Source organism: Streptomyces sp. NPDC046909, assembly GCF_040644695.1.
GTDB lineage: Bacteria > Actinomycetota > Actinomycetes > Streptomycetales > Streptomycetaceae > Streptomyces.
In genome coordinates this window covers 112,933-169,505 of the sequence record NZ_JBEYXC010000011.1, presented here as the reverse complement: position 1 = coordinate 169,505, position 56,573 = coordinate 112,933, and the positions used below count along the sequence as shown (strand labels likewise).

The window sequence follows — 56,573 nt, the reverse complement described above, 5'->3', positions numbered from 1 at the left end:
GGACGTCCACCGCATCATGGACCAGGAGGGCCGCAGACTCCCCGTCATCGCCAAGGTGGAGAAGCCCCAAGCGGTGGAGGCGATCGAGGACATCGTCGCCGCCTTCGACGGCATCATGGTCGCCCGCGGCGACCTGGGCGTGGAGATGCCCCTGGAACAGGTCCCCATCGTCCAGAAGCGCGCGATCAAGCTGGCGAAGCGCAACGCCAAGCCGGTCATCGTCGCCACCCAGATGCTCGACTCGATGATCGACAACTCCCGCCCGACAAGGGCAGAGGCGTCGGACGTGGCGAACGCGGTCATCGACGGCACGGACGCCGTGATGCTGTCGGGGGAGACGAGCGTCGGCAAGTACGCCATCGAGACCGTACGGACGATGGCGAAGATCGTCGAAGCGGCGGAGGAGGACATCCTCGCGAAGGGCCTCCCGCCGCTGACCGACCGCAACAAGCCCCGCACACAGGGCGGCGCGGTCGCGCGGGCGGCGGCGGAGATGGGCGACTTCCTGGGAGCCAAGTTCCTGGTGGCCTTCACACAGTCGGGAGACACGGCACGCAGGCTGTCCCGCTACCGCTCCCCGATCCCGCTCCTGGCCTTCACCCCCGAACCGGCGACCCGCTCCCAACTCAACCTCACCTGGGGCGTGGAGACCTTCCTCGGCCCGAGCGTCGCCTCCACGGACGCCATGGTCGACCAGGTGGACGACCTGCTCCTGAAGTACGGCCGCTGCCAGAAGGGCGACATCGTCGTCATCACGGCGGGTTCGCCGCCCGGAGTACCCGGAGCGACGAACCTCGTCCGCGTCCACCACATCGGCGTCGACGACAAATAGCCCTGCGAACAGCCCTGCGAACAGCCCTACGGCGTCACGATGTTGAAGGTCGCCGTAGGAGTCACGACCACCGAGAACAACTTGGTGAGGAGAGAGACGTCCCCGGACGTCTGAATGGAGCCCAGCCCCTTCCCCGCGAGCAGTTGCAGTAGTTGCACCTTGTTCATGGTGAGCGTCAGACCCGCGGAGGGGTTGGGCACGGTGTCGACGGTGTGCGTGAGAACGCCATGCTTGAGCCGCAGATGCCAGTACTTGCCCTGACCGGGGAGGTACCAGTCGATGGCGAGCGCGAGATCCCAGGCGGCCGGACCATTGATCCGCACGGACATCGCGTCGACGAGCTGACTGACGGAAAGAGCCGCTTTGACGTCGGCGCTGTCGGAGGTGGTCTCCGGCGCCTTCACGCCCTCCCGCAGCTCCATAGCACCGGTGAGATAGAAGTTCCGCCAGACGGCGTTCTCAGTGGCGTACGCCAGCTTCTCGTAGACCTGGGCCAGGAGTTGCTTGGGCTTCTCCTGCTCCGGATCGGCGAACACGCAGTGATTGAGGAGCGTGGCGGCGAACCGTAGATCGCCATCGCGGATGAAGGTACGGGCTTTCGCGGTCGCGGAGACGATACCGCCGAGCGCCTTGACGTACCGCTTCGCCTCGGCGACGGGCGGATGCTCCCAGAGATGAGCCGGGTTGGCGTCGAACCACCCCATGTACCGCTGATAGATGCCCTTGACGTTATGACTGATGGACCCGTAGTACCCGCGATTCGCCCACACCTCGGCAAGGGCGGGCGGGAGCTGGAACTCCTCGGCGATCTCACGGCCCGTCATCCCCGCATTGATCATGCGCAAGGTCTGGTCATGCATGTACGCGTACAGATCACGCTGAGCTTCGAGCAGACCGACGATGTTGTCGTTCCCCCACGTCGGCCAGTGATGCGACGCGAACGCGACGTCGACCTGACCGTCGTAGAGCGAGACCGACTCGGTGAGATAGGCCGCCCACTGCTTGGCATCACGGACCTGGGCCCCGCGCAGGGTGATGATGTTGTGCATCGTGTGCGTCGCGTTCTCGGCCATGCAGACGGCACGAAGCTCCGGGAACAGGAAGTTCATCTCAGCGGCGGCCTCGGTACCGGGTGTCATCTGGAACTCGATGACGACACCGTCGAGAGTCTCCCGCTGCCCGGTCGTGGTCACGTACTTCGTCGGTTCGAGCAGCCCGATCGTCCCGGTGGAGATGTTCTGCCCCAGCCCACACCCGATCTGCCCCGTCCGGCTCTTCGGGAGCTGCGCGCCGTACATGTAGACGGACCGGCGGCTCATGGCGGTACCGGCGAAGACGTTCTCGGAGACGGCGTGCTCCATGAACCCCGCGGGCGCGAGGATCGGGACATCGCCGGCACCGTCGGGGAGGACGCCTCGGCAGCCGCCGTAGTGGTCGACGTGGGGGTGGGTGTAGATGAGCGCGGTGACGGCCTTGTCGGCGACGTGGTCGCGGTACAGCTTGAGCGCGGCGGCGGCGGTCTCGGATGAGATGAGAGGGTCAATGACGATGATTCCGGTGTCGCCCTCGACGATCGTCATGTTGGAGAGGTCGAGTCCACGGATCTGATAGATCCGGTCGGTGACTTTGTAGAGTCCCTGCTTCTGCGCGAGTTGAGACTGCCGCCAGAGACTGGGATTGGCTGTCTTTGGGGCGTCGCCCTTGAGGAACTCGTACGCGTCGTTGTCCCATACGACTTTCCCGGCGGCGTTCTTGACGACTCCCGGCGCCAATGCCGCGATGAACCCTCGATCGGCCGCCACGAAATCGGCATCGTCCGAGAAGTCCAGCTCATTGATATTCGTCGCACTGTTTCCGCTTGCTTCGGCACTCTGGCCCAGGGCGGCTGCGGATTCCGGGCTCACAGCGACTGCCGCGGCGGCGGCACCGGCGGCCGCGGCGATGAGGCCTCGTCGGTTCAGGGGAGTCATGGGGCCGAACATCGCTGGCGGGGTTTGGGGTGGTCAACGGTTCGGACGGGATTTGGGGCAGGTCCCAGGGGGTGGGGGTGCGGGGGTGTGACGGGTCATATTGCGGGGGTCAGTGTTTGGGGCCTACGTGGGTGTCCATCAGGGCTACTGAGGCTTTGCGGGCGATGGAGATGTTGAAGGGGTCGCTGCCGCGGGCGAGGGTTGTCCATTCGGCGCCGACGAGGTCGAGGGCGTCGGTGAAGAGCTTCCTGATGTCGTCGGACTTGTTGCTGAAGAAGTAGCGGGGGTATTCGTAGCGCTTGCGTTCACCGGCGACGAGGCGGGTCGTCCAGTTGGTGATGCGGCATCCGTCGGAGTGGATGAGGCCGCGGATGAATTCCCAGGGGTGTGCGTTGACGATTTCCTGTTGCCAGGGGGCGAGGGCGATGAGGCGCTCGTGTTTCTTGCCGGGGCCGTGCTGGGGGAAGAGGCACCACAGGTGCATTGAGTACAGCTTCAGGTCTCGGCAGCCTTTGCGGCGGACTCGGCAGACAGAGTTGTTAGGGAAGACGGAGCGCATCGCGTGCTCGCACTCGTCCATGAGCCCTGGGTGTGACTCGGCGCAAGTGATGGACAGGCTGGGCGATCGCATCGCGCGGTTCTGGATGATGTGGCCGTCGCCAAGGTAGAGGCCGAGGAGGTAGGAGTACGCCGGACGGTTGAGGTCGCCGTCGCATCGAGGGCACGGCGGTGGCTGGCGTCCCGGGCACTCGCCGCGGGTGGCTCGATCCGCATGTTTCCAGTAACCGATCGTGCCGACCGGGATGTTGAACTGGCGGGCCACGTCGGCGTTACGGACGCCGTCGCGCAGGAGTGTGAGTGCCCGCTGTCGAACCTCAGTACCGTGAAAGTTCATGCGAACTACTCTGAGTGAGTGATCGCGACCGAGCGCAGCAAAGAGCGGATGTTCACGAGAACGTGGACATCCGCTTATGGATCAGGAGTGCCGGGTGCGGGATTCGAACCCGCACGCCCTTTCAGGCAATCGCTTTTGAGGCGATCATGTCTACCCTTCCATCAACCCGGCGGGAGTGACTGGTCGGAAGCATACCGGGTCACCGTAGGCCGCCGCTGCTAGGTAGGCTGCATAAGCAGCACAACCTGCCCGGCCCGCAACAAGGAGCCCCCGTGACCGCCCCCGAGTCGCCCCAGCCCGTAGACGCGCCCGACGACGATAAGTCGCACGTGCCTCCGCTGACGACCCGTGTCGTCATCGCCGAGGACGAGGCGCTGATTCGCCTCGACCTCAAAGAGATGCTGGAGGAAGAGGGCTACAACGTCGTCGGCGAGGCCGGTGACGGTGAGCAGGCCATCGAGCTCGCCCGCGAGCACAAGCCGGACCTCGTGATCCTCGACGTGAAGATGCCGAAGCTCGACGGGATCTCCGCGGCGGAGAAGATCGCCGAGGAGCGCATCGCCCCCGTCCTCATGCTGACCGCCTTCTCGCAGCGCGACCTCGTCGAGCGTGCGAGGGACGCCGGTGCGATGGCGTACCTCGTGAAGCCGTTCAGCAAGAGTGACGTCGTGCCCGCGATCGAGATGGCCGTCTCCCGGTTCACCGAGCTGAAGGAGCTGGAGGCGGAGGTCGCGGACCTGACCCTGCGTCTTGAGACCCGCAAGCTCGTCGACCGCGCGAAGTCGATCCTTCAGACCGAGTACGGGCTGACGGAGCCCGCCGCGTTCCGTTGGATCCAGAAGACGTCGATGGACCGCCGTATGTCGATGCAGCAGGTCGCGGAGGCGGTCATCCAGGACGCCGACGAGAAGAAGGCCGGCAAGGGCTGACCCCCGGGTACGTATGCGCGAGGCCCGCGTCCCCAGCTGGGGACGCGGGCCTCGTCGTACGACAGTGGCAGCCGGAGCCAGGACTCAGTCCTCGCCCAGGTACGCCTTCCGTACGGACTCGTCGTGCAGCAGGTCCTGTCCGGTACCCGAGAGCACGATCTTGCCGATCTCCATGACATGGCCGTGGTCGGCCAGGGACAGAGCCGCCTGGGCGTTCTGTTCCACGAGCAGAATCGTCGTGCCCTGGGACTTCAGCTCGGCGATCGTCGCCATGATCTTCTGCATCATGATCGGCGAGAGGCCCATGGACGGCTCGTCGAGCATCAGCAGCTTCGGCTGGGACATGAGCGCACGGCCCATCGCGAGCATCTGCTGCTCACCGCCCGAGAGGGTGCCCGCGGCCTGCTTGCGACGCTCTCCCAGGATCGGGAAGAGGTCGTAAGCCCGCTGGATGTCCTTCTCGATGCCCGGCTTGTCGTTCCGCAGGAACGCGCCCAGCCGCAGGTTGTCCTCGATCGTCATGCGCGGGAAGATGTGCCGCCCCTCGGGGGAGTGGGCCAGGCCGAGCGAGACGATGTCGTGGGCGGGGACCTTCTTCAGCGACTTGCCGCCGAATTTGATCTGGCCGCCGACGGGCTTGAGGAGTCCCGACAGGGTGCGCAGCGTCGTCGTCTTGCCGGCGCCGTTCGTGCCGATGAGGGTGACGACTTCGCCGGCCTCGACCTTGAACGAGATGCCCTTGACGGCTTCGATCTTGCCGTAGGCGACCCGGAGGTCCTCGACTTCGAGCAGTGCGGTCATCGGTCGTTCTCCTTGCCGGGCGCGGCGTCGGTCGTGGTGGTGGCCTGTGCCTCGGCCGCCTCGACCTCCGCGACTTCGGCGTCGCCCGGGGTGCCCTCGAAGGGTTCGCCGAGGTAGGCGGCGATAACGCGTTCGTCGCCCTGGACGGTGGCGCTGTCGCCCTCGATGAGCTTCTCGCCCTGGACCAGGACGGCCACGCGGTCGCAGAGGTTGAAGATGAAGCGCATGTCGTGCTCGATGACGAGGACGGCGATGCCCTTGTCGCGGATGGCGAAGACGAGTTCCTCCGTCGCCCGCGTCTCCTGGGGGTTCATGCCGGCCGTCGGCTCGTCCAGGAGCAGCAGGCCGGGCTCGCTGGCCAGCGCTCGTGCGATCTCCAGCTTGCGCTGCTCGCCGTAGGGGAGGTTGCGGGCGAGGTGTTCGGCCTTGCTCGCGAGGCCTACGAACTCCAGGAGTTCCATGGCGCGTTCGCGGGAGGCCTTCTCGGCCTTGTGGAAGCCGGGGCCGCGGAGGAGTGCGGACCACAGGCCTTCCTTTGTGCGCGTGTGGCGGCCGACGAGGACGTTTTCCAGGACCGTCATGTTGGCGAACAGGCGGATGTTCTGGAAGGTGCGGGCGATGCCGGCGGCGGTGACCTTGAAGGACTTGGGCGGGAGGACGGTGCCCTTGTAGCGGACTTCGCCTTCGGTGGGGATGTAGAGGCCCGTCAGGCAGTTGAAGAACGTCGTCTTGCCGGCGCCGTTGGGGCCGATGAGGCCGACGATCTCGCCGCTGTTGACCTGGAGGTCGACGTTGCGTACGGCGGTGAGGCCGCCGAAGCGCATGGTGACGCCGCGGGCGTCGAGGACGGTGGTCCCGGTGACGGTGGTGGTGTCGGTGGTCATGTGTCAGGCCCCTGCCTTGCTGAGGACTGCGGGCGCTTCGGCCTCTTCGTGGAATTCGAGCTGGCGGCGCCGGTTCGGGATGAGGCCCTCGGGGCGGAAGCGCATCAGGAGGACGAGCGCGAGTCCGAAGGCGAAGAGCTGGTAGTCGCCGAGGAACTGGAGCTTGGCCGGGATGAGGTAGAGCAGTGCGGCGCCGACGAGGGGGCCGGCGATGGTGCCCATGCCGCCGAGGACGACGGCCGCGAGGAGGAAGGCGGAGTTGGGCGGGACCACGTGGGCGAACTGGTACTGCTCGGGGGTCACGGTGTAGGTGACGTGGGCCTGTACGGCGCCGGCGAGGCCGGCGAGGGAGGCGCCGAGGGCGAACGCGATGAGCTTGACGCGGAAGCCGTTGATGCCCATGGCGAGGGCGGCGGTCTCGTCTTCGCGGATGGCGATCCAGGCGCGGCCGATGCGGGAGTCGCTGCTGCGCTTGAAGACCACCACGACGATGAGGGTGATGAGGAGCATCAGCAGGAAGTAGTTGGCGAATCGGCCGATGGTGAAGCCGAGGAAGGTGTGTTCCAGGCCGAAGTCGAATCCGAGGATGTCGAGGTTCGGGATGGAGGAGATGCCGTTGGAGCCGTTGGTGATGTCGGGTCCGCTGGTGCCGTCCATGTTGAGGACGGTGATGCGGAAGATCTCACCGAAGCCGAGCGTCACGATGGCGAGGTAGTCGCCGCGCAGGCGCAGGGTGGGGGCGCCGATGAGGACGCCGAAGACCATGGCGACGGCGGCGCCGAGGAGCGCGGAGATCCAGAACGGCAGGTGGAGGTCGAAGGGGGAGGAGGGGGAGCCGGAGACCATGGCCGCGGTGTAGGCGCCGACGCCGAGGAAGGCGACGTATCCGAGGTCGAGGAGGCCGGCGAGGCCGACGACGATGTTCAGGCCGAGGGCGACGGTGGCGAAGATGAGGATGTAGACGCCGATGGTCGCGTACTGGTCGTCGGACTGGGTGAAGGGGAAGAGTGCGGCGGCGATGAAGGCGCCGAACATGGTGATGGTGCTGTGTCTGCCGGTGATCGCCGAGACCCGGGCCACGAGCCCGGCCTTGGAGAGGGCGGCGAAGAGGAAGCCGACGGTGAGGAGGAAGCCGACGAAGAGTTCGTCGTACTCGGTGCCGATGCCGTAGGTGAAGACGATGAGGCCGACGGCCATGGCGGCGACGATGACGAGGATCTCGGCGTAGGCGGGGAGCTTGCGGGCCGGTGCCGGGGTGGGGGTGAAGACGGCGGACTTCAGGAGGGCGACGATGTGGCGCCAGATGTGGCCGATGCGCTCGCCGGGGGTGGCGTCCTCGTCGATGAGTTCTTCCTCGGGCCGTTCGAACGGGAGGGAGAACGCGCCGAGGAAGGCGGCCAGGGTGACGGCGGCGGCGATGAAGCCGCCGGGTTCGAGGTTGACGACGCCGCCGAGCTGGGCGCTGATGGCGATGACGGTGTACCAGGTGGTGACGAAGGTGCCGGTCGCGGCGAGTTTGATGGCGCCGTCGGCTCCGGCGGGGGCGATCCAGCGCAGGCCCTTGACGCCGTAGGAGGCGAGGCCGAAGAGGGCGGTGAGGGCGCCGCCGATGAGGACGAGGACCTGGAGGCCGCCGGGGTAGCCGTAGTAGGTGAGGTCGCCGGGGAATTCGCTGGTCCAGGTCCAGGCGAGGAAGGTGGAGACGACGGCGAGGATGCCGCCCGCGGTGGCGAGGGCGCGTCCGACGTTCTCGGGGAGGCCGATGAGGGCCTTGGGTGCGCTGTCCTTGTTGACGGGGGCGCCGGTGTTTTCGGTGGTCTGTGTGGTCATGGGGGTCACGCCCTGTCCGCGACGCGCTCGCCGAGCAGGCCTTGTGGCCTGACGAGGAGTACGAGGATGAGGAGTACGAAGGCCCAGACGTTGGCCCAGGACTGTCCGCCGAGCAGGTCGAAGCCGGGTACGTCGGCGATGTAGGCGGTGGCCATGGTTTCGGCGAGGCCGAGGACGAGGCCGCCGAGCATGGCGCCGTAGATGTTGCCGATGCCGCCGAGGACTGCGGCGGTGAAGGCCTTGAGGCCGAGGATGAAGCCCATGCGGAACTGGACCTGGCCGTACTTGAGGCCGTAGGCGACGGCTCCGACGGCGGCGAAGAGGGCGCCGAGGGCGAAGGCGACCACGATGATGCGGTCGGTGTTGATGCCCATGAGCTTGGCGGTGTCGGGGTCCTGGGCGGTGGCCTGCATGCCGCGGCCGGTGCGGGTCTTCATGACGAAGTAGGCGAGGATCGCCATGCTGATGGGGGCGGCGATGAACAGGAAGATGTCACCGGTCTGGATGGTGACGCTGCCGATCTCGAAGGGGCCGCCGGGAATCTCGGGGAAGTTGATGGATTCCTTGGCGCCGGGGTACCAGGCCCATACCGCCTGCTGGAGGGCGAGGGAGAGGCCGATGGCGGTGATGAGGGGGGCCAGGCGTGGGGCGGTGCGCAGGGGGCGGTAGGCGAACCGTTCCGCTCCGACGGCGACGAGGACTGCGGCGATGACGGCTCCGACGAGCATGAGTGGCAGTGCGATCCACATGGTGGTGCCGTCGGGCAGTACGTACAGGTAGACCGTGAGGGCGCCGAACCCTCCGATCATGAAGATCTCGCCGTGGGCGAAGTTGATGAGCTGGACGATGCCGTAGACCATTGTGTAGCCGATGGCGACGAGCCCGTACATTGCTCCTAGTAGCAGGCCGTTGACCAGCTGCTGCGGCAGTTCGTTCACCGCATGTCCTCCGGGGTTTCGGATGTTCGACGAATGTGACCGGATGTGAGTCCGTGACCGGATGTGACTCCGCGCGGGGCGCCAGTGGAACAGCGCCCCGCGCGGCTCATTTCAGTGGTGCTGCGGGCTCTCGATCAGCCGGTGTAGGTGCCGGACTTGACGGCCTTCCAGGCGCCGTTCTCGACGGCGTAGACGGTGAGCTGCTTGTTGGTGGCGTCACCGTACTCGTCGAAGGCGACCTTGCCGGTCACACCGTCGAAGGAGACGTTCTGGACGGCGGCGGTGATCTTGGCGCGGGCGTCGGACGGGAGCTTGCCGTCGTTGTCCTCGACGACCTTCTTCACGGCCAGGATGATCGCCCAGGCGGCGTCGTAGGAGTAACCGCCGTACGCCGCGTACTCCTCCTTGTAGCCGCCGGCCTTGTAGTCGGCGACGAACTGCTTGGCGGAGTCGAGGGTCTCGACCGGGGCGCCGACGGAGGTGGCGAGGTCACCGGTGCTGCCGGAGCCGGCCAGCTCGATGAAGGTCGGGTCGTAGATGCCGTCACCGCCGACGAGCGGGATCTTGGCACCGGCGGCCTTGATCTGCTTGCTGAGCGGGCCGGCCTGCGGGTACTCGCCGCCGTAGTAGACGACGTCGGCGCCGGAGTTCTTGACCTTGGTGGCGACCGCGGAGAAGTCCTTGGTGTCCGGGTCGATGTGGTCGGTGCCGACGACCTTGCCGCCGAGCTTCTTGAACTCTTCGGTGAAGGTGGCGGCGAGGCCGGCGCCGTAGGTCTTCTTGTCGTCGATGACGAAGACGTTCTTCTTCTTGGCGTCGTTGAAGACGTACTGCGCGGCGAACGGGCCCTGGATGGCGTCCGTGGTCGCGGTGCGGAAGTACGACTTGTACGCCCGGACCTTCTCCTTCTGCCAGTTGACACCCTGGGTGAGGGCCGGGCCGGTGTTGGCCGGGGAGATCTCGACGAGCTTGGCGTCGTCGAAGACCTTCTGCATGGACTCGGCGACGGAGGAGTTCAGCGGGCCGACGACGCCGTAGACGGACTTGTCGGACACGAACTGGACGGCGTTGGCCTGGCCCGAGGAGGGCTGTGCCTGGTCGTCGCGGGCTTCCACCGAGAAGGTGACGCCGTCGACGAGCTTCTGCTTGTTGGCCGTCTTGGCAGCGAGGTCGACCGAGTTCTTGATGCCGAGGCCCAGCGCGGACAGGTCGCCCGTCAGAGGGGCGTCGACACCGATGACGACCTTGGTGCCGCCACCGGAGTCCGATCCGCTGCTGTCATCGTCGCGCGAGCCGCAGGCGGTGAGGGTGAGTGCTCCCGCCGCCAGCGCGGCGGTGATGGTGATGAGCGAACGTTGACGCACGATTCGTCCTTTCACTGGCGCGGCGCTCCCCCCTGGAAGCGGCCGAGTCGCTGCGCGGGTGCCTGACGAGACAATCCAGTGGCGCGGTGACTGGGCGTGACTCTAAGCGCGTGCGGGGATCGTGGAGGAGGGTCTGGGGGAGGCTGTGACGCTCTTGTTATGACACGTCGTAATGCAGAGCGGTACTGACTGGGTGGAACAGCGGAATTCAGACCGATTCGCCCTGTCCGCATTGTGAGAACCCGCAGGACTCCCCTGGGGTTGTTCAGGTGTCTCGGGTGTTTTGGTAATTACCCGAAACTGTTGCTGCAGGCGACTTGTAGGGCGTCCGAGAGCTGTTGCGCATAGCGCTGTCCGAGGATGAAGCTGTGGACTTCTATTGCGCGCGTATTACGTAGAGTTACGTCAAGGAAAGGGAGCCCGGCGTTCCATGGCACTTTCCTGCATTGGGTCACCTGCATGGTGACAACGATCTTGCGGCTTGCGCCCGCTGTCGTCCGGAATGGAGCCGTTGGGGTCGATTTCACGGACAGACCGGCATACGGCTGGGAAATCCTGGTCACGGTCACCGGCGGCCCGGCGAGCACGCTGAGTTCCACCCCGAAGCTGAAGCTCCTGGGCGGCGCCCCCGCGGGCGTGGCCTCCGGGCTCAGGAAGTGCATGTCCGTCACCTGGGACGGATACGGCGGAGGCGGCGGCGCCGGCGGCTCGGGACGCGTCGCGTACAGATAGCCGCCGCCCACGAGCACACCGACGGCGGTCGCGGTCGCGAGGGTGGCGCGCCGGTGCCGGTCGTAGGACGCGGCGAGACGCCCCCGGGGGCGCCGGGGGCGCAGCGGGTCGTCGAGGGCGTCCCAGGTGCCTTCACCGGGCTCCACGGGGCCTATGCCGGTCACGGGGGATCCGGCGGGCACGGCGGGGCCCACGCCGGTCACCGTGCCCTCGCCCGGCTCGACCGGCCCCACACCGCTCATGTGGGCTCCTCCCGTTCCCATGTCCCGACGCTAGGCCTTGGGGGAGGGGCGGGGCCAGAGGTCGTCGCTTGCGGCGGGGTGCCGTCAGCCGGCCGCCGCCGCTATGTGCGCGCCGTCGCCGGGGTTGACGTCCCGCAGCAGACAGGTCAGCCGCGCGGTGCAGACGCGCCGCCCGTCCTCGTCGCTGATCACGATCTCGTACGTCGCCGTCGAGCGCCCCCGGTGCACGGGTGTGGCCACGCCGGTCACCAGGCCGGAGCGGGCGCCCCGGTGGTGGGTGCAGTTGAGGTCGACGCCGACGGCGATCTTGGAGCTGCCGCCGTGGAGCATCGAGCCGACCGAGCCGAGGGTCTCGGCGAGGACCGCGGAGGCGCCGCCGTGCAGCAGCCCGTACGGCTGGGTGTTGCCCTCGACCGGCATGGTCCCGACGACCCGGTCCGAGGACGCCTCGACGATCTGCACGCCCATGCGTGTGCCGAGGTGTCCCGCGGAGAACAGGGCCGGCAGGTCGACGCCGAGCGCGGCGTACTCGTCGATGACCTCTTGCGGGAACTTCACGTGCTGCTGCTCGCCCATGGGGCCCGGCTCCGTTCGTCGGGATCGCTCACGTCGGGATCACTCGACTGAGCAAACGCTCAGTCGGTCGCCGATTGTTCCAGACGGACGACGACGGACTTGCTGGCCGGGGTGTTGCTGGTGTCGGCGGTGGCGTCCAGCGGGACGAGGACGTTGGTCTCCGGGTAGTAGGCGGCCGCGCAGCCGCGCGCGGTCGGGTAGTGCACGACCCGGAAGCCGGGTGCCCGCCGCTCGACGCCGTCCTTCCACTCGCTGACGAGGTCCACGTAGGAGCCGTCGGCGAGCTTCAGGCGCTGGGCGTCCTCGGGGTTGACGAGGACGACCCGGCGGCCGTTTGTGATGCCCCGGTAGCGGTCGTCGAGGCCGTAGATGGTGGTGTTGTACTGGTCGTGCGAGCGCAGCGTCTGGAGCAGCAGCCGTCCCTCGGGCAGTTCGGGGAACTCCACGGGCGCGGCGGTGAAGTTGGCCTTGCCGGTGGCGGTGGGGAAGCGGCGCTCGTCGCGCGGGGCGTGCGGGAGGGTGAAGCCTCCAGGGCGACCAGCAGAATCAGTCACGCGCGCGTTGAAGTCCTCGAAGCCGGGGATCACGCGCGCGATGCGGTCGCGGATGGTGGCGTAGTCCTTCTCGAACTCCTCCCACGGCGTACGGGACTCGTCGCCCAGCACGCGGCGTGCCAGGCGGGCCACGATGGCGGGCTCGGAGAGCAGGTGAGTGCTCGCCGGTTCCAGGCGGCCGCGGGAGGCGTGGACCATGCCCATGGAGTCCTCGACGGTCACGAACTGCTCGCCGCTGCCCTGGAGATCGCGCTCGGTGCGGCCGAGGGTGGGCAGGATCAGGGCACGCGCGCCCGTGACCGCGTGCGAGCGGTTCAGCTTCGTCGACACGTGCACGGTCAGCCGCGCGCGCCGCATGGCCGCCTCGGTGACCTCGGTGTCGGGGGAGGCGGAGACGAAGTTGCCGCCCATGGCGAAGAAGAGCTTCGCCTCGCCGTCGCGCAGCGCCTGGATGGCCCCTACGACGTCGTAGCCGTGCTCGCGCGGGGGCGCGAAGCCGAACTCCTTCTCCAGGGCGTCGAGGAAGGCGGGGGCGGGGCGTTCGAAGATGCCCATGGTGCGGTCGCCCTGCACGTTGGAGTGGCCGCGGACCGGGCAGACGCCGGCGCCCGGGCGGCCGATGTCGCCGCGCAGGAGGAGGAAGTTGACGACCTCGCGGATGGTCGGCACGGCGTGCTTGTGCTGGGTGAGGCCCATGGCCCAGCAGACGATGGTGCGCTGCGAGGCGAGCACCATGGCGAGGGCTTCCTCGATCTCCGCGCGCGTGAGGCCGGTCGCGGTGAGCGTCTCGTCCCAGTCGGCGGCGCGGGCGGCCTCGGCGAACTCCTCGAAGCCGTGGGTGTGTTCGTCGATGAAGGCCTGGTCGACGGCGCCCTCGGTCTCCAGGATCAGCTTGTTGAGGAGGCGGAAGAGGGCCTGGTCGCCGCCGATGCGGATCTGGAGGAACAGGTCGGTGAGGGCGGCGCCCTTGAGCATGCCCTGCGGGGTCTGCGGGTTCTTGAACCGCTCCAGGCCCGCCTCGGGCAGCGGGTTGACGCTGATGACCTTCGCGCCGTTCGCCTTGGCCTTCTCCAGGGCGGAGAGCATGCGCGGGTGGTTGGTGCCGGGGTTCTGGCCCGCGACGATGATCAGGTCGGCCTTGTAGAGGTCTTCGAGCAGGACGCTGCCCTTGCCGATGCCGATGGTCTCGACGAGCGCCGAACCCGAGGACTCGTGGCACATGTTGGAGCAGTCCGGCAGGTTGTTGGTGCCGAGCTCGCGCGCGAACAGCTGGTAGAGGAAGGCGGCCTCGTTGCTGGTGCGGCCCGAGGTGTAGAAGAGGGCCTCGTCGGGGGAGTTGAGCGCGGCGATCTCCTCGGCGACGATGTCGAAGGCGCGCTCCCAGCTCACCGGCTCGTAGTGGGTGCCGCCCTCGGGGAGGTACATGGGGTGGGTGAGCCGCCCCTGCTGTCCCAGCCAGTAGCCGCTGCGGGTGGCGAGGTCGGTGACGGGGTGCGCGGCGAAGAACTCCGGGGTGACCCGGCGCAGGGTGGCCTCCTCGGCGACCGCCTTGGCGCCGTTCTCGCAGAACTCCGCCTTGTGCCGGTGCTCCGGCTCCGGCCAGGCGCAGCCGGGACAGTCGAAGCCGTCCTTCTGGTTGACCCGCAGCAGGGTGAGCGCGGTGCGCTTGACGCCCATCTGCTGCTGTGCGATCCGCAGGGTGTGCCCGATGGCGGGCAGTCCGGCCGCCGCGTGCTTCGGCTCGGCGACCTGGGGGGCGTCCTGAACCGGATCGCCCTTGGGCGGCTTGGTGGCCATCGCGGCGTTCTCCTTCGCGTGCACATGTGAGGTACGTCTCCGATCCTCGCACGCAACGCCGACAACCGAGGTGGCCGGAGCGGGTGCGGGACATCGGCCATGGTTGCGTATCAAGCAATAGTTGCGGAAGGGGCAACTGGGTGGGAGGGGTGGCGTCGCGGCGGGTGTCGGGCGGGTGTCGGCGGTGTGGTCCGACTGTCAGTGGCTCGTGGCAGGATCGGGGACGTGGCAGAGACAGCAGCGAAGAAGACCGACAACAGCCCCGGCGGCACCCGTCCGCGCCTGATGCTCATGGACGGGCACTCGCTGGCGTACCGCGCGTTCTTCGCGCTGCCCGCGGAGAACTTCACGACCGCGACGGGCCAGCCGACCAACGCGATCTACGGCTTCGCCTCGATGCTGGCCAACACCCTGCGCGACGAGGCGCCGACCCACTTCGCGGTCGCCTTCGACGTCTCCCGCAAGACCTGGCGCTCCGAGGAGTTCACGGAGTACAAGGCCAACCGCTCCAAGACCCCGGACGAGTTCAAGGGCCAGGTCGAGCTGATCGGCGAGGTCCTCGACGCGATGCACGTCTCGCGGTTCGCGGTCGACGGCTTCGAGGCCGACGACATCATCGCCACGCTCGCCACCCAGGCCGAGGCCGAGGGCTTCGACGTCCTCATCGTCACCGGCGACCGGGACTCCTTCCAGCTCGTCAGCGAGCACACCACCGTGCTCTACCCGACGAAGGGCGTCTCGGAGCTGACCCGGTTCACCCCGGAGAAGGTGTTCGAGAAGTACGGCCTCACCCCCGCCCAGTACCCCGACTTCGCGGCCCTGCGCGGCGACCCGTCCGACAACCTCCCCGGCATCCCCGGCGTCGGCGAGAAGACCGCCGCGAAGTGGATCAACCAGTTCGGTTCCTTCGCGGACCTCGTCGAGCGCGTCGACGAGGTCAAGGGCAAGGCCGGTCAGAACCTCCGCGACCACCTGGAGGCGGTCAAGCTCAACCGCCGCCTCACCGAGATGGTCCGCACCGTCGAGCTCCCCAAGACGGTCGCCGACCTGGAGCGCGCCCCGTACGACCGCAAGACCCTCGCCATGATCCTCGACACCCTGGAGATCAGGAACCCGTCCCTGCGCGAGCGCCTGCTCGCGGTCGACCCGGGTGCCGAGGAGGCCGAGCCGGCCCCGGCCGCGACCGCCGGGGTGGACCTCGACGGCACCGTGCTCGGCACCGGCGAGCTGGCCGCCTGGCTCACCGAGCACGCCACCGGCACCCTCGGCGTCGCCACCGTCGACACCTGGGCGCTGGGCACCGGCTCGGTCGCCGAGATCGCCCTCGCGGCGGCCGGGGGAGCCGCGGCCTGGCTCGACCCGACGGAACTCGACGAGTCCGACGAGACGGCGCTCGCCGCCTGGCTGGCCGACGCCGGCAAGCCCAAGGTCTTCCACAACGCCAAGGGCGCGATGCGGGTCTTCGCCGAGCACGGCTGGAGCATCGCCGGCGTCGCCATGGACACCGCCCTCGCCGCCTACCTCGTCAAGCCGGGCCGCCGTTCCTTCGACCTGGACGCCCTGTCCCTGGAGTATCTGCACCGGGAACTGGCACCCGCCGCCGCGGCCGACGGCCAGCTCGCCTTCGGCGCGGACGACGGCGCCGAGGCCGAGGCCCTCATGGTCCAGGCCCGCGCCATCCTCGACCTCGGCGAGGCCTTCGAGGCCCGCCTCCAGGAGGTCGGCGCCGCGGACCTCCTGCGCGACATGGAACTGCCCACCTCCATCCTGCTGGCCCGCATGGAGCGGCACGGCATCGCCGCCGACCGGGCCCACCTGGAGGCCATGGAGCAGATGTTCGCGGGCGCCGTGCAGCAGGCGGTGAAGGAAGCACACGCCGCCGCCGGGCACGAGTTCAACCTGGGCTCGCCCAAGCAGCTCCAGGAGGTCCTCTTCGGCGAACTGGGCCTGCCCAGGACGAAGAAGACCAAGACCGGCTACACCACGGACGCCGACGCCCTGGCCTGGCTGGCGACCCAGACCGACAACGAACTCCCGGTGATCATGCTCCGCCACCGCGAGCAGGCCAAGCTCCGCGTGACCGTGGAGGGCCTGATCAAGACGGTCGCGGCGGACGGCCGTATCCACACCACCTTCAACCAGACGGTGGCGGCGACCGGCCGCCTGTCCTCCACCGACCCGAACCTCCAGAACATCCCGGTCCGCACGGACGAGGGCCGGGCGATCCGCCGGGGCTTCGTGGTGGGCGAGGGCTTCGAATCATTGATGACCGCGGACTACAGCCAGATCGAACTCCGCGTCATGGCCCACCTCTCCGAGGACGAGGGCCTCATCGAGGCCTTCACCTCCGGCGAGGACCTCCACACCACGGTCGCCTCCCAGGTGTTCGCGGTCGACCGCGCGGACGTCGACGCCGAGATGCGCCGCAAGATCAAGGCCATGTCGTACGGCCTGGCGTACGGCCTGTCCGCCTTCGGCCTGTCCCAGCAGCTGAACATCGACGCGGGCGAGGCACGTGCCCTCATGGACACGTACTTCGAGCGCTTCGGCGGCGTCCGGGACTATCTGCGCCGCGCGGTCGACGAGGCGAGGGCCACCGGCTACACGGCCACCCTCTTCGGCCGCCGCCGCTACCTCCCCGACCTCAACAGCGACAACCGCCAGCGCCGCGAGGCCGCCGAACGCATGGCCCTCAACGCCCCCATCCAGGGCACGGCAGCCGACATCGTCAAGATCGCCATGCTCAACGTCGACAAGGCCCTGACGGACGCCCGCCTCGCCTCCCGCATGCTCCTCCAGGTCCACGACGAAATCGTCCTGGAGATCGCCCCGGGGGAGAGGACCCAGGTCGAGGAACTCGTCCGCCGGGAGATGGCGAACGCGGTCCACCTCCGGGCGCCGCTGGACGTGTCGGTGGGAGTGGGCCCGGACTGGGAATCGGCGGCGCACTAGCCTCCGGCGGTGGGGCGGGGGCTTGGGGCGCTGGGCGGGAGTGGTCGGGCGGGGCGGACGGTGCAGTTCGGAGAACACCGGGCTGCTCGAAGCTGCCGGCACGGGAAGCCGACCTAGGGGCGCGGGGAACTGCGCGACCAGCCCCCACGCACCCGCACCTGCCCACGAACCCTCCCCGCCCCCACCTCCCGCGGGGGGTCGAAGGGGGCGCAGCCCCCTGGGGGATGGGACGGGTAGGGGCGGCGGGGGCGAGAACCACACCCCCGTCACCCACGTGGTCCCCGACAACACGCCCCCCACCTCCCCGCCCGTAAAGATGCCGACATGGGTATACGCACGCTCCACCGCCAGACGGCTCCGGCGCAGGCGACCACCGATGCGACCACGTCCACCCCACCCCCGTCGGTCCCACCCTTCGCGGCAACGGCCAGCACGGCCCGCATCCCGACCGACCACCTGGCCACCCTGACCGACGCCACCGCCCTGGCAACAGCACTGCGCACCAGGACAACAGGCCTCCGCCACCGCCTCACCCGCAGAAACTGGCGCCTCGCCTTAGACCAGGCCCGCAGCTACCTCGCCCTTCTCCTGACGGTTCTGCCCCGCTCCCGCCAGATCCGGACGGTCACCGTGTTCATGGCGACCGCGACCGCCACCGCAGGCACCGTCACCGACCGTCTCGACGGCTCAGCTCCCGGCCAGGGCCCCGCACCGGAACCGGACGCCGCACCCTGACCCCCACGGCGTACACCAGCACCCCCAGCACGAGCCCGGCGCCCGCCCCGAAGCACAGCGGCGCGATCAGCTCGAACGGCTTCGCGGTGGACCCCCAGTAGTCCCACCACCGCGAGGCCCGCTCCACCGCCCCCACCAGCGCACACCCGCCGATCAGCACACCGGCCCACCACCGGTCGCCCCGGGACAGCGCGGGCACCCCCGTCGCCGCCACAGCGGGCGCCCGCCGCAGCGCGTACACCAGGAACCCGGCGATCACGACCGCGGCCACCGCCGAACCGCCGTACTGCAGATACCAGTACAGCGGCGAGCCCGCGATCGTCTCGCCCAGCACGGGGAACAACCGCATCCCCCACCGGTCGAAATGCGTGAACGCGTCCCACACGACATGCGTCAACGCCCCCAGCGCCGCCGACACATACCACCGCACCACCAGCGACGGCCCAAAACGCTCACGTGCCGCCCCGCACCGCGTCAGCGCCCCGACCCGTCCCTGCCCCTTCATCGGAACCAACGCCACCAACGGTTCACGCACCAGCAACCACAACCCGACCAGCGCCCACGCCACGAGCACATCGACGGTGAAGACGCCCGCGAAGGAGTGGGTGAACTCCCCGAACTCCATCGCCCCGGACAGCACACTCGCCGCGAAATAGGTCATGTCGGGAGCGAAGGAACCCGCCACCAGCACCGCCGGGACCAGTCGTCCCCGGCCGGTGCCGTCGGTGCGTAAAGCGGGCAGTACAGCGGCTGCGTGGCTCAGCGTGAACGGCAAGAAGGCCCCCGGATTCGGTGTGGTCGGACGGCCCAGTATGGCCAATCGGTGAAAACCGGGCACTGGGGGCACCTCCCATGCTTTTAGGGCTATGGGGGAGGGTGCCCGAGGAAAGCAAGTTGTCGTAGGGTCGCCTGGGTCACCGCGCCGGGGGTGCGGTCGAACAGAAGAACGCGGCACTGAATAGCTCCACGGGGGCAACCCGCACCACGGGTCGATCGTCACACCATGACGAGCACGTCGTACGGAGACGGACGCTCGGGCGTCCACGGGAGGGGTTCACTTTATGTCGGCGCAATTCGGCAGGAGGCTGCGCAAGGGAGCGGTGGCCACCACCGTCGCCGCGGCTGCGGTCGCGGCACTGTCCGCGTCCCAGGCGCCCGGCGTGACGGTCGACGAGAGCGGCAGATCGACCACCGCCGACGCCCAGCCCTCACCCGACGCGACCGGCGACGACGGCGGAGCGACCGGCAACTCGCCGTACTACACGGACCTCCCGCCGCTCAACAGCCCGAACCCCGCACCGACCACGGGCAGCACCCCCGCCGCCACGGGCTCGGCCGAGGCCGGGATACCCGCGACCGTCCTCGACGCGTACAAGAAGGCCGCATCCGCGCTCCAGGAGTCCAAGCCCGGCTGCAATCTGCCCTGGGAACTCCTCGCCGCGATAGGCAAGGTCGAGTCCGGTCAGGCTCGCGGCGGCCGTGTCGACGCGGACGGCAACACCATCGGCAGGATCCTCGGCCCCAAGCTGAACGGCGTCGGCTTCGCGAACATCAGCGACACCGACGGCGGCGCGTACGACGGGGACACCGTCTACGACCGGGCCGTCGGCCCCATGCAGTTCATCCCCTCCACCTGGGAGTGGGCCGGCCGCGACGGCAACGGCGACGGCCAGAAGGACCCCAACAACATCTACGACGCGGCGCTCGCAGCCGGCCACTACCTGTGCCGCTACGGCTGGGACCTCTCCACCCAGTCCGACCTCAACAGCGCGATCCTCAGCTACAACAACTCGCAGGACTACCTGAACACCGTCCTGTCGTGGCTGGAGTACTACCGCAAGGGCACCCACGAGATCCCGGACGGCACCGGCAGCCTCCCCGGCAACCGCAGCGACGACGACAGCGGCGCGAGCCCCTCGCCGTCGCCCACGGAGCCGTCGACACCTGCCACGCCGACCACGCCGGCGACGCCCAGCACTCCCGCCACCCCGAGCACCCCGTCGACGCCCAGCACGCCGACCCCGACGCCCACCCCCACCGACACGGTGGACCACCTGGAGGACGCGGGCACCGCCAAGCTCACCGCGCAGGCCGGCGACGCCTTCACCAAGAGGATCAGCACGCGCGCGGAGACCTCCGCCGGCAAGGCCGTCGGCAAGGTCCGCATCCGCTTCACGATCGTCGGCGACACCGACGCCACCTTCACGGGCGGCGAGAGCGTCGCCACGGTGATCACCGACAGCTCCGGCGTGGCCGTCGCCCCTGTCCTGACGGCGGGCGAGAAGACGGGCGAGTTCACCGTCCGCACCACCGTCGTGGGCCGTGCGGTCACCGGCCTCGACTACGCGGCGACCGTCACCGAACGCGTCGCCGACACCCTCGTCCGCACCAGCGACACCGCCCTGACCTGCACCCCGGGCGGCGAGTTCGCCGACCAGGTCGAGGTGAAGGCGACCTACGGCGGCGCCGTCGCCGACGGAGTCGCGGCCACCGCCACCCTGATCACCTCGGCGGACGACGCCACCCAGAACACCAAGGGCCCCTACTTCAAGGACGCGGACGGCAAGACCGTACGCACCCTCACCGGCCTGGAGACGGACGCCGACGGCCTGCTCAAGCTGCCGAAGCTGTACTCGGACGACACCACCGGCACCTTCCTGCTCCGCATCAACACCTCCGGCGGCGCGACCCTGACCGTCGAACTGACTGTGGCCGCGGCCACCGAGTCCACGGAGTCCCCGAGCCCGTCGGCCAGCCCGAGCGCGTAGCGGCTCGTTCCTTTCGTACGGCCATGACGGCGCCCCCCGCCGGGAGGGGCGCCGTCGTCGTGTGCGACGTGTTCTCATCTCGCCCTCCCGTTGCTACGGTGCCGGATCTGACGACCTATCAGTTCCAGTCCGTCGGGAGGCCCGTATGCGTGCCCTGATCGCCGCCGCGATCGGCCTCGCCGTCGCGCTCGCCCTGGTCTTCACGATCACCGCGATGGGGTCGCCGGCCGGCAAGACGTCCCCGAAGCCGCTGCTGACGACGGTGCCGTCACACCCGTAACCGCCCGGGAGGGAGGCCGAGATGCGCCGCAAGGCCAGCCTGATCCTGCTCGCCCTCGCCGTGTTCTTCGCGGCACTGTCCCCACTGCTGCGCTGGTACGCCTTCCCGCGCCTGGCCAAGATCCCGGCCGGCCAGTACCAGGACATGGTCCTGGAGGCGAAGGACGCGACCCTCATGGACAACTCCATGCAGGTCAAGAAGGTCTCCAAGGTCACCATCGTGCAGACCCTCAAAGGCAACGTAGAGGCCTCCGAGGAGATCGAGAAGACACTCGGCCGGGACGTCGTCGTCTGGGACGGCCTCTCCTATGCGCAGGGCCCCGACGGACAGCAGGTCGCCTACATCCCCGAGCGGTACATCTTCGACGCCCACACCCAGGAACCGGTCCACGCCACCGGCGAGATGGTCGACGGCGACCCGGTCAAGCGCGAGGGCCTCGAATTCAAGTGGCCTTTCCTGACCGAGAAACGGGACTACGAGTACTTCGACGCCCAGACCCGCACCTCGTCCCCCATCCACTACAAGGGCACCCAGAACTTCCGCGGCCTGGAGGTCTACTACTTCGAGCAGACCATCCCCTGGACCCAGGTCAAGTGGCCCAAGAAGCTGCCCATAGCGGGCATCACCCCCGAGCAGCTCGAAAAGACCGGCACGACCCGCTGGTACACCACGGTCCGCAAGTTCTGGGTCGAACCCGTCACCGGCGCCCCCGTCTACGGCGAGGAGATCCACAAGGAGGAACTGCGCGGCGGCACCCTCCTCGGCGACCGCGACAAGGTCACCGCCTTCGCCGGCCATGTGAAGATGCGCGAGGACTACATCGAGCACACCGTCGACCTGGTCAAGTCCAACCGCACCCTGGTGCTCCTGATGACCTCGTACCTGCCCTGGGGCTTCGCGGGCCTCGGCGTCCTCCTGCTGGCCCTCTCGCTCTACCTGGAGGCCCGGGGCCGCCGCCCGGACGAACCGGAACCCGCCACGGACTCCGCCCCCGAACCGGTCACCGCCTGAGCCGCGCGTTCGTGTACCGCGTCGGCTCGGCGCCCGCCGGGTCCTCGGGCCACGGATGCTTCGGATACCGCCCGCGCAACTCCGCCCGCACCCCCTTGTAGCCGTCCTTCCAGAAGGACGCGAGATCGGCGGTGACGGCCGCCGGACGCCCGGCGGGGGACAGGAGATGGACGAGCAACGGGACCCCCGCGACCCGCGGCGACTCGTGCAGCCCGAACATCTCCTGCAACTTCACGGCGAGCACGGGCTGTTCGGGGTTCGCGTAGTCGATCCGGATTCTGGACCCACTCGGTACGGTCATCCGCTCCGGCGCGAGTTCGTCGAGCCGCGCGGCCTCCCCCGAGGCCCACGGCAACAACCGCGCGAGCGCCTCCCCGGCGTCGATCCGCGCAAGGTCGCCCTTCCGCCGGGCCCTGCCGAGCTCCGGCTCCAGCCACTCGTCCACGCGCGCGTGGAGCGCCTCGTCGGACACGTCCGGCCACGGCTCCCCGAGACGCAGCCGCAGGAAGGCGAGCCGCTGCCGCAGTACGCCCGCCTCGGGCGACCACCTGAGCAGCCCCAGCCCGTCCTGCCGCAGCCCTTCGAGAAGCGCCTCCCGTACGAGGGCGGGGTCCGGGTTCTTGAGCGGGCGCACCGCCAGTTCGATCGCCCCCAGCCGCTCCACGCGCCGCGCCACGACGTCCCCGTCGGCCCAGTGGACCTCGTCCCGCGTGTCGAGCAGCGCCCCGGCGGCCCGCCGCGCGGTCTCCTCGTCGACGGCCGCACCGAGCTGCACACGCGCGTGCCCCTTCCCGACGGGCCGGTCCGCGACAGCGACAGCGATCCAGGGCGCCCCGCGCAGCCCGGTGCCCTCCCGGACCTCGGCACGCGTCCCGGACACCATCAGATAGGAACCGCCGTCCGCCTTGGCGACCCGCTCGGGGAAGGCGAGCGCGGCGACGAGCCCGGCGAGGGCGTCGTCCGTGACAGAAGGAGAGGAGCCCGGCTCGGACACGAGGGCCTGCAACCGGCGTACCTCCGTGCGCCACCGTCCCGCGTAGGCGTCGCCGCCGCGCCGGGCCGTGCGCACCGCGGCCGCCAGGTCATCGCCGTACTCCCGCGGCGGTTCCTCGCTGAGCAGCGCCACCACCTCGGCCACCTCACGTGAGGCCCCCGCGTCGAGCAGGGCCCGGCCGAGCCGTGGATGCAGGCCGAGGCGGGCCAGCCGTACGCCCCGCTCCGTGGCCCGGCCGCCGGCGTCCACCGCGCCGACCGCCGACAGGACGCTCCGCGCGGCGGCCATGGCGCCGCCCGGCGGGGGATCCAGCAGCGCCAGCCCGGAGGCGTCAGGGTCGCCCCAGCAGGCCGTCTGGAGGGCGAACGCCGTCAGGTCGGCCACCTTGATCTCCGGGGCCGGGAAGAGCGGCAGACGGGCGTCCTCGGCCTCCGCCCAGCAGCGGTACACCGCGCCCGGCGCCTCCCGCCCGGCCCGTCCCGCGCGCTGCCGGCCGGCCGCGCGTGAGGCCCGTACCGTCGCCAGCGCGCTCAGCCCGCGCGCGTGGTCGACGCGCGGCTCCCGCGCGAGCCCCGAGTCCACGACGACCCGCACCCCGGGCACCGTCAGGGAGGACTCGGCCACCGAAGTCGCCAGGACCACCCGGCGCCGCTTCCCGGGTGCCAGTACCGCGTCCTGCACGGCCGCCGGAGCCCGCCCGTGCACCTGGAGCACCTCGGTCCCGCCGAGATCGCCGAGCTGCCCGGCGACGCGCGCGATCTCGCCGACACCCGGCAGGAAACACAGCACGTCCCCGTCCCGCTCGGCCAGCACCCGCCGCACCACCGACGCCACATGCGTCAGCAGCGCCGGATCCACCCGCATCCCGTGCGGCGGCCGCACGGGCCGTAGGGGCGGCGCCCACACGACCTCCACGGGATGCGAGACGCCCGCCGCCGCCACGACCGGCGCCCCGCCGAGCAGCCGGGCCCAGCCCTCCGCGTCGGTGGTCGCCGACGCGGCCACCAGCCGCAGCTCCGGCCGCAGGGCCTGCCGTACGTCCCACAGGAAGGCCGCCGTCGTGTCCGCGTCCAGGTGGCGTTCGTGGCACTCGTCGAGGATCACCGCGTCGACGCCCGCGAGCTCCTGGTCGCGTTGGAGGCGTTGCAGCAGCACACCCGTCGTGACGACCTCCACGCGTGTGTGCCGCCCGACGACCCGTTCCCCGCGCACGGTGTACCCGACGTTGTCGCCGGGCTTCTCGCCCAGCAGCCACGCCATCCGCCGGGCGGCGGCCCGGGCGGCGATACGGCGCGGTTCCGCGACGACGACCCTCCGCGCGGGAGCGCCGGAGTCCAGGAGACCCGCCAGCGCCAGCGGCACCAGGGTGGTCTTGCCGGTTCCGGGCGGCGCGACGAGGACGGCGGTGCCGTGCGCCTCCAGGGCGTCGGTCAGGGCGGGCAGGGCACCGCGTACCGGAAGGGCGTCCAGGGCGTCGTAACGGATCACACGCTCAGTCTCGTACGCACACGAAGATCGCCGAGCCCGGGATCAGATTCCCGCGCAGCGGGGACCAGCCGCCCCACTCCGAGGTGTTCCAGGACGGCCACTCCGGCTCCACCAGGTCCACCAGGCGCAGGTCCGCCGCGACGATGTCCCGGACGCGGTCGCCGACGGTCCGGTGGTGCTCGACGTACACCGCGCGGCCGTTCTCGTCCTGCTCGACGTAGGGCGTGCGGTCGAAGTACGAGGCCGAGACACTCAGCCCTTCCGGGCCGGGCTCGTCCGGGAAGGCCCAGCGGATCGGGTGGGTCACCGAGAACACGAAACGGCCGCCGGGGCGCAGCACCCGGCGCACCTCCGACAGCACCAGCACCGGGTCCGCGACGAAGGGCAGCGCCCCGTACGCCGAGCACGCCAGGTCGAAGGAGGCGTCCGCGAAGGGGAGGGCGCCGGCGTCGGCGCAGACGAGGGGGAACGTTCCGCCGATGCGCAGCGCGTGCTGGAGCTGGCGGTGCGAGATGTCGAGGGCGACCGGGCGGGCGCCCTGCGCGGCCAGCCAGCGCGAGCACTGGGCCGCGCCGGCGCCGATCTCCAGGACGTCCTTGCCCTTCAGCTCCTCCGGCGGACCGAGCAGCTCGGCCTCGATCTCGTCCAGGCCCTCGGGTCCCCATACGAAGCGGTCGTCGCCGAGGAACGTGCCGTGCTCGACCTGGTACTCGTCCGCGTTGCGGTCCCACCACCCCCGGTTGGCCCGGGAGCTCTCCGTGACGTTCGCCTCACGGCGGACCGCTTCCGGCTCGTCGTCGGGCTGTGACAGCGGCGCGGGCGATTTGGGCTCTTGGATGATCGGCTCCCTCGTCGTACTCTTCCGTCCAACCTGTCGCGGCGGCCGTCACGAAAGGGGCGCCATCGGGCCTGCGTGGCCTCGTGAGACAGGTTTTGTGCCGGGTATGCGGCGATCCGCCCCGGGTGTGCGCCTTCGCGCATTGACCCTGTCCGGCTGCCCCCGTATGCTACAAGTTGCGCTGCGGGCCTGCGCACCTCAGACGTAGCAGGCTGCGCTCGCATCTGTTGTATGTCCCCTCGGTTTTCGAGGCGTCATCGGATTTTTTCTGGTCTGGCGCTTCCCTGGCTGTCTGGCTTCTTCAGAGCGATACGGGCTCCCGGCGTAGCAGTACCTACGACTTTCTGTCCGTAACCGGAGCCCTTTCCCACATGACGAGCAGCACCGAGACCACCGCCACCACCCCGCAGGTTGCGGTCAACGACATCGGTAACGAGGAAGCCTTCCTCGCCGCGATCGACGAGACGATCAAGTACTTCAACGACGGCGACATCGTCGACGGCGTCATCGTGAAGGTCGACCGGGACGAGGTCCTGCTCGACATCGGTTACAAGACCGAAGGCGTTATCCCGAGCCGCGAGCTCTCCATCAAGCACGACGTCGACCCCAACGAGGTCGTCGCCGTGGGCGATGAGATCGAGGCCCTCGTTCTCCAGAAGGAGGACAAGGAAGGCCGTCTCATCCTGTCCAAGAAGCGCGCTCAGTACGAGCGTGCCTGGGGCACGATCGAGAAGATCAAGGAAGAGGACGGCATCGTCACCGGTACCGTCATCGAGGTCGTCAAGGGTGGTCTCATCCTCGACATCGGCCTCCGCGGCTTCCTCCCGGCCTCCCTGGTCGAGATGCGCCGTGTCCGCGACCTCCAGCCCTACGTGGGCAAGGAGCTCGAGGCGAAGATCATCGAGCTGGACAAGAACCGCAACAACGTGGTCCTGTCTCGCCGTGCCTGGCTGGAGCAGACCCAGTCCGAGGTCCGCCAGACGTTCCTCACCACCCTCCAGAAGGGTCAGGTCCGCTCCGGCGTCGTCTCCTCGATCGTCAACTTCGGTGCCTTCGTGGACCTGGGTGGCGTCGACGGTCTGGTGCACGTCTCCGAGCTGTCCTGGAAGCACATCGACCACCCGTCCGAGGTTGTCGAGGTCGGCCAGGAAGTCACCGTCGAGGTCCTCGACGTCGACATGGACCGCGAGCGTGTCTCCCTGTCGCTGAAGGCGACGCAGGAGGACCCGTGGCAGCAGTTCGCCCGGACCCACCAGATCGGTCAGGTCGTCCCGGGTAAGGTCACCAAGCTGGTTCCGTTCGGTGCGTTCGTCCGCGTGGACGAGGGCATCGAGGGTCTGGTCCACATCTCCGAGCTGGCCGAGCGCCACGTGGAGATCCCGGAGCAGGTCGTCCAGGTCAACGACGAGATCTTCGTCAAGGTCATCGACATCGACCTCGAGCGTCGTCGCATCAGCCTCTCGCTGAAGCAGGCCAACGAGTCCTTCGGTGCCGACCCGGCCTCGGTCGAGTTCGACCCGACCCTGTACGGCATGGCCGCGTCCTACGACGACCAGGGCAACTACATCTACCCCGAGGGCTTCGACCCCGAGACCAACGACTGGCTCGAGGGCTTCGAGTCCCAGCGTGAGGTGTGGGAGAACCAGTACGCCGAGGCGCAGTCCCGCTTCGAGCAGCACCAGCAGCAGGTCATCAAGAGCCGCGAGGCCGACGCCGCTGCCGCTGCCGAGGGTGGCGACGCCGCGGGTGCGGCTCCGGCCGCGGGCGGTGGCGGCTCGTACTCCTCCGAGGGTGCGGACACCTCCGGTGCCCTTGCTTCGGACGAGGCGCTTGCCGCTCTGCGCGAGAAGCTGGCCGGCGGCCAGAGCTGATCGCTCACTGAGCACTAGCTCATAACTGAGGGCCCGTACCTTTCGAGGTACGGGCCCTCAGCCATGTGCTCACGCAGAAACGTGTGGGATACACGAGTAACCCCTGTGCCGTAACGGGTCGTTGGGACGCTTCCCCGGTCATTCAAGATCGGAAAAGGGGAGCCGAACTCATGGCACACACTCAGAGCCGACGCGCGTTCCTGCGCAACGTGGGCCTCACCGGCGGCGCGGGAACCATGTTCGCCACCATGGGCGCCCTCGGGCTCGCACCCACCGCACAAGCCGCCGAACAGCCCTTCCGGGCGCTCAGCACGAGCGACTTCACGCTCACCGGACGCGGCGCCGCGAAGGTCGTCATCGTCGGAGGCGGCATCGCCGGGCTGACCGCCGCGTACGAACTCGGGAAAGCGGGCTATGACTGTACGGTCCTGGAGGCCAGGGACCGCACCGGCGGACGCAACTTCACCGTACGCGGCGGGGACACCACGACCGACCTGTACGGCAACACGCAGACCGCCCGTTTCGCCGACGGGCACTACATGAACGCCGGGCCCGCCCGGATCCCGCAGTGGATGGTCACCCTCGACTACTGCCGTGAACTCGGCGTGCCCATCGAGGTGTTCACCAACGTCAACGCGGACGCGTACCTGTACAACGAGTCGGCCGGGATGACGAAGCCGATGCGCTACCGGACCGCGAAGGCCGATGTCTACGGCTATGTCTCGGAGTTGCTCGCCAAGGCCACCGACAAGGGCGCCCTCGACCAGGAGTTGACGGCCGACGACCAGGAGCGGCTCGTCGAGTTCCTCAAGGACTGGGGCGAGCTCGGCGACACCCTGGCGTACGAGGGCGGCGAGCGGCGCGGCTACACGACCGTACCGGCCGCCGCGGGGACGCCCGGCGTGCTGCTCGGGGACGTGCCGAGCGCCTCCGATGTCTTCGCCAGCGGTGTCGGACGGTACTTCTCCTTCGAGTTCGGCTTCGACCAGGCCATGCTGATGTTCCAGCCCGTGGGCGGCATGGACCAGATACCCAAGGCGCTCACGCGTGCGGTCGGCGCCCACCGGGTACGTACAGGGGCGGCGGTCACGAAAATCACCGACACCGGGAGCGGCGTCACCGTCACCTACACCCAGGGCGGCCGCAGGAAGGCCGTCGACGCCGACTACTGCATCGCCGCGCTCCCGCCGAACATCCTCGCCAAGATCCCGCACAACCTCGGCTCCGGAGTGCAGTCCGCACTGGAGGCCATCACCCCGTCCTCCGCCGCCAAGATCGGCCTGGAGTACCGCTCCCGCTGGTGGGAGCTCGACCACCGCATCTACGGCGGCATCACCGAGACCGACCAGGACATCACCCACATCTGGCACCCGTCGTACGGCTTCCACGGCGAGCGGGGCATCCTCATCGGCTACTACAACTACGGCGGCGACGCGGACACGTACGCCAAGCTCAGCCCCCGGCAGCGCGAGGCGCGGGCGGTGGCCGCGGGCGTGAAGATCTACGGCGAGAAGTACCGCAGCGAACTCGTCTCCTCCTTCTCCCACCACTGGCGTCAGACACCGCATCTGGAGGCCGCCTGGCACAACACCCCGGGCGGTCCCGACGACACCCGCTACCAGCCGCTGAACGAACCCGCCGGCCGCGTCTCGTTCGCCGGCGACTGGCTCAGCTACACCGACGCCTGGCAGCACGGCGCGTTCACCTCGGCCCGCAAGGCCGTGACAGCCCTCCACGCGCGCGTGCTCGCCTCGTGACGCGGTGGAGCGGCACATGAGAACCCCGTAAGACGTGGCTGATCAGGGGCGTGGGCGGGAATGCCCACGTCCCGGGGCGCGTTGTGCAGTACGAACACGAGGAGGAGCGGTCACTGTGCTTGATCCGCAGGGTTTGTACGCATGGGAGCCGAAGGGCCTGGACGTCGTCGACATGGCGCTCGCCCAGGAGTCGGCAGGCCTTGTCATGCTCTACCACTTCGACGGATACATCGACGCGGGCGAGACCGGCGACCAGATCGTCGACCGGCTGCTCGACTCGCTGCCCCACCAGGTCGTCGCCCGGTTCGACCACGACCGGCTCGTGGACTACCGCGCCCGCCGCCCGCTGCTGACCTTCAAGCGCGACCGGTGGACGGAGTACGAGGAGCCCACCATCGACGTGCGGCTCGTCCAGGACACCACCGGAGCGCCCTTCCTGCTGCTGTCCGGGCCCGAGCCGGACGTGGAGTGGGAGCGCTTCGCCGCCGCCGTCCAGCAGATCGTGGAGCGGCTCGGCGTCCGCCTGTCCGTGAACTTCCACGGCATCCCGATGGGCGTCCCGCACACCCGCCCCGTCGGCCTCACCCCGCACGGCAACCGCAACGACCTCGTCCCGGGCCACCGCAGCCCCTTCGACGAGGCGCAGGTCCCCGGCAGCGCCGAGGCGCTCGTCGAGTACCGCCTCATGGAGGCAGGACACGACGTACTGGGCGTCGCCGCGCACGTCCCGCACTACATCGCCCGCTCTCCGTACCCGGACGCGGCGCTGACCGTCCTGGAGGCCATCACCTCCGGCACCGGCCTGGTCCTGCCGGGCATCGCGCACGCCCTGCGCACCGAGGCGCACCGCACGCAGACCGAGATCGACCGCCAGATCCAGGAGGGCGACGAGGACCTCGTGGCCCTCGTCCAGGGCCTTGAACACCAGTACGACGCGGCCGCGGGCGCCGAGACCCGGGGGAACATGCTCGCCGAGCCGGTGGACATCCCCTCGGCGGACGAGATCGGGCGGGAGTTCGAGAAGTTCCTGGCGGAGCGGGAAGGCGACGGCTGACGGGCTTCGCGGGGTGCGCCGCCAGTGGCGGGGCGCCCTCCGCGGGGTGCGTTGTCAGTGGCGGGTCCTAAGCTTTCCCGCATGCTGAAAGTGGGCCTGACCGGTGGGATCGGCGCCGGCAAGAGCGAGGTGTCACGGCTGCTCGTGGAGAGCGGGGCCGTGCTGATCGACGCGGACCGTATCGCGCGCGAGGTCGTCGAACCCGGTACGCCGGGGCTGACGGCGATCGTCGAGGCCTTCGGCCCAGACGTCCTCGCCGCCGACGGCAGCCTGGACCGGCCGAAGCTGGGCTCGATCGTCTTCGCCGACCCCGACAGGCTCGCCGTGCTCAACTCGATCGTGCACCCGCTCGTCGGCGCCCGCTCCCGCGAGCTGGAATCGGCGGCCGCGGACGACGCCGTCGTGATCCACGACGTCCCGCTCCTCGCCGAGAACAGCCTCGCGCCCCTCTACGACGTCGTGGTCGTCGTCGACGCGAGCCCCGAGACCCAGCTCGACCGGCTCGTGCGCCTGCGCGGCATGACCGAGGAGGACGCCCGCGCGCGGATGGCCGCCCAGGCGACCCGCGAGAAGCGCCGGGAGATCGCCGACATCGTCATCGACAACGACGTACCCCTGGACGACCTGCGACGACGCGTCGCGGACGTATGGGCCGAACTCGTACGAAGAGCCCACGCGGCCCAGGTGGCGCAGTCGTCGCAGGAATAGCGGCCCCCCGTCCGGGCGTTGAACCCTTCCAGTGAGGGAAGGACTCTGCCGTGCCCGAGACCAGCGGTTCCACCGGACGTACTCCGGAGACGCATGTCATCGACTTCCGTGCCGCCGAGCATCTGCTCGCCGCACGGGATCCGCGGGGCGCGGTGAAGCTGCTCGACTCCGTCATCGCCGCGCACCCCGAGAACACCGCCGCCCGGCTGCTGCGCGCACGTGCCTTCTTCGCGGCCGCGCAACTGCGTCCCGCCGAGCTGGAGTTCACCATCGTCCTGGAGCGCGAGCCGGACAACGCCTTCGCCCACTTCGCGCTCGCCCGCACCTATGAGCGACAGGCGCGCCCCGACGAGGCCAAGCGCCACTTCCGGCTGGCGGCCGCGCTGGACCCGAACCCGCAGTATCTGCGGGCGGCGCGGTTCGAGTCCTGAGGGCCGGCCGGCCGGGCGGCTAACGGTTCTCCGGTGGGCGGTACGGCGGGATGTCCGGGCCCGGCTGGTAGTGCGGGCCCTGGCGGATGTGCCGGAGGATCAGCGTCAGATCGACCGTGATCACCAGCCACAGCACCCCGCAGGCGATGGCCCAGCCGGTGCGGCCCGCGAGGGCGAACGCGGCCGTGCCGAAAACCGCCCAGACCAGCCCCCACACACTCAGCCAGAAGCGCGCCCGCAGTGCACTGCGCGCGGTCGTCGGCTCACTGCCCGTACGCATCGGGATCACGGCTCCTCCTTGCAACGTACCCTTCGGTGCGAGGTTCACCCAGAGCGGGCGAACAGGGGGAGGGCCGTGTGCTTCCGGACGCCGACGAGCTCGCCGAGGTGCTGCTGGACCTCGCCGTACCGCACGAGGACATCAACGAACTGATCGGCCTCCTGCCGACGCTGACGGCCGACACCGGGGCGATGCGGCTCCTGGAGGAGTGCGTCGCGGAACTGGTGCGCGACATGGGGAAGATCGTCGAGTACGGCGACGGACTCCAGCTGCGCGAGCGGGTCACCGAGGCCCCGGCCCCGCTGGCCGCCTGCTTCGCCGCGTACGTACTGGTCGCGACGCTGCCGCACACGCGCGCGTACCACCACGCTCACGGCATCCCCGCCGACATCTCCCGACGCACCCTCGCCGACCTCGGGCGGCACATGGCCCTCCACCGCAGGCGCTACGGCACCTGCGGAGTGCGGTCCCCGCAATGGCTCACGCTCCACTTCCGCGGTGAGCTGTACCAGTTGGGGCGGCTCCAGTTCCAGCGGGCGAACCTCTGGCGGCGGGCGGCCTCGACGTTCGCAACGGCCGGGATGAACGCGGCCGAGGGCACGCCGTGCCTGGACATCCACATCCCCGAGTTCCTCGGCCCGCTGTCACCGGCGGCCTGCGACCGTTCGCTGGCGCTGGCCCGCGCGTTCTTCGCGGAGCACTACCCCGCGGAGGAGTACCGGACGGCGATGTGCCACTCCTGGCTCCTGGACCCGCAGTTGAAGCAGCACCTGCCCGCCGACTCCAACATCGTCCGGTTCCAGGAACGGTTCCGGATCGCCCGCCAGGACACCGAGCCCGCCGACACGGAACCCGTCCAGTTCGTGTTCGGAGACCCGGAGCTGCCGGTGGCGGGTCTGCCGCGGCGCACGACGCTGGAGCGGGCGATCGGAGACCGGCTGCGGGCGGGAGGGCACTGGTACATCGGGCGCGGATGGCTGCCGCTGTAACTCGTACGGGTGAAGACGTTCGATGGGGGAACGGCCCTGCGCTGGTGGCCCGTTGGACGGGCATGGAGATGAAGATGCGTGAGGGGTACGAGGGGACCGGGCCCGGGGCGATCACTCCCGACGGCTGCGCGGTGGAGCTGTACGCGCGGCTGACGGTGGGGAACGAGCCGGACATCATCGCCGCGGCCGTGCCGGCGGGCGCGCACGTCCTGGAACTGGGCTGCGGTGTCGGGCGGGTGACGCACCCGCTCCTGGAACGGGGCTTCACGGTCACGGCGGTGGACGAGTCCCCGCAGATGCTGGAACGCGTCCGCGGGGCGCGCACGATATGCGCCCCGGTCGAAGGGCTGGACCTGGGCGAGACATTCGACGTGGTGATGCTCGCGTCGTTCCTGGTGCACGCCGGGGACGTGGAGGTGCGGCGCGGAATGCTGCGGGCGTGTGCGCGGCACGTCTCCGAGGAGGGGTGTGTGCTGATCCAGCGGGAGGGCGCGGACTACCACACCAACCTGCCGCGCGAACGGGTGGACGCCGCCGGTTTCACCGTACGGATGGTGTCGGCGGAGCCGGTCGGGGACGGGGTGAACTCGGTGCACGCGGAGTACGAGTTCCCGGACGCGGTGTGGACCCAGACGTTCCTGGCACGGCCGCTGACGGAGGAACAGTTCGAGGAGGCGTTGGGGGAGGCGGGGCTGAGGGTGGACAAGTATCTGACGGAGGACGGGACTTGGGTGAGGGCGGTGCCGGTGGGCGGGCGTTAGGGCCGGGAAGGGAACGGGGCGCTGGGCAGCGATGAGTTTTCGAGTGGGCGTCGGTCTACCTCTGTGACAGCACAACGGACCGCTTCCCACAGGAGACCCCGATGTCCGAGACCACCGTCCCCGTCACCACCGTCACCGCTCAGTCCGGAACCTCCGGCTCCGGCATCGTCGTCGCCGAGTCCGCGACCGCGCGTGGCCGCCGGGCCCGGATCGCCCTGCGCACCCTCCAGGTCGTGCTCGCCCTGTTCTACGCGTTCGCCAGTGCGCTGCCCAAGCTGATCGCCCACCCCTCGGCCTCCGAGGGCTTCGCGGAGATGGGCTGGGGCAACGCGGGGATGTACACCATCGGCGCACTCGAACTGGCCGGTGCCGTCGCACTGTTGATCCCGGTGCTCCAGTCGGTGGCCGCGATGGCACTGAGCGCGCTGATGGTGGGCGCGTTCGTCGTCCAGCTCTCCTACTTCGACGGGGAGAACGCGGCGACACCGCTCATCCTGATCGTGCCGCTGGCCCTCATCGCCTGGGCTCGGCGCGGCCAGAACGAGCGGCTGCTGGGACTGGTACGGCGACGTGCCTGAACGACGCACAGGGCGATGGCGTTCGGAGGGGCCTCGGGGCCCGGTCCGGACGTCGTCGCCGTGTGTGTGCGGTGGGGTGTCTGCGGGTTTCGGAGGGAAGGCGATCGACAGCTGGCTGGTCCGGACGGCTCGCGTCACCGACCCCCTGAGCCAGGCGCCCCAGGGCGCCCGCCCACTCCGCGCAGGCGTTCCATGTCCCGTCGGTCTCGTTTGGTGGGGCGGCCCGTGCCGCGGTCGCGGATGCCGGCGGGGGCGATGTGCTCGCGGGGCGGGGGCGGGGGGCTGTTGTCGACGTAGCACTGGGTGGCCACCGGGGCACCGACTCGCTTGCGGATGAGGCGCTTGACGACGACGATCCGTTCCCGGCCCTCGTGGACCAGGCGGACCTCGTCGCCGACGCGGAGGGAGTGGGCCGGTTTGACCCGGTCACCGTTCACGCGTACGTGACCGCCCTTGCACGCGGCGCCGCCCGCGGAGCGGGTCTTGACCAGCCGTACGGACCAGATCCAGCTGTCGACGCGGACGGTCTCCCCGTGCTGGGGTCCGGCGGCCTCGGCGGCGGCCACCGCGGCGGCGACCTTCGGATCCACGGTCGCCTTCGCCTCGGCGCCGGCCGGGTCGGTGCCGGAGGCGTCGGCCCCAGCGGTGTCGGCGTCGGGCACGCCTGCCCCCGGGCCCGTCACAGCGGTGCCGGTCGGGTCGTTCGGGTCGGTGTGAGTGCCGTCAGCAGCCATGCCCCGACCTTAGTCCGTCCCGCACACCCCGGTACCTGCGGTTCGGGCGGCTGTCGCCGGCCGGGACTCAGGCCGCCGGTCAGGTCGTACGGTGGTCCCATGGACGCCCTCGACGATCTCGACCGGCGCATCGCGGGCTGCCGTGCCTGTCCCCGCCTGGTCGAATGGCGTGAGGAGGTGGCCCGTACCAAGCGCGCGGCCTTCGCCGACCAGACGTACTGGGGGCGGCCGGTGCCCGGGTTCGGGCCCGCCGATGCCCGGATGCTGGTCGTCGGGCTCGCTCCGGCCGCGCACGGAGGCAACCGCACCGGGCGGATGTTCACCGGCGACCGTTCCGGGGACGTGCTGTATCAGGCGTTGCACGACGTCGGGCTCGCCTCGCAGCCGACGTCCGTGGCCCTTGACGACGGGCTCGAACTGCACGGCGTACGCGTCACGTCTCCCGTGCACTGCGCGCCGCCCGCCAACAAGCCGACTCCGGGGGAGCGGGACACCTGTCGGCCCTGGCTCGTCCAGGAGCTGCGGTTGCTGCGGCCGACCCTGCGGTCCGTCGTCGTGCTCGGTGCCTTCGGGTGGCAGGCCACGTTGCCCGCGTTGGCGGAGGCGGGGTGGGGTGTGCCCCGGCCGCGGCCCGTGTTCGGGCACGGGGTGCGGGTGCCGCTCGACGGGATCGAGCTCTTCGGGTGCTTCCACGTCAGTCAGCGGAACACCTTCACGGGGCGGTTGACCCCGGAGATGCTGCGGGATGTGCTGCGGTCGGCGGCGGGGGTCGATTGACCGGCGGCGGGGCACATCGGTCAGGTGAGTTCGGCTAGGTGAGTTCGGCGTCCTCGCCGAACAGCTGCCGTACCGTCGACTCGTAGTTGGTCCGTACGTGGGCGAGGGCGTGCGCGCGGGCGCGTTCCGGGTCGCCGGATGCGATGGCCTCGTACAACTCCCGGTGTTCGACGAGGAGTTGGGGCCATTCCTCGTTCCGGCGGGTCATCCAGCGCAGTCGGCCGGCGACCGGTTCGAGGGCCTCTATCAGGAGGCTGTTGCGGGCCATCGCCACGATGCGGTCGTGCAGCCGGCTGTTGATGTCCGTGATCGTCTCGGCGTCGCCCGCCTCGGTCGCGGTGGCCGCCCGGTCGAGGAGCTGTTCGACCTCGGCCAGGTCGTGCGGGGTCGCGCGGGCGGCGGCGAGGGCGGCGGCGTAGACCTCCAGGGCCTCGCGCAGTTCGAAGAGCTCCTTGACGTCCTGGGGGGTCAGGCGGCGTACGACCGTGCGGCGGGGCGTCTCGAAGTGGACGAAGCCCTCGGTGACCAGTGCCCGGATCGCCTCGCGGACCGGTACCCGGGAGACCCCGAAACGCTCGGCGAGTTCCCGTTCGACCAGTCGGTCGCCCGGCCGGAGCCGGCCCGCGATGATCTCCTGCCGCAGGGTGGCCAGGACGCGCTCGCGGACGGCGCCCAGGGGTTCGATCTTCGTCGTGGAGCTCATGGAGCCATCTTCGCCGACTCCGGAGGTGATTTACGGAGCGTTAACGAACGCGACATCGGCCGGAACGCTTGACGGGAGGACTATGACCGCAGTTTGGTATACCAAACCTGGTTCACCAAGCGGCCACCACCCTCCTCCTCCGTCCCCGTCCCTGGAGGCCCCGTGTCCCTCGCCGACCGCGCCGAAGTCACCGGCGCGCCAGCGTTCGTCCCCGACCCCCGGCTCACCAACGAAGACCTCGCACCCGCCGAGAAGCGGAACTGGAAGGTCTTCGACCTCTTCGCCATGTGGATGTCCGACGTCCACAACCTCGGCAACTACACCTTCGCGGCGGGCCTGCTCGTCCTCGGCATGAACGTGTGGCAGGTGTTCACCTCGCTGCTCGTCGGCTTCGTGCTGATCTACATCGGCATGAACTGGATGGGGAAGATCGGCCAGCGCCACGGGGTGCCCTTCCCGGTCGTCAGCCGCATCAGCTTCGGCGTGTGGGGCGCGAACATCCCGGCCCTCATCCGGGCCGTCATCGCCATCATGTGGTACGGCATCCAGACCTATCTGGCCTCCGTCGCGGTGAACGTGATGCTGCTGGCCGCCTGGCCCGGCCTGGAGTCCTGGACGCACAGCTCCTTCCTCGGCCTGGACGCGCTGGGCTGGGTCTCCTTCGTGTCGCTGTGGCTGATCCAGGCACTGATCATCAGTCAGGGCATGGAGTCCGTACGGAAGTTCCAGGACTTCTGCGGACCCGCGATCTGGGTGGTCATGATCGCGCTGGCGGTGTGGGTGCTGGCGAAGGCCGACTGGAGCATCTCCCTCACCTCCACCCCGCACCCGGTCTCGGTGGGCGAGCAGTGGCGGCAGTGGTTCGGCGCGATCGGGCTGATCCTCGCCACGTACGGCACCCTGATGCTCAACTTCTGCGACTTCTCCCGCTTCGCGCCGGACTACAAGACCGTCCGCCGCGGCAACTTCTGGGGCCTGCCCATCAACTCCACGGCCTTCGTGGTCGTTTCCGTGATCGTCACCGCGGGCTCGCTGGAGGTGTGGGGCGAGGCCATCACCGACCCGGCGGAGCTGGTCGCCAAGGTCGGCAACACCTGGGTGATGGTGCTGGGCGCGCTGACCTTCGCCATTGCCACCATGGGCGTCAACATCGTCGCCAACTTCGTCTCCCCTGCGTACGATCTGGCGAACGTCTGGCCGCAGAAGATCACGTTCAAGGTCGGCGGCATGATCAGCACCGTCGCGGCGCTGCTTGTGACGCCGTGGAACCTCTTCTCCAACCCGACCGTCGTCAACTACTTCCTCGGCGGCCTCGGCGCCTTCCTCGGCCCGCTGTTCGGCGTGATCATGCTCGACTACTACTGGGTCAAGAAGGGCCGCGTCGACGTCGACGAACTCTTCGACGCCACCCCGGGCTCCCGGTACTACTACCGCAAGGGCGTCAACCCCAAGGCCCTGTGGGCGTTCCTCCCGGCGGCCGCCGTCGCGGGCGTGCTCGCGCTCGTCAAGACGTTCAGCGACGTGGCCCCGTACTCCTGGTTCATCGGAACGGCCCTCGCGGCCGGCCTGTACGCGGTCCTGTGCCGGAACGACCGAGCGGCTGTGGAGGCTTGACCGGAGTGCGGATCGTCGTCACCAACTGCAACACCACGCAGGAGATGACCGAGGAGATCGTACGAGGTGCCCGGGCCGCCGCAGGCCCGGGCACCGCCGTGACCGGACTGACGCCCGAGTGGGGACCCGAGTCGGCCGAGGGCTGGCTCGACAGCTACCTCTCGGCGGCCGCGGTCATCGACCTCCTGCGTACCTACGAAGGTCCCGCGTACGACGCCGTCGTCATGGCCGGCTTCGGCGAGCACGGGCGGGAAGGCGTCCGGGAGCTGCTGGACGTCCCCGTCGTCGACATCACCGAGGCGGCCGCCCATCTCGCCTGTCTGCTCGGGCGCCGGTACGGCGTCGTCACCACGCTGGAGCGGTCCTGCGGCCAGATCGAGGACAGCCTTGAGCTGGCCGGGGTGGGCCGGAACTGCGCCGCCGTCGTCGGTACGGGGCTGAGCGTGCTGGAACTCGGCGACGCCGGGCGCACGGAGGCGGCCTTCCTCGCGGCGGCGGAACGGGCCCGTCAGGCCGGTGCCGAGGTGCTGGTGCTGGGGTGTGCCGGGATGACGGGGTTGCAGCGGGTGGTGGGGGAGAAGCTGGGGATGCCGGTGGTCGACGGGGTGGGAGCGGCGGTGAAGCTGGCGGAGGGGCTGGTGGGGTTGGGGTTGCGGACGAGCAAGGTGGGCGGGTTTGCGGGGCCGTTGCCCAAGGGGCGGGTTTGGGGGAGACCTTCGGTGGGGTGAGGGGGTTAGGGGCGACGGGCGACGGGCGACGGGCGACGGGCGACGGGCGACGGGCGACGGGCGACGGGCGACGGGCGACGGGCGACGCGTGACGGGTGTCTGTGCGGCTGTGTCTGTGGCTGTGGCTGTGGCTGCGGCTGCTGCTGCGGGTGCGTTGTGGTTGCTCGCGCCCCGCGGCGGAGCCGCTGATGTCACAGCCCCGCCGCGCCCCTTTAGGCGGGATGCAGCGAGGTTGATAGTCAGGCACCTAGGGGCACCTAGGGGCATCCAGGGGCGGTCGCATGGTCGCATTCGAAGCCTCCGTCGGGGTGATCCTGGCGCGACCTGTCCAGTGGCGCCCCCAGTGTGAAAGGGGGGGTGGCCGCAGACTCCCGTGAGGACGAGTCGCCTCGCGGCGGGAACGGAGTCGCCCCTTGTTGCCCCCGACGCCAGGAGCCAGAACCGGACCCGTGTCCCGGATGTTCCTCACCGCTCTCCTCGTCGGTCTCTGCTGCGCCGGCGCCTCGGGCGACGTGGCCGAGCCCTTCTGGACCGACCCCGACTCACGGGCAGCTCAGCAGGCGGCGGAGTGGCGGCGGGCGGGCCGGACCGCCGACGCCACGCTGATGGACCGCATCGCCGACCGCCCCCAGGCCGAGTGGCTGAACGGACCGAACCCGGGCCCCGTCGTTCGCGCCCGGACCCTCGCCGCCGAGCAGGCCGGGCGGATCGCCGTACTGGTCGCCTACTACATCCCCAACCGCGACTGCGGCCAGTACTCGAGCGGCGGTGCCTCGAGTGCCGCCTCCTACCGCGCCTGGATCGACGAGTTCGCCACCGCCCTCGGCAACCGGGGCGCCTACGTCATCGTCGAACCGGACGCCGTCGCCCAGGTGGTGGCCGGCTGCACCCGAGTCGTGGCGAAGGACCGCTACGCCCTGCTCGCCTACGCCGTCGACCGCATCAAGCGCCGCCCGCACACCCGGGTGTACCTCGACGCCGGCAACTCCGGCTGGATCCCGCAGCCCTGGAACCTGGTCGCCGCCCTGCGCACCGCGGGCGTCGCCCGGGCCGACGGCGTCGCCCTCAACGTCTCCAACTTCCAGACCGACCAAGCCAGTTCCACATACGGCGACCAGCTCTCGAACTACCTCGGCGGCAAGCACTACGTCATCGACACCAGCCGCAACGGCAACGGCCCCTACGCCGGCACCGACTCCTGGTGCAACCCACCCGGCCGAGCGCTGGGCGAGCCGCCGACGACGCGTACGGGGAACCCCCGCCTGGACGCGTACCTGTGGATCAAGCGGCCGGGGGAGTCCGACGGCCTGTGCCGGGGCGGGCCGGCGGCGGGGCGCTGGTGGCCCGCGTACGCGTTGGGGCTGGCGCGCAACGCCCGCCGCTGAGGGGGCGCCTCAGGGCTGCCAGACGTACCGCACGTCCGGCTCCCGCTCCTCGTTCCCGCTGCCGTCCGTGTGCTCGACGGCGACGAAGCCGTGCCGCTCGTAGAAGCGGTGGGCCGGCTTGTTGACCTGGAAGGTCCATAGGTGCAGGCCTCCCGGACTGCGCTCCTTGGCGAGGGTGACGAACCGGTCCCCGATGCCCCGTCCTCGCCAGTCGGGGTCGAGATAGAGCTGCGAGAGCAACTCACCGTTCAGCACCATCACCCCCACGATCCTGCCGGTGATCCCGCCCCCGCCCACCGCGTCCGCCACCCATGTCTCCCGCAACGGCACGACCACCTCCCGGAAGTAGTCCCGGACCTCGTCGTCGGACCGGGGCCGCACGACGGTCGGCAGCGCGGCGTCGAAGGAACGCAGCCACACGTCGGCCACGGCGGCGGCGTCGGGGGCGGTGGCGCGGCGGAGGCTGATGGTGGGGTCGTTTGAGGTCATGAGCGGGGGTCCTGCTCAGGGGCCGTCGCCTCGGGGACGACCGCGGTGGCCGTTATCTCCACCAGCTGGCCGGAGTACCCGAGACAGGCCACCCCGATCAGCGTCGATGAGTGCGGACCGGTGCTGAGCCCGGACGCTTCCACGACCTCCCACACCGCGGAGAGCACCGACGTCTCACTGCTCACCACATACACGTCCGTCGACAGAACATGCGCCAAGTCGCTCCCGACCGCCCGCAGTTGCTCCTCCAGATTCGCGATCACCTGCTCGGCCTGCCGCACGGGATCCCCCTCACCGACGAGCTTTCCCTCGGCATCGAGCGGCACGGACCCCGCGAGAAACGCGAGCTTCGTGCCGGCCTCCACCACGGAGGCGTGGGAGTAGGTCGGCGGCGGGAAGAGGGCGGGGGTGGTGACGCGCTGGATCACGGGGGCTCCAGAGGCGGGGTGAGGGAGGGTGGGATAGGGGGTGATGGGGTGACAGGTTGCAGGATGGGCGGCATATGTTCAGCCTCGCGATCATCCAAGCCGCGGTCCCTGGCCGCATCCGATTTTCGTGTGGGGCTCTCCCTCCCTGGTAGCAGTGCCGGCGGCGACGTCGCCGCCCTCCTCGGCTCCCGGCCCCGCCGCCTGTCTCGCGCACTCCTCCGCCAGAGCGGGATACGCCTCGGCGATGGCGTCGCAGATGCGCTGCTGGAGAAGGCCGTGCGCCGCCTGGTCCGGGTTTCCGGGCCGGGTAGGGGCGGCGAGGAGAAGGTCGTACGCACTGCTCACCCGTTCTCGCAGATAGCCGACCTTCCAGGGGTCGAGCGACGCGCGGTCCCTCGACACACGGTCCCTCGGCCTGCCGGTGCACACCTCGTCGCCCGTCCGCCCCTGCCGCAGTTCCTCCCGCGCACGATGACCGACCGCCCGCAGCGCCAACTTGCCCGGATCCAGCCGGGGGACGTCGATTGGCTCGGTCCGGATCCGCTCCAGGGCCTCGGCCCGCTGCCGGAACTCGTGGCTCCGCTCGGCCGCCTCGACCCGCTCCACCCGGTACAGGCGGACCGCGGGTGCGGTGCGGACGCGCGGATCGATGCTCAACCGGTCCGGTGGCCCGAGCAGCCGGTGCACCAAGTCCCCGGTCGTCCAACCCCGCATCCGCAGCCCGGCCAGCGAGACATACCGACGCCCGTCCTCCTCGTGCTCCCCACGCCCCACCATCGCGACCTCCCCCGTGACACGCCACAGCCCAACGGCCACGGCCCGACATCACGCTCTGTGACGACAGATCCCATTGAAGCGCGTCCCACTGACAACCGCCCGAGACCGCCCCCGCCTGTGGACAACGCACTGGCTCGGCCTGTGGATAACCAGTCGACAGCGCCCCCCGTCAGCTGCCAGCCTTCCGCCATGCACGACAAACACCTGGGACGTTTCACGGCGGCGGACTTCTAAGCGGACCCGGTGAAGTCGGCTGCGGTACGGCAGCGCCGCTAAGGGGCGCGGGGAACTGCGCGACCAGCCACGACGGCGCCGCAGACGAACGCCGACACGTCGCCGCACATCCAGCGGAGCGCTTAGCGCCGCACCGGAGATTCCGGTGGGCCCAGGAGGTCCGCCATGTCACGCACCACCCACCACGTCCCGAGCCGGCACCGCACCCTGCCCGCCTACTGGCCCCTCGGCCTGCCGGGCCCCTGGACGGGCAACACCGTCACGGAACTCCGCTACTCCCACGAGGAGTCGATCCGAGCCGAGCGCGAGGGCCGCCGCCCCGTACCGGGCTTCGTCGTGCGGGACTTCACCTCGTACACCCGCCCCCGCGCCATGAACGAGCGCTACAGCAGCCCGTACGAGCGGCGGGCCCGAGCCGCCCTCCAGGCCTTCCGCACCTCCGCCCACCGGCACCTGCGCGCCGCGCCTACGGGCGCGCTGCTGCGGTGGGCCGAGGACCTGGACCATCCGCCGACCCGGCACCGGCACCGGGATCTTTGGGAGGCGTGACGGGCGCCGGCGGGCAGGGGCTCTCCACCCGCCAGCCGTCCTCCCGCGCCACCTGCTCGAAGACCCCGATCTTGTACGCGAGCCCCTCCGGCTCACCGATGTCACTCGACCAGTGCGCGCGGTCCCACTCCTCCTCACCCCGCACCAACGGCCGCCCCCGCACGGCCAGATGCAGGGCCAGAGTCGAGCGAGCGTACATGCGCAGGGCGTGGCGTTCCTCGGTCAGGCTTCGGTACTGCTCGGTTTCCCGCAAGCGCAGCCGTCCGTCGGTGTGCCCCGTCACGAGCAGAGGGACCGTCGTGCCCTCCGCGACGGCCACCAGGAACGTCAACTCATCTGCGTCTTCTCGCACTTCGTACCGCGGCAGGTACGACAACCGGGCGAGACCCAGTGCGTGCTTCCACGAGGTGACCCACAACCCCCGGGCGAGGTAGTAGCGGACGGTCTTCTGCCAGGTCCAGTACGTGTCCAGGCGGAACCCGTGCAGCCCTTCGGCGCGGCAGTCCGCGTACACCGCGTCCAGCACGGCCGAGGCGATCCCCTTCCGCCGGGCGACCGGATGGACGTAGAGCGAGGTGACGCGCAGCGCACCCGCCCCCATGGGCCAGGTGTCGACGGCCACGGTTCCCACGGGCCCGCGTCGGCTGTCCGGCGGGCAGACCCAGTACCTCCTGCGGAACTCGTCGTACCGGGTGCCCTCCCGTCCAGCCGTCCCCAGCCGCACACGCCACCGCTTCTCACTCGCCACGGTGAGCGAATCCGGGTCGAGGCACTCGCCGAGAGCACCCTCGGCGAGCGAGGCGAGGTCCCACAGAGCGAAGCGGCGGCCCTCACCGAAGGCGACGGGGCGCAACTCGGGCCGGGCCGCGAGGCGTTCGTGGACACGCAGGGCTTGATCATCCTTCATGTGCCCGGAGCGTAGGGAGGGTGCCCGGCCGGCGGCCCGGTCTTGCCGCAGCTTGCCCGGGGCAGTCATGCGTGTGGTGGACCGCACTCCCGTTCACTCAGCTGGCGTTCGCACTCCTGTGCAAGGTCCGGGTACGCCTCGGAGATGGCCGCGTAGATCCTCCGTCGCAGCAGTTCCTCCGCTGCCGCACGACCAGTGCTTCCGTGGAGCCCGTCGAGGAGCTCGTCGTAACGAGTCAGCCGATGGCGCAGATAGTTGACCTTCCACCGGACCAGCGCACCGGGCTCGGCACTGTCGACCGTGGCGGGGTCAGGCGCATGTCCCCAACGTTCGTACGCCCGCTCCTGATCACGTCGATTGCGATGCGCGACGGCTGCCGCCGCCAGCCTGGGCGGAGCCAGCCGCGGGACGTCGACCGGCTCCGCCGCGATCCGCGCCAGCACCTCCCGGCGCCTGCGCTGCGCGGCGGCCTTCGCCGCGTCGGACCGGCGGGCGGCGGCCGCTGCCACCGCCCTGAACTCCTCGCTCGCCTCCGCGGCTTCAACCCGCTCCACGCAGTACAGGCGGGTCTGCGGAGCCGTCCGGAAGTACGGATTGACCCGAAGCAGATCGGGCTCACCGAGCAGCTGCCGCACCATCCCGGCGGTCCAGCCGCGGGCCCGCAGACCGGCGGCGGACAGGTGGGTGCGTGGCGGCCGGGTGTGGGCGCCGCTGTCCGGAGCTCTTTGCTCGGTTTCTCCGGCGTTCCTCTTCTGCCCCTCGTCGTGCGTCATCACCATCTCCCCCGTCGTTACGCTGAGTGACGAGTTCATTGATAGCGCGTGCCACTGACAACGCGGCAAAGCGAGCTCGCGAACGGGACGCCTGGGAAGCCTATGAGCAGCTGGACTTGGATGTGCGGCGACGGATCGCGCCGCTGTGGACCATCGTTCCGCGTACGGGACTGGAACGTACGCGGGGCGAGCGCGGTGCGTTGGACCTTGGCCCGGGCGACGACCAGGCAGAACTGAACAGTTGGCTCACCCCACGCATGGACAGGCTCATCGAAGCAATGGCCGACGGCCCGGGCCGGCTGGACGCCGCTCACGTCGAGGGCAATGTCCACGGTTGCGCGGTGAGTCTGCGGCGGCTGATCACCCGAAGCCGCCTGCGCCTCGTGACCGGCCCCGAGCGCCACCCCGCACTCCAGCGGTACGCGGCGGACCTCGCCTTCCTCAGCCGACGCGGCATGGGCATCCGCGTACTCGTCGGTGCCCCGCCCGACGAACCCATGTCGACCGGCCTTCTCAGCCTCCTCGACCGGCTTTGTCTGCCCCCGTCCCTGACGGACCTGATCCTGGACATGGGCGCGGTCACCGACCCGGGGGAGGCGGGCAAGACGGCTGTCGCGGCACTCGACGTACTGGGGACGCTCGTGCCCTGGCGCACGGTCGTCCTGACGGCCGGGGCTTTCCCGCGCGTGTACGACAGCCCTGCCCGGGAGCCCTTCTACGTGTCAGGGCGTCATGACTGGCAACTCCATGGAGCGGTACGCGCGGCACGGCCGACCTTCCAGGCAGCTGTGGTCTATGGCGACTACTCGGCGGAGCACGTCTTCAGCGCGAATGTTCCTCATGTGCGACCCCAGGGCCCGCCGTGGGGTGTCATGCGGTACACGGCGCCGGACGGCTTCCTTCTCGGGCGGGTTCCCACGAGAGGAGGGAGAGACCGGGCCGACCGCGTCCGCGCCATGGCCCGCCGGATCACGGAGTCCGCGGTGTTCCGAGGTGCCGATTACGGCGACGGCGAGCGCTGGCTGCAGGAGTGTGCGGACGGGGAGGGCGTGAAAGGTTCGGGCAATGCAGAGACCTGGATCAAGGTGGGGCACAGTCAGCACCTGAACTTTGTGGTTCATCAGCTCATGGGCGCTGAGGAATGATCGACTCGCACAACGCGGGACGGAGAGCGGTACTGGGGAAGGGTCGGGGGCGAGTGTGTTCCTCGTAGCGCTTCCCGCGTGGGTCTGGGGTGACCGTCCGTCAGTTGGACAGGCGGTCGCTGCCCGGCTTCGTGCCGACGTAGGCGAGTCGGAACGTCCTTCGCTCGGGCACCAGCCGGAAGTACAGCCGCCCCTTGCCTGGAGTCATGCGGCCGTGCCAGGAGAAGCACACCTCCCGCCCGTCAAGGTCCGGGTCCGGATAGGTGCACAGGTGGCGCCGGGACGGTGATTCGGGTGTGATGTGCGGGTTCTGCCAGTCGGGTTCGGGGGAGCGGTCCAGGTCCCAGTGGTGGCCGGCCGTGGACTGGAGGTCGGCGAGGAGGGCGCGGACGGGCAGGAACCACTTCGGGTCGAGGGCGCGCAGGTCGCGGTCGAAGCGGGGCAGGCGTTCGAGGGAGGGGAAGAACTCGTCCCAGGAGTCGAGGAGTTCGGACGAACAGGTCAGACGGTTCAGCCCGGTGCCGCGGGCCCATGTCTCATGTTCGTCGGCCTCGTCCGGGGCGGAGCAGTGCCGGACCCGGCCCCGGTCGTCATCGATGTCGTCCTCGCCGAGGCGGTTGATGTCGACGTCCAGCCAGGAGGTCGCCCACTTCGGGCTGATGGCAAGGCTGATGGCCAGGCCGTCCACCAGGTGGGCGGCGCCGATGCCGAGGGCACGGCGGCCGTCGTGGAAGTGCTCGACCTCGGCCGGATCGTGTCCGGCCGCTTCGAGTACGCCACGCAGGGAGCCGGGAGTGCGGTCGCGCAGGCTGAGGATGTAGCGGTGCCGTTCCTTGTTGCGGGGCGTGGCGTTCACCCACTGCTGGTAGACGTAACCGCGTGCGAGCTCGGCCGGTTGGAGGGGGCTCTCGGTGACGAGCCCGATGTTCTGTCCCCAGTGCTTGAGGTGCTTCAGGGTGGCCACGAATGTCGCCATGGCCTCGTCGACCTGTCTCGGACCCGCGTCGGACCGGCAGGAGAGTTCGTTCAGGAATAACGACAGTGGCACTGCTGGGCCACTCCAATCGTGGTGCGCGACGGACGGCAGTCAGTCGAGGAGCTGTTCGAGGGAGTTCTCCCACTCGTCGAAGAAGCCCGTCGGCCAGTCCGAGAGGGAACCGTCGTCATGGATGCGCGGGGTGACGATCTCCGCCCGCAGACCACGTCGCCGGAAGTAGTGCACGGCGGTGTCGGAGGCGGGGATGACGCCGTTCTTGACCGCGAGACGCAGTCCGTTGAGGACATGGTCGGAGTGGGTTTCCACGATCAGCTGTGCCCCGGCCGCCGCGGCGGCCGCCACGAGTGCGGCCGTTCGGGACTGACCGCGGGGGTGGAGATGGGCCTCCGGGTTCTCCAGCAGGACCAGGCTTCCAGGACCGGCCGAGAGACAGGCGACGACGATGGGCAGGGCATACGTGAGGCCGAAGCCGACGTTCGTGGGGCGACGGCGGGAGGAGGAGTCGATCCCGGCCGTGCCGTCGAAGCCGTAACTGAGCCGGACGGAGTCGATGCCGGGGATCTCCGAGGCTTCGAGGTTGACGCCCGGACACAGCTCCTGCATCCAGGCCACCACATGATCCAGGAAGGTGTGTGCCGCTGCCTCCGGGTGGCGAAGCGGCCCGTCAGGCATGGGGTGCTGGGCGTGGTGCCGCAGGTAGTTGACGGTGTGCTCACCCCGAGCACCCAGGAAGGCACGGCCGATCGCCTGGTGATGGGAACGCGGGTAGCTGGTGGCGGGGACGATCCGGTCGGCCTTCAGATACTGGAAGCAGCGGCCGAAGAGCGAGTCCTCATGTGTGAGGTCGGAGGTGGACTGCAGGGGCAGTACGTCCTGCTCGGGTGCGTACAGCGCGGACCACGCACGGCCCTGCCCGTCCTCCGTACGGAATCCGATGCTGGTCAGCGGAGTGGGCAGTCCGGGTGAGCGGACGAAGTCCTCGTGGAGCAGGTCCTGTCCGGTCCCGAGCTCCACCAAGTCGCCGTTGAGGAGGAAACCTCCCTGCTCGGAGTCTCCGTCCGTGGAGAACAGCGTGAACGAGTCGTACGACTGCCGAAGCAGGGCGAAGGCTTGCAGGACCGTGCTCTTGCCCGATGAGTTGAGGCCCGTGAGCAGCGTGACCGGGGCGAGCGGGATGTCGGCCGACCGGAACGCCTTGAAGTTGGTCAGCGACAGCTGGTCGATCACTGTGCGCTGCCCCCGTTGCTGCTGTTCAGGATGGTCCGGAAGAGGTTGCGGACCCTGGAGAACCGGTGGACGACCTTGGCGCGGTCGCCTGTGCCGACGGACACGGCACGTTCGAAGTCCCAGCCATGCATGACGAGTTGGAACTTCGCGACCACCTGCTCGCGGGACGCTACCAGCGTGGCGCGCTCGATCTCCGTGAGTTCGGCCAGGTTGACCGTGATCGACTCGAAGATGGCCTTGTTGATCGGATTACGCCATGACTGTTGCGGATACAGCTTGCGAAAAGCGTGCTCACCGAAGATCGCCTCGGCTGTGGCCACCGCTTGCTTGAACTCCTCGGCGAGCGCGTTGCGTTGCTCGTCGGACAGCCGGTTGATCTGCCGCATGGTGCGGGCGAGGAACTGGTCGAAGTCCTGCGCCCGGAAAGCGTCCGGCGGGGTGAGCCGAAAGGCCAGGGCACGCAGGACCATCTCCCGGTCGGCCATGCGGGCGCCGTGCACCCCGCCGCCCGCCGCCGACACGAACTCCGGCGACTCGGCGAGTGACGACAGCAGGTGCCGTGCCGGTCCTGGGATCAGCGCATGCCGGATCTCCTGCCGGGTGAGGGGGAGCCCGCCGGTGTTGATCCGGGCGAAGATATTGAATTTGACCTCTTCCGGGGTGCCGGGCCGGATGACGTGTACGACGACCTGAGTCTCGTTCAGACGGATCTGCAGCCGGCCCGTCAGGTCGTCGTATCCCTTGCCCTCGAAGTCCTTCTGAAGGTATTCGAGTCCGCGCAGCCGGAGCGGGCCGGCGTCGATGCCGGCCGCCTCGGCGAGCGCGTCGGGTGCGATGAACCGTGCGATGGCCGTCAGCCGCTGGATGCCGTCGACGATGGCCCACGAGCTGTCCTGCGTCCATGAACTGTCGTCGAGTTCGGCGGCGTAGAAGGAGGGGATGGGGATACGCAGCAACAGCGATTCGATCAGCCTGCTCTGCTGCTCGTCCGACCAGATCCCGGCACGCCGCTGGAAGTCCGGAGCGAGGTCGATCATGCCGTTGCTCAGCCGGGACATGAGCAGGTTGATCGTGGGGTTGCTGGTCTGGATCTCGATCTTGGAGGGGTCGTACGGCGAGGTGATCAGGTCCGCCGTGTCATCGGCCTCGGGATCGGGCAACTCCAGCTCGACGTCGGTGCCCTGACCGTCGGCCCCCATCTCGACCCGGAACCCGTTGCAGTCCCCGGAGTCCATATAGCGGCTGAACACAGATGCCTGCTCCCGTGCCGCCTTACGGCTGCCGGTGTTGTCCTCCTGCGACATGTGCCCTCGTGTCCCGTGTTTCGTAGCCGGAGTGGCTCGGTGATACGGCGGTACGCCGCTGCCGATTCTGCCGGAAACGGGCCTGGCGGGGGTCTGGACGAGGAGGCGGCCGCGACCGGGTCGCACCGGGTGAAGAGGTGCTGCGCTGTGCGGCGGCCCCTCAGCAGCAGATCACCGGCTTGCTTACCCTGCTCCCATGCCCACCCTCACCGACCCGGCGTTCCTCGACGCCATCGCCGACCGTCTCGCCGCCCTCCCCGCCGTCCGTGCCGTCGCCCTCGGCGGCTCGCGTGCCCAGGGCACGCACCGGCCGGACAGCGACTGGGACCTCGCGGTGTATTACCGCGGGGCGTTCGACCCGGACGACCTCCGTGCCGTCGGCTGGGAGGGCGAGGTGTCGGACGTCGGCGGTTGGGGCGGCGGCGTCTTCAACGGCGGTGCGTGGCTGAAGATCGACGGCCGGCGGGTCGATGTCCACTACCGCGATCTCGACGTCGTGGAGCACGAGTTGGCGGAGGCCGAGGAGGGGCGCTTCCGGGTGGAGCCGCTGATGTTCCATCTCGCCGGTATCCCCAGCTACTTGGTCGTCGCGGAACTGGCGATCAACCAGGTGCTCCGGGGCTCGCTGCCGAAGCCGGCCCGGTATCCCGAGAAGCTCCGCGCCTCCGCCCGCGAACGCTGGTGCGGCACCGCACACGCCACCCTCGCCTACGCCAAGGCGGCCCACGCGCCGTCCGGCCGTGTCACCGAGGTGGCAGGCGCCATCGCCACGGCTGCCGCGCAGGCCGCGCACGGGGTATTGGCGGGGCGGGGGGAGTGGGTGACCAATGAGAAGCGGTTGTTGGAGCGGGCGGGGTTGCGGGAAATCGACGTGGTGGTGGGGAAGTTGTCGGCAGACCCGGAGGTGCTGGCCGCGGCTGTGGTGGACGTGGAGGCGCTTCTCGACCGTTCCGCGGACTCCGAATAACCCTTCGAATCAAGCCTGCTGACGCTGCTAACGTCCCTCACGTGGCGAAACTCAATCAGATCATCGCAGTGGAGAAAGGCGTCAAGTCCAAGGCGCACCAGGACCTGACGGCCGCTCATCACGGCCTGCAGAAGCCCGCGTTGCTCGCCGGTATCTCGCGTACGTACCAGCCGAAGGACGAAGAGGGCGAGCAGTTGCCGCCCGAGGCGACGCGGGTGCAGGTGAAGGCCGAGGACGTGCTGCGGGACACCGCGGCCACGCTGACGCGGCTCTTCGATGTGACCGCCACGAAGGACTGGGCGAACTGTGAGGCCCGTGCGGATGTGAAGGTGGACGGGCGGGTGCTCGTCGCCGATGTGCCGGTGTCGTATCTGCTCTTCCTGGAGAAGCAGTTGGTCGACCTCAACACCTTCGTACGGAAGCTGCCGGTGCTCGACGCCTCAGAGGCGTGGGCGCAGGATCCGTCCACGGACTCCTGGAAGACCGAGCCGGTGCGGACCCTTCGTACGAAGAAGGTGCCCCGCAACCATGTCAAGGCCGAGGCGACCGAGAAGCATCCCGCTCAGGTCGAGGTGTACTACGAGGACGTGCCCATCGGGTACTGGACCACCGTGAAGTTCTCCGGTGCGCTTCCGGCTCGCCGGGTCAACGAACTCCTCGACCGGGTCGAGAAGTTGCAGCAGGCCGTGAAGTTCGCCCGCGAAGAGGCCAACGGCTCCGATGTCGTCGACCAGCGGGTCGGGGACGCCGTGTTCGGTTACCTGTTCGGGTAACCTCGGAGACCCCCCGGTCCTTTGCGGCCGGGGTGCGCCAGGAGCGCAAACTGAAGCTGAAGCTCGTCGTGACTGAACGGTCGTATCCGCCGAAGAACGCAGGACCGGCCGTCATCAATCTCAGACTCTCGCTCCAGACTCAGTATTCGCCGTCGATCGCCGGATCGACCGGGCCCAGGCCCAGGGCGTCGAGATGCTGGTTCAAGTCCAGTCCGCACAGCTCGATGTGCGGTGGTCCAAAGGCAGGACGCGACGACATTACGACTGATCTGGGTTCTCAAGTGTGCCGGCGTGCGAAATGGACGGCATTCCCAGGGCCCGGGGGCAGGCTACGCCCTCGGGCCCGCTCCTGTTTCCGGCGCCGACTTCCCGCGCGTCACGCTTTGGTGTGAACAAGGGCGTTACAGGGTGGCTGGATCGGATCTTTGACGGACCTCGCTCCGCACGTATCGGGTGGTCGGTCGTGGCGATGTCCGATCGCCGCCCTTGAGCGGACCGGAAACTGACGCGAGATTCGGCATGTACGTCCGTCGCTTTTCAGTCGCCCTCGTGTGGTTCCACAACATGTAGCGTCCGACGCCCAGTTGAGGGGATCTGAACAGCGCACGCACGCTTTGAAAGTACGGGAAGAAGCAAGTGAAGAAGACGACGGCGGTCCCGGGCATGGCCATCTCGGACACGGGATCGACGTCACTTTGCGGCGCCGACAAGCGCTCCAAGGCCGACGGCTGGACCAGCAAGAACACGTGGATCGCCGAGCCGGTGTCAAGGTTCGCTTCAGCCTGTGCCAACGACTGACCGACGATTCGCTGTGAGGAACAGCCTTCGGTACGAGCGCACGGGGCACCGCGGTCGAGCGATCGCACTGGCGGATCTCGCCCGCACCGACATCCTGGACACTCCGGCCTGGCGCGCCGCACATCACGTATGCCTCGCCATGACCTGTCACCGGCTGTCCCTGGCCTGCGGACCGCAAGACGACCTGCCCAGTCTGTTGGAGCCTACCGCGACGCGAAGTACCCGGACCTGTACGCCACTTCACCAGGAGGCGCGGCTAGCGCGGACGGCACCAGAGCCGCGTACTACCTCCTTGCCTGAACCAGCGCCCCACGCCACGCCAGAAGGAACACCCCCACACATGAACACCGTCTCCCCACCGGCTCTGACTGCCGAAGACCTGGCCTTCACCTACGTCTCCGGCGGCGGGCTCACCCGCGCCGATCTCACCCTGGAACAGGGCGCGATGGCCGCCGTCGAAGGTCCTTCCGGTTCGGGCAAGAGCACGCTGCTCGCTCTCCTCGGGCTGATCCTGTCGCCCGCCGCGGGTTCTCTGCGCATCAACGGCACGGACACCTGTGCCCTGGCCGAGAGCGAGCGGGACCTGTTGCGGCAGCGCTCCATCGGTATCGTCCTTCAGGACCTCGGACTCCTGACGTTCCTCAACGCCTGGGAGAACGTCGCCGCCGCCTTCGGACCCCGGCTCGCCCGGAACCGTACGGCCGCCCGTGCTCTCCTCGGTGACCTCGGGATCCAGCACCTCGCCGACTCCCCGGTCACCGAACTCTCCGGCGGACAGCGGCAACGTATCGCCGTCGCCCGTGCGGCCGTGAAGCAACCGGCGCTCATCCTCGCCGACGAGCCGACCTCCGGGCTCGATCCGAAGAACGCCAACTCGGTGATGAGCTCCCTGCGTTCGTGCGCCGAGCGGGGTGCCGCCGTCCTGCTCGTCACGCATGACCGCGCGGTCGCGGAGACCTGCGATCAGCGGTACGTCCTCGACGAAGGTGTGCTGTCGGTCGCCCACAACTCGGTTGCCCGCAAGGGCAACGCCCTCAAGGAGAACCTGGGATGAGCCGCTGGAGTCTCCACACCTGGAAGCGGGACGGTCGTTCCCTGCGCCGGGCGCTGCCCACCCTCACCGTCCTGGCCGCGCTGCTGACCACCGCCGCCGGAGTGGCGGCCGGTGCCGCCGGTGCCGTCGAGCGGGACGTTCTCGGATCGGGCGGGCTCACCCAGATCGAACTCACGTCGTTCGAGGGCGATGAGTCCGTTCGCTCCCTCACCGACTCGGCGTTGAGGGACGCCAGGGAGACGGCAGGGGTACGGCAGGTCGTCGCCGACTACTCCGCCACGCTGTACGCGGAGCAGGACGGCACGTACGACCTGACGAGCCACACCCTGACACCGGGTGACGACCTGCCCGTCACCGAGGGCGAGCTTCCGGCGCGGCTCGGCCCGGATGAGGTCGTGCTCCCGGCTGCCGTACAGGGCACCGACTTCGCCCCGCTGCTCGGCCGGACCGTTGCCTTCGGTTACACCAAGGCGACCGGTGCGGCCTCCGGGACCACCGAGACCGTCCGGCTGCGGATCGCCGCGCTGTACGACCCGAGTTGGCAGGCCGACGGGCCAGCCGTCGCCTATCTCGCCGAGGACACCGCCGCGTTGCTGGCCGCGGCGCGGGCCGGACAGTCGACGGAGACCTTCCGGGAGAAGGAGGGTGCCGGGTCCGCCGTCATCGTGGTCGGGCATCAGAACCAGGTCGCGGCTGTCACCAAGTCACTGCAGAGCGACGGGTTTTCGGCCTCCGCCGTGTCCGACCGGGTTCGCAATCTCCCCGGACTGTTCGGCGCGGCGGATCTCGCCATGCGCATCGGCGTCCTGGTCCTGGCCCTCGGTGCCGTGTGGCTCGGTGCCGTGCGGGCCGCGGACAGTGCGCGGGCGCGGATCGGGCAGTTCGCGATCCTGCGGATCCTCGGGGCCGGGCGGTCCGAGCTGCGCCGGATCCTGCTCGGTGAAGCCGTGCTCTCCGGGGGAGTGGCAGGGGCGGTCGGTGCGGCCGTCGGCACGGGGCTCTCCGTCCTCCTGGCCGGGCCGCTCAGCGGCGTGCTCGGGCTGCCCATCACGCTCCCGGACGCCCTGCCCGCACCGGTCTGGGCCGTCGCGGCCTTGCTGCTGCCTGCCGTCGGCCTGGCTACCGGCACTCTCCTGGGCAGTCGCGAGGTGCTTCGCCGTGACCCCTACCTCACGGCACGGGCGCACGCCTGAATGCGGTGGAACTGGCTTGAACACGCTCGAACTCGCTTGAACTCGACTCGCTCTTGATTGCGTTCATAAAGAACGTGGCCCCACCACACATCGTCACATCCCCGAAATACGACCGCCCCATCCCCTCACCCCGATCGATTTACCGTGGACACCACCAGCCCGGCCACCGTCGCCCGAAGGCATCCCCCGCCCTCGACCAGCCGACAGGAGCCCCGTGTCCCGCCCCGCTGTGCGCACCCCCGCTCTTCCGCCCTGGCTCGCTCACACGCTCCGTGCTCAGCGGGGGCCCGTGCCCTGGAGTGCTGTGACGCGAGGGGCGTTGGCCGCCGGTCCGTTGTTGTCGGTGGCGGTGCTCGTCGGCCATGTCTCGCTCGGTGTCGTGGCCTCGATCGGGGCCATGCTCGCCGGGATCAATGACCGGCCCGGGAGTCGGAGGGCCGCGGTCAGGCGGCTCGGGGTGCCTGCGCTGGCGGGGGCCGTGGGGCTGCTCGTCGGGACGTATGCCGGGGATCATGTCGGGGCGGTGGCGCTCAGTGTGATCCTGACCGGGGTCGGGCTGGTGGCCGGTGGGGTCAGTGCGGTCGGGCCCGTCGCCTCCGGGGCCGGGACGCAGCTGCTCGTCGCGTGTGCCATCGGGGCCGGGATGCCGTTGCCGGAGGAGGGGTGGCAGCGGGCGCTCGCCTATCTCGTCGGGGCCGGGTGGCTGCTGGGGCTGCGGCTGGCGCTGCCCACGCCCGGGGCCATCGCCGGGGATTTCCGGTTCGACGGGGAACGGGTCGCCGTGGCCGCCGTCTACGACGCCGTCGCCGACCTTCTCGACTCCGTCGGCGGAGCGCACGCCACCGAACGGCGGGCCGCGCTCACCGCCGCGCTCGACCACGCGCAGGACGCTCTCGCCGGGCCGCGGCTGCGGCGGTACGCCAGCTCCGCTGCCGAACGGCGGCTGCACGCCCAGTACGCCGCCGCCCTCCCGCTCGCCGAGGCCGCGACCGCGCTCGCGTGGGCCGGGGAGGCCTTGTCGGGGCGCGCCTCCGAAGGACCCCGGCGGCTCGCCACCGCCGTACGCGAGAACACGCACACCGGGCCGCTGCCCGCGCCCTCCCGGTCCGCGCCCGCGCTGCGCGCCCTCGACGACGCGCTGCTGCGGGCCGCCGAGGCCTTCGACCAGGCCGAGGGGAGCGATCTGCACCATCACCATCACCGTCGGCGGTCGGGCAAGGATCTGCTGCGGAGCGTCTTCGGGGTCGGCGGGCGGGAGTACGGGCTGCGGGTCGCCCTCTGCTTCGGGGCCAGCGCGGCCGTCGCGCAGGCCCTGCACCACGCCCGTTGGTACGGGCAGCACGAGCACTGGTACTGGCTGCCCGCCACCGCCGTCTTCCTCGTCAAGCCCGACCTCGGGCCGCTCGTGTCCCGGGTGCTGTGCCGGGCCGCCGGGACCGTGCTCGGGGCGCTCGTCTTCGCCGGGTTCGCCGCGGTGCTGCCCAGGCCGGAGGGGCTGATCGCGCTCGTCGCGGTGAGCGGGGCGCTCATTCCCGTAGCCACGCGGCACTTCGCCGCTCAGACCGCCGTCGTCACCGTTCTCGTGCTCGCCCTGGTCATGGTCGGCGGTGAACCTCAGGCTTCTGCCGGGCGGATCGGGGAGACCCTGCTGGCCTGCGCGATCGTTCTGCTCGTCGGGCACCTTCCGATGCCGGGGCAGCGGGGTGGGGCGGTGCGGGCGCGGCTCGTGGCGGCCAGTGATGCGGCACGGGCGTATCTGGAGCATGTGCTGCGCGAGGCCGACGGCAACGCCGACTTCCCGGGCAACGCCGACGCGAGCACCAGCACCAGCTCCAACGCCCCGACCGACCCCCGCCCCCTCCGCTGGACCCTCCGCCGAGAGGCCTACCGCACGCTCGCCGAGGCCCGTACCGCCATCGCCCTCGCCGCCGCCGAACTCCCCTCCCTCGCCCGGCACTCGGAGGGCGCGGACCACATCGTCGCCACCCTCGAACGGCTCGTCGACACCACCACCGCCTGCGCGGTCCACCTCGACGACTCGGGCCGCCTCGCACCACGGCACACGGAACGCCTCACCGAGCTGCTCGACGAACTGGCCGAGGATCGCGAACGGGTGGGGCTACGACTGCCCGAACTCCCGCTGGCCGGCTAACCGATCCGCACCCACACCGGTGCGTGATCCGACCCCGCCGCCCCTCGCCGCTCCACCGGATCGTCCCCCACCGACGGCAGCCGCGGCACCTCCTCCTCGCCCGGCGCCCCCGTCCCCGCCGCCGTCAGCCGACGGACCAGTCGGTGGCTGAGCAGCAGGTGGTCGATCAGTTCCCGGCGCCCGGAGTTGATCCGGGAGAAGCGCTGGGCGGCGGGGATCCTCGGGGCCGCGTTCCACAGGCGCCCCGCGTCGCCCGCATCCGCCCGGTCGAAGCCGGTCGTGTCGATCTCGGATCCCGGCGGACCGAGCAGGATCTGCGTGGTCGCCGCCTGCACCTCGTCGTTGAGGTCGCCCAGCACCACGACGTCCCGCTCGCGACCGTCACCGTCCAGCAACTCGTCCGCCAGCGCGCGCAGCGAAGCCGCCTCCGCCGCCCGCCGGTACAGTGCGTACGCGCCGAACCGGGCCCGTTCGCCCTCGTCGCGCGGCTGGAAACGGCCGCCCGGGTACGACAGCAGCTTGGACTTGAGATGGCAGACCGCCGCCCGCAGCGGACCCCCCTCCGTCGCCGCCTCCACCGCCAGGAAGCCCCGGCCCGCCTCCGCCACCACGAGCCCCTTGTCGTCCGCCTGCACCGGGCGCAGCTTCGCCGGGAAGCCGTCGGTGTCGTGCAGCACCTCGAACGGCGTACGGCTGAGGAAGCCGACGCGGATGCCGCGACTGTCCGCGTGCTGCGACAGCGCGGCGTGCCAGCCGCCGCCCAGCATGCCGACGAGGTCCCGCAGCGCCTCCGGTTCCCCGACCTCCTGCACGCCCAGCAGCGTCGGGTCCAGCGCCGTGATCACCTCGGCGAGGGCGGCCAGCTTCGTCTCGTACGCCGCCTTGTCCTTGGGGCCGAACGGGCCGCCGGGGCGGTACAGGTTCTCCAGGTTCCAGGTGCCGATGAGCATGCCGGTCCCCCTTCCGGGCACTGTGGTCAAGCCAGCGTGCTCGTCCCGTCGCCGCCGCGACAGAGTCGCGACCGGA

General features: G+C 69.8%; 52 protein-coding genes and 1 tRNA gene (1 of these 53 running past the window's edge). 27 read left to right on the top strand and 26 right to left on the bottom strand.

Going from position 1 to position 56,573, the window contains the following annotated elements:
* Positions 1-832, top strand: partial view of a pyruvate kinase gene (gene pyk / locus ABZ928_RS33020; RefSeq protein ID WP_361527059.1) — the 3' portion only. The gene continues 599 nt to the left of window position 1, outside the view; only the last 832 of its 1,431 coding nucleotides appear in the window; its start codon lies beyond the left edge, outside the window; it ends in the stop codon at positions 830-832.
* Positions 833-858: 26 nt separating this feature from the next.
* On the opposite strand, the gene ABZ928_RS33015 is transcribed toward pyk, so the two are convergent.
* The 3 genes from ABZ928_RS33015 to ABZ928_RS33005 all read right to left on the bottom strand — a co-directional run bounded on the left by ABZ928_RS33015 (position 859) and on the right by ABZ928_RS33005 (position 3,868).
* Positions 859-2,802: an alkyl sulfatase dimerization domain-containing protein gene (locus ABZ928_RS33015; protein ID WP_361527057.1), complete on the bottom strand. Its 1,944-nt coding sequence runs from the start codon at positions 2,800-2,802 to the stop codon at positions 859-861.
* A gap of 109 nt (positions 2,803-2,911) precedes the next feature.
* Positions 2,912-3,697, bottom strand: a complete 786-nt coding sequence (locus tag ABZ928_RS33010; protein WP_361527055.1) for a helix-turn-helix domain-containing protein — start codon at positions 3,695-3,697, stop codon at positions 2,912-2,914.
* 88 nt (positions 3,698-3,785) lie between these two features.
* A tRNA-Leu gene (locus ABZ928_RS33005) sits at positions 3,786-3,868 on the bottom strand.
* Positions 3,869-3,969: 101 nt separating this feature from the next.
* On the opposite strand from ABZ928_RS33005, the gene ABZ928_RS33000 reads away from it, so the two are divergent.
* Entirely contained in the window at positions 3,970-4,626 is a 657-nt protein-coding gene (locus ABZ928_RS33000) for a response regulator (RefSeq protein WP_361527053.1), read from the top strand.
* A gap of 84 nt (positions 4,627-4,710) precedes the next feature.
* On the opposite strand, the gene ABZ928_RS32995 is transcribed toward ABZ928_RS33000, so the two are convergent.
* The 8 genes from ABZ928_RS32995 to ABZ928_RS32960 all read right to left on the bottom strand — a co-directional run bounded on the left by ABZ928_RS32995 (position 4,711) and on the right by ABZ928_RS32960 (position 14,344).
* A complete protein-coding gene (locus ABZ928_RS32995; RefSeq protein WP_361527051.1) occupies positions 4,711-5,427 on the bottom strand; it encodes an ABC transporter ATP-binding protein in 717 nt (238 codons plus the stop codon).
* On the bottom strand, positions 5,424-6,311 hold the full coding sequence (locus ABZ928_RS32990; protein ID WP_361527049.1) for an ABC transporter ATP-binding protein: 888 nt from the start codon (positions 6,309-6,311) through the stop codon (positions 5,424-5,426). Before ABZ928_RS32990 ends, ABZ928_RS32995 begins: the two co-directional genes overlap by 4 nt.
* A gap of 3 nt (positions 6,312-6,314) precedes the next feature.
* Positions 6,315-8,141 (bottom strand): branched-chain amino acid ABC transporter permease, encoded by a 1,827-nt coding sequence (locus ABZ928_RS32985; protein WP_361527047.1) that lies wholly within the window; start codon positions 8,139-8,141, stop codon positions 6,315-6,317.
* Positions 8,142-8,146: 5 nt separating this feature from the next.
* Positions 8,147-9,079 carry a branched-chain amino acid ABC transporter permease gene (locus ABZ928_RS32980; protein ID WP_361527045.1) on the bottom strand — a complete coding sequence of 311 codons (933 nt, stop codon included), beginning with the start codon at positions 9,077-9,079 and terminating at the stop codon, positions 8,147-8,149.
* 134 nt (positions 9,080-9,213) lie between these two features.
* Complete coding sequence (locus tag ABZ928_RS32975; protein ID WP_361527043.1) at positions 9,214-10,443, bottom strand: branched-chain amino acid ABC transporter substrate-binding protein; 1,230 nt, start codon at positions 10,441-10,443, stop codon at positions 9,214-9,216.
* A gap of 290 nt (positions 10,444-10,733) precedes the next feature.
* The gene (locus tag ABZ928_RS32970; protein ID WP_361527395.1) at positions 10,734-11,339 is read right to left on the bottom strand and encodes a Tat pathway signal sequence domain protein; all 606 of its coding nucleotides are present in this window, start codon (positions 11,337-11,339) and stop codon (positions 10,734-10,736) included.
* A 162-nt stretch (positions 11,340-11,501) separates the two neighbouring features.
* A complete protein-coding gene (locus ABZ928_RS32965; RefSeq protein ID WP_361527041.1) occupies positions 11,502-11,993 on the bottom strand; it encodes a hotdog fold thioesterase in 492 nt (163 codons plus the stop codon).
* 59 nt (positions 11,994-12,052) lie between these two features.
* On the bottom strand, positions 12,053-14,344 hold the full coding sequence (locus ABZ928_RS32960; RefSeq protein ID WP_361527039.1) for an FdhF/YdeP family oxidoreductase: 2,292 nt from the start codon (positions 14,342-14,344) through the stop codon (positions 12,053-12,055).
* 225 nt (positions 14,345-14,569) lie between these two features.
* Between ABZ928_RS32960 and polA the strand changes: the two genes are divergently transcribed.
* Both polA and ABZ928_RS32950 read left to right on the top strand, forming a co-directional pair.
* On the top strand, positions 14,570-17,296 hold the full coding sequence (gene polA / locus ABZ928_RS32955; RefSeq protein WP_361527037.1) for a DNA polymerase I: 2,727 nt from the start codon (positions 14,570-14,572) through the stop codon (positions 17,294-17,296).
* Positions 17,297-17,620: 324 nt separating this feature from the next.
* Positions 17,621-18,031 (top strand): hypothetical protein, encoded by a 411-nt coding sequence (locus ABZ928_RS32950; protein ID WP_361527035.1) that lies wholly within the window; start codon positions 17,621-17,623, stop codon positions 18,029-18,031.
* Here the strand turns inward: ABZ928_RS32950 and ABZ928_RS32945 are convergent.
* Positions 17,964-18,806 carry a DUF4184 family protein gene (locus ABZ928_RS32945; protein ID WP_361527033.1) on the bottom strand — a complete coding sequence of 281 codons (843 nt, stop codon included), beginning with the start codon at positions 18,804-18,806 and terminating at the stop codon, positions 17,964-17,966. The two genes, ABZ928_RS32950 and ABZ928_RS32945, sit on opposite strands and share 68 nt — an antisense overlap.
* 286 nt (positions 18,807-19,092) lie before the next feature.
* On the opposite strand from ABZ928_RS32945, the gene ABZ928_RS32940 reads away from it, so the two are divergent.
* From ABZ928_RS32940 to ABZ928_RS32930, 3 genes are all read left to right on the top strand, one after another.
* A complete protein-coding gene (locus ABZ928_RS32940; RefSeq protein WP_361527031.1) occupies positions 19,093-20,799 on the top strand; it encodes a lytic transglycosylase domain-containing protein in 1,707 nt (568 codons plus the stop codon).
* Between the two features lie 145 nt (positions 20,800-20,944).
* The gene (locus tag ABZ928_RS32935) at positions 20,945-21,079 is read left to right on the top strand and encodes an SPW_0924 family protein (protein ID WP_361527029.1); all 135 of its coding nucleotides are present in this window, start codon (positions 20,945-20,947) and stop codon (positions 21,077-21,079) included.
* Positions 21,080-21,100: 21 nt separating this feature from the next.
* Positions 21,101-22,090, top strand: coding sequence for a DUF3068 domain-containing protein (locus ABZ928_RS32930; protein WP_361527027.1), 990 nt, complete (start codon positions 21,101-21,103; stop codon positions 22,088-22,090).
* Here the strand turns inward: ABZ928_RS32930 and hrpB are convergent.
* Both hrpB and ABZ928_RS32920 read right to left on the bottom strand, forming a co-directional pair.
* Positions 22,080-24,572 carry an ATP-dependent helicase HrpB gene (gene hrpB / locus ABZ928_RS32925; protein WP_361527025.1) on the bottom strand — a complete coding sequence of 831 codons (2,493 nt, stop codon included), beginning with the start codon at positions 24,570-24,572 and terminating at the stop codon, positions 22,080-22,082. The genes ABZ928_RS32930 and hrpB overlap by 11 nt on opposite strands.
* Positions 24,573-24,576: 4 nt before the next feature.
* Positions 24,577-25,413 (bottom strand): class I SAM-dependent methyltransferase, encoded by an 837-nt coding sequence (locus tag ABZ928_RS32920; protein ID WP_361527393.1) that lies wholly within the window; start codon positions 25,411-25,413, stop codon positions 24,577-24,579.
* A 368-nt stretch (positions 25,414-25,781) separates the two neighbouring features.
* On the opposite strand from ABZ928_RS32920, the gene rpsA reads away from it, so the two are divergent.
* The 5 genes from rpsA to ABZ928_RS32895 all read left to right on the top strand — a co-directional run bounded on the left by rpsA (position 25,782) and on the right by ABZ928_RS32895 (position 31,231).
* A complete protein-coding gene (rpsA, locus tag ABZ928_RS32915; protein WP_361527023.1) occupies positions 25,782-27,281 on the top strand; it encodes a 30S ribosomal protein S1 in 1,500 nt (499 codons plus the stop codon).
* 236 nt (positions 27,282-27,517) lie between these two features.
* Entirely contained in the window at positions 27,518-29,038 is a 1,521-nt protein-coding gene (locus ABZ928_RS32910; RefSeq protein ID WP_361527391.1) for a flavin monoamine oxidase family protein, read from the top strand.
* A 115-nt stretch (positions 29,039-29,153) separates the two neighbouring features.
* Positions 29,154-30,092: a PAC2 family protein gene (locus ABZ928_RS32905; protein WP_361527021.1), complete on the top strand. Its 939-nt coding sequence runs from the start codon at positions 29,154-29,156 to the stop codon at positions 30,090-30,092.
* Positions 30,093-30,173: 81 nt separating this feature from the next.
* Positions 30,174-30,800, top strand: coding sequence for a dephospho-CoA kinase (coaE, locus tag ABZ928_RS32900; RefSeq protein WP_361527019.1), 627 nt, complete (start codon positions 30,174-30,176; stop codon positions 30,798-30,800).
* 50 nt (positions 30,801-30,850) lie between these two features.
* Positions 30,851-31,231: a tetratricopeptide repeat protein gene (locus tag ABZ928_RS32895; protein WP_361527017.1), complete on the top strand. Its 381-nt coding sequence runs from the start codon at positions 30,851-30,853 to the stop codon at positions 31,229-31,231.
* 19 nt (positions 31,232-31,250) lie between these two features.
* Here the strand turns inward: ABZ928_RS32895 and ABZ928_RS32890 are convergent, their stop codons facing one another.
* Positions 31,251-31,511, bottom strand: coding sequence for a DUF6343 family protein (locus tag ABZ928_RS32890; protein WP_361527389.1), 261 nt, complete (start codon positions 31,509-31,511; stop codon positions 31,251-31,253).
* 77 nt (positions 31,512-31,588) lie between these two features.
* Between ABZ928_RS32890 and ABZ928_RS32885 the strand changes: the two genes are divergently transcribed.
* The 3 genes from ABZ928_RS32885 to ABZ928_RS32875 all read left to right on the top strand — a co-directional run bounded on the left by ABZ928_RS32885 (position 31,589) and on the right by ABZ928_RS32875 (position 33,839).
* Positions 31,589-32,500: an acyltransferase domain-containing protein gene (locus tag ABZ928_RS32885; RefSeq protein ID WP_361527015.1), complete on the top strand. Its 912-nt coding sequence runs from the start codon at positions 31,589-31,591 to the stop codon at positions 32,498-32,500.
* A 62-nt stretch (positions 32,501-32,562) separates the two neighbouring features.
* On the top strand, positions 32,563-33,261 hold the full coding sequence (locus ABZ928_RS32880) for a class I SAM-dependent methyltransferase (RefSeq protein ID WP_361527387.1): 699 nt from the start codon (positions 32,563-32,565) through the stop codon (positions 33,259-33,261).
* A gap of 101 nt (positions 33,262-33,362) precedes the next feature.
* Positions 33,363-33,839 carry a DoxX family protein gene (locus ABZ928_RS32875; RefSeq protein WP_361527013.1) on the top strand — a complete coding sequence of 159 codons (477 nt, stop codon included), beginning with the start codon at positions 33,363-33,365 and terminating at the stop codon, positions 33,837-33,839.
* Between the two features lie 134 nt (positions 33,840-33,973).
* Here the strand turns inward: ABZ928_RS32875 and ABZ928_RS32870 are convergent, their stop codons facing one another.
* Complete coding sequence (locus ABZ928_RS32870; protein ID WP_361527011.1) at positions 33,974-34,573, bottom strand: RNA-binding S4 domain-containing protein; 600 nt, start codon at positions 34,571-34,573, stop codon at positions 33,974-33,976.
* Positions 34,574-34,672: 99 nt separating this feature from the next.
* On the opposite strand from ABZ928_RS32870, the gene ABZ928_RS32865 reads away from it, so the two are divergent.
* Positions 34,673-35,350 carry a uracil-DNA glycosylase gene (locus ABZ928_RS32865; protein ID WP_361527009.1) on the top strand — a complete coding sequence of 226 codons (678 nt, stop codon included), beginning with the start codon at positions 34,673-34,675 and terminating at the stop codon, positions 35,348-35,350.
* 34 nt (positions 35,351-35,384) lie between these two features.
* Here the strand turns inward: ABZ928_RS32865 and ABZ928_RS32860 are convergent, their stop codons facing one another.
* Positions 35,385-36,053, bottom strand: coding sequence for a GntR family transcriptional regulator (locus ABZ928_RS32860; protein WP_361527007.1), 669 nt, complete (start codon positions 36,051-36,053; stop codon positions 35,385-35,387).
* A 162-nt stretch (positions 36,054-36,215) separates the two neighbouring features.
* On the opposite strand from ABZ928_RS32860, the gene ABZ928_RS32855 reads away from it, so the two are divergent.
* The 3 genes from ABZ928_RS32855 to ABZ928_RS32845 all read left to right on the top strand — a co-directional run bounded on the left by ABZ928_RS32855 (position 36,216) and on the right by ABZ928_RS32845 (position 39,780).
* Positions 36,216-37,667, top strand: coding sequence for an NCS1 family nucleobase:cation symporter-1 (locus ABZ928_RS32855; RefSeq protein WP_361527005.1), 1,452 nt, complete (start codon positions 36,216-36,218; stop codon positions 37,665-37,667).
* Between the two features lie 5 nt (positions 37,668-37,672).
* Positions 37,673-38,395, top strand: a complete 723-nt coding sequence (locus tag ABZ928_RS32850) for an aspartate/glutamate racemase family protein (RefSeq protein WP_361527385.1) — start codon at positions 37,673-37,675, stop codon at positions 38,393-38,395.
* Between the two features lie 458 nt (positions 38,396-38,853).
* The gene (locus ABZ928_RS32845) at positions 38,854-39,780 is read left to right on the top strand and encodes a glycoside hydrolase family 6 protein (protein WP_361527383.1); all 927 of its coding nucleotides are present in this window, start codon (positions 38,854-38,856) and stop codon (positions 39,778-39,780) included.
* A gap of 9 nt (positions 39,781-39,789) precedes the next feature.
* Here the strand turns inward: ABZ928_RS32845 and ABZ928_RS32840 are convergent, their stop codons facing one another.
* The 3 genes from ABZ928_RS32840 to ABZ928_RS32830 form a co-directional block, all read right to left on the bottom strand.
* Positions 39,790-40,269 (bottom strand): GNAT family N-acetyltransferase, encoded by a 480-nt coding sequence (locus ABZ928_RS32840; RefSeq protein WP_361527003.1) that lies wholly within the window; start codon positions 40,267-40,269, stop codon positions 39,790-39,792.
* The gene (locus ABZ928_RS32835; protein WP_361527001.1) at positions 40,266-40,697 is read right to left on the bottom strand and encodes a RidA family protein; all 432 of its coding nucleotides are present in this window, start codon (positions 40,695-40,697) and stop codon (positions 40,266-40,268) included. The genes ABZ928_RS32840 and ABZ928_RS32835 overlap by 4 nt, the downstream gene beginning before the upstream one ends.
* Before the next feature lie 90 nt (positions 40,698-40,787).
* Positions 40,788-41,474 (bottom strand): hypothetical protein, encoded by a 687-nt coding sequence (locus tag ABZ928_RS32830; protein ID WP_361526999.1) that lies wholly within the window; start codon positions 41,472-41,474, stop codon positions 40,788-40,790.
* Positions 41,475-41,873: 399 nt separating this feature from the next.
* On the opposite strand from ABZ928_RS32830, the gene ABZ928_RS32825 reads away from it, so the two are divergent.
* Complete coding sequence (locus ABZ928_RS32825) at positions 41,874-42,257, top strand: hypothetical protein (protein ID WP_361526997.1); 384 nt, start codon at positions 41,874-41,876, stop codon at positions 42,255-42,257.
* Here the strand turns inward: ABZ928_RS32825 and ABZ928_RS32820 are convergent.
* Both ABZ928_RS32820 and ABZ928_RS32815 read right to left on the bottom strand, forming a co-directional pair.
* On the bottom strand, positions 42,175-43,164 hold the full coding sequence (locus tag ABZ928_RS32820; protein WP_361526995.1) for a GNAT family N-acetyltransferase: 990 nt from the start codon (positions 43,162-43,164) through the stop codon (positions 42,175-42,177). The genes ABZ928_RS32825 and ABZ928_RS32820 overlap by 83 nt on opposite strands.
* A gap of 65 nt (positions 43,165-43,229) precedes the next feature.
* Positions 43,230-43,937, bottom strand: coding sequence for a hypothetical protein (locus ABZ928_RS32815; protein ID WP_361526993.1), 708 nt, complete (start codon positions 43,935-43,937; stop codon positions 43,230-43,232).
* A gap of 26 nt (positions 43,938-43,963) precedes the next feature.
* On the opposite strand from ABZ928_RS32815, the gene ABZ928_RS32810 reads away from it, so the two are divergent.
* Entirely contained in the window at positions 43,964-45,082 is a 1,119-nt protein-coding gene (locus ABZ928_RS32810) for a hypothetical protein (protein WP_361526991.1), read from the top strand.
* A 100-nt stretch (positions 45,083-45,182) separates the two neighbouring features.
* Here the strand turns inward: ABZ928_RS32810 and ABZ928_RS32805 are convergent, their stop codons facing one another.
* The 3 genes from ABZ928_RS32805 to ABZ928_RS32795 all read right to left on the bottom strand — a co-directional run bounded on the left by ABZ928_RS32805 (position 45,183) and on the right by ABZ928_RS32795 (position 48,610).
* Entirely contained in the window at positions 45,183-46,058 is an 876-nt protein-coding gene (locus ABZ928_RS32805; protein ID WP_361526989.1) for a hypothetical protein, read from the bottom strand.
* A 111-nt stretch (positions 46,059-46,169) separates the two neighbouring features.
* Entirely contained in the window at positions 46,170-47,306 is a 1,137-nt protein-coding gene (locus tag ABZ928_RS32800; RefSeq protein WP_361526987.1) for a DUF3696 domain-containing protein, read from the bottom strand.
* Positions 47,303-48,610, bottom strand: coding sequence for a DUF262 domain-containing protein (locus ABZ928_RS32795; RefSeq protein ID WP_361526985.1), 1,308 nt, complete (start codon positions 48,608-48,610; stop codon positions 47,303-47,305). Before ABZ928_RS32795 ends, ABZ928_RS32800 begins: the two co-directional genes overlap by 4 nt.
* Before the next feature lie 196 nt (positions 48,611-48,806).
* Here ABZ928_RS32795 and ABZ928_RS32790 point away from each other — a divergent pair, with 196 nt between their 5' ends.
* The 6 genes from ABZ928_RS32790 (at position 48,807) to ABZ928_RS32765 (ending at position 55,547) form a co-directional block, all read left to right on the top strand.
* Positions 48,807-49,577: a nucleotidyltransferase domain-containing protein gene (locus tag ABZ928_RS32790; protein ID WP_361526983.1), complete on the top strand. Its 771-nt coding sequence runs from the start codon at positions 48,807-48,809 to the stop codon at positions 49,575-49,577.
* Between the two features lie 41 nt (positions 49,578-49,618).
* Complete coding sequence (locus tag ABZ928_RS32785) at positions 49,619-50,350, top strand: hypothetical protein (protein ID WP_361526981.1); 732 nt, start codon at positions 49,619-49,621, stop codon at positions 50,348-50,350.
* Between the two features lie 636 nt (positions 50,351-50,986).
* The gene (locus tag ABZ928_RS32780; RefSeq protein ID WP_361526979.1) at positions 50,987-51,148 is read left to right on the top strand and encodes a hypothetical protein; all 162 of its coding nucleotides are present in this window, start codon (positions 50,987-50,989) and stop codon (positions 51,146-51,148) included.
* 340 nt (positions 51,149-51,488) lie between these two features.
* Complete coding sequence (locus ABZ928_RS32775; RefSeq protein ID WP_361526977.1) at positions 51,489-52,202, top strand: ATP-binding cassette domain-containing protein; 714 nt, start codon at positions 51,489-51,491, stop codon at positions 52,200-52,202.
* Entirely contained in the window at positions 52,199-53,395 is a 1,197-nt protein-coding gene (locus ABZ928_RS32770; protein ID WP_361526975.1) for an FtsX-like permease family protein, read from the top strand. The genes ABZ928_RS32775 and ABZ928_RS32770 overlap by 4 nt, the downstream gene beginning before the upstream one ends.
* 214 nt (positions 53,396-53,609) lie before the next feature.
* The gene (locus ABZ928_RS32765; RefSeq protein ID WP_361526973.1) at positions 53,610-55,547 is read left to right on the top strand and encodes an FUSC family protein; all 1,938 of its coding nucleotides are present in this window, start codon (positions 53,610-53,612) and stop codon (positions 55,545-55,547) included.
* On the opposite strand, the gene ABZ928_RS32760 is transcribed toward ABZ928_RS32765, so the two are convergent.
* On the bottom strand, positions 55,544-56,497 hold the full coding sequence (locus ABZ928_RS32760) for an endonuclease/exonuclease/phosphatase family protein (protein ID WP_361526971.1): 954 nt from the start codon (positions 56,495-56,497) through the stop codon (positions 55,544-55,546). The genes ABZ928_RS32765 and ABZ928_RS32760 overlap by 4 nt on opposite strands.
* Between the last annotated feature and the right edge of the window lie 76 nt (positions 56,498-56,573).

What these genes read in the sequence shown, in the direction of transcription:
- ABZ928_RS32825 (WP_361526997.1), top strand. Translation starts at nt 41,874, where the DNA reads ATGTCACGCACCACCCACCACGTCCCGAGCCGGCACCGCACCCTGCCC.
- ABZ928_RS32935 (WP_361527029.1), top strand. Translation starts at nt 20,945, where the DNA reads ATGCGTGCCCTGATCGCCGCCGCGATCGGCCTCGCCGTCGCGCTCGCC.
- ABZ928_RS32875 (WP_361527013.1), top strand. Translation starts at nt 33,363, where the DNA reads ATGTCCGAGACCACCGTCCCCGTCACCACCGTCACCGCTCAGTCCGGA.
- ABZ928_RS32830 (WP_361526999.1), bottom strand. Translation starts at nt 41,474, where the DNA reads ATGGTGGGGCGTGGGGAGCACGAGGAGGACGGGCGTCGGTATGTCTCG.
- ABZ928_RS32865 (WP_361527009.1), top strand. Translation starts at nt 34,673, where the DNA reads ATGGACGCCCTCGACGATCTCGACCGGCGCATCGCGGGCTGCCGTGCC.
- ABZ928_RS32910 (WP_361527391.1), top strand. Translation starts at nt 27,518, where the DNA reads ATGTTCGCCACCATGGGCGCCCTCGGGCTCGCACCCACCGCACAAGCC.
- ABZ928_RS32890 (WP_361527389.1), bottom strand. Translation starts at nt 31,511, where the DNA reads ATGCGTACGGGCAGTGAGCCGACGACCGCGCGCAGTGCACTGCGGGCG.
- ABZ928_RS32805 (WP_361526989.1), bottom strand. Translation starts at nt 46,058, where the DNA reads ATGGCGACATTCGTGGCCACCCTGAAGCACCTCAAGCACTGGGGACAG.
- rpsA (WP_361527023.1), top strand. Translation starts at nt 25,782, where the DNA reads ATGACGAGCAGCACCGAGACCACCGCCACCACCCCGCAGGTTGCGGTC.
- ABZ928_RS33015 (WP_361527057.1), bottom strand. Translation starts at nt 2,802, where the DNA reads ATGACTCCCCTGAACCGACGAGGCCTCATCGCCGCGGCCGCCGGTGCC.
- ABZ928_RS32840 (WP_361527003.1), bottom strand. Translation starts at nt 40,269, where the DNA reads ATGACCTCAAACGACCCCACCATCAGCCTCCGCCGCGCCACCGCCCCC.
- coaE (WP_361527019.1), top strand. Translation starts at nt 30,174, where the DNA reads ATGCTGAAAGTGGGCCTGACCGGTGGGATCGGCGCCGGCAAGAGCGAG.
- ABZ928_RS32950 (WP_361527035.1), top strand. Translation starts at nt 17,621, where the DNA reads ATGGGTATACGCACGCTCCACCGCCAGACGGCTCCGGCGCAGGCGACC.
- ABZ928_RS32870 (WP_361527011.1), bottom strand. Translation starts at nt 34,573, where the DNA reads ATGGCTGCTGACGGCACTCACACCGACCCGAACGACCCGACCGGCACC.
- ABZ928_RS32845 (WP_361527383.1), top strand. Translation starts at nt 38,854, where the DNA reads ATGTTCCTCACCGCTCTCCTCGTCGGTCTCTGCTGCGCCGGCGCCTCG.
- ABZ928_RS32820 (WP_361526995.1), bottom strand. Translation starts at nt 43,164, where the DNA reads ATGAAGGATGATCAAGCCCTGCGTGTCCACGAACGCCTCGCGGCCCGG.
- ABZ928_RS32985 (WP_361527047.1), bottom strand. Translation starts at nt 8,141, where the DNA reads ATGACCACACAGACCACCGAAAACACCGGCGCCCCCGTCAACAAGGAC.
- ABZ928_RS33010 (WP_361527055.1), bottom strand. Translation starts at nt 3,697, where the DNA reads ATGAACTTTCACGGTACTGAGGTTCGACAGCGGGCACTCACACTCCTG.
- ABZ928_RS32965 (WP_361527041.1), bottom strand. Translation starts at nt 11,993, where the DNA reads ATGGGCGAGCAGCAGCACGTGAAGTTCCCGCAAGAGGTCATCGACGAG.
- ABZ928_RS32960 (WP_361527039.1), bottom strand. Translation starts at nt 14,344, where the DNA reads ATGGCCACCAAGCCGCCCAAGGGCGATCCGGTTCAGGACGCCCCCCAG.
- ABZ928_RS32770 (WP_361526975.1), top strand. Translation starts at nt 52,199, where the DNA reads ATGAGCCGCTGGAGTCTCCACACCTGGAAGCGGGACGGTCGTTCCCTG.
- ABZ928_RS32995 (WP_361527051.1), bottom strand. Translation starts at nt 5,427, where the DNA reads ATGACCGCACTGCTCGAAGTCGAGGACCTCCGGGTCGCCTACGGCAAG.
- ABZ928_RS32860 (WP_361527007.1), bottom strand. Translation starts at nt 36,053, where the DNA reads ATGAGCTCCACGACGAAGATCGAACCCCTGGGCGCCGTCCGCGAGCGC.
- ABZ928_RS32815 (WP_361526993.1), bottom strand. Translation starts at nt 43,937, where the DNA reads ATGACGCACGACGAGGGGCAGAAGAGGAACGCCGGAGAAACCGAGCAA.
- ABZ928_RS32790 (WP_361526983.1), top strand. Translation starts at nt 48,807, where the DNA reads ATGCCCACCCTCACCGACCCGGCGTTCCTCGACGCCATCGCCGACCGT.
- ABZ928_RS32940 (WP_361527031.1), top strand. Translation starts at nt 19,093, where the DNA reads ATGTCGGCGCAATTCGGCAGGAGGCTGCGCAAGGGAGCGGTGGCCACC.
- ABZ928_RS32930 (WP_361527027.1), top strand. Translation starts at nt 21,101, where the DNA reads ATGCGCCGCAAGGCCAGCCTGATCCTGCTCGCCCTCGCCGTGTTCTTC.
- ABZ928_RS32760 (WP_361526971.1), bottom strand. Translation starts at nt 56,497, where the DNA reads ATGCTCATCGGCACCTGGAACCTGGAGAACCTGTACCGCCCCGGCGGC.
- ABZ928_RS32775 (WP_361526977.1), top strand. Translation starts at nt 51,489, where the DNA reads ATGAACACCGTCTCCCCACCGGCTCTGACTGCCGAAGACCTGGCCTTC.
- ABZ928_RS32795 (WP_361526985.1), bottom strand. Translation starts at nt 48,610, where the DNA reads ATGTCGCAGGAGGACAACACCGGCAGCCGTAAGGCGGCACGGGAGCAG.
- ABZ928_RS32990 (WP_361527049.1), bottom strand. Translation starts at nt 6,311, where the DNA reads ATGACCACCGACACCACCACCGTCACCGGGACCACCGTCCTCGACGCC.
- ABZ928_RS32880 (WP_361527387.1), top strand. Translation starts at nt 32,563, where the DNA reads ATGGAGATGAAGATGCGTGAGGGGTACGAGGGGACCGGGCCCGGGGCG.